The sequence below is a fragment of the Stenotrophomonas sp. CFBP 13725 genome (assembly GCF_014841935.1).
GTDB lineage: Bacteria > Pseudomonadota > Gammaproteobacteria > Xanthomonadales > Xanthomonadaceae > Stenotrophomonas.
This window is the reverse complement of the sequence record NZ_JACYUV010000013.1, coordinates 1-57,671: the sequence shown is the minus strand read 5'-3', so window position 1 is coordinate 57,671 and position 57,671 is coordinate 1. Positions and strand designations below refer to the sequence as shown.

47 protein-coding genes and 1 riboswitch (1 of these 48 running past the window's edge) are annotated in these 57,671 nt (G+C 66.1%); of the genes, 16 read left to right on the top strand and 31 right to left on the bottom strand.

What is annotated here, in order from left to right; translation table 11 throughout:
• The 3 genes from IFT65_RS16505 to arfB form a co-directional block, all read right to left on the bottom strand.
• Positions 1–1,719, bottom strand: the 5' portion of a protein-coding gene (locus IFT65_RS16505) for a M3 family metallopeptidase (RefSeq protein WP_192082457.1). Its footprint begins 453 nt before the window's first position; only the first 1,719 of its 2,172 coding nucleotides appear in the window; it begins with the start codon at positions 1,717–1,719; its stop codon lies off the left edge, out of view.
• A gap of 114 nt (positions 1,720–1,833) precedes the next feature.
• Positions 1,834–2,394 (bottom strand): lysophospholipid acyltransferase family protein, encoded by a 561-nt coding sequence (locus IFT65_RS16500; protein WP_192082505.1) that lies wholly within the window; start codon positions 2,392–2,394, stop codon positions 1,834–1,836.
• Between the two features lie 45 nt (positions 2,395–2,439).
• Entirely contained in the window at positions 2,440–2,871 is a 432-nt protein-coding gene (gene arfB / locus IFT65_RS16495) for an alternative ribosome rescue aminoacyl-tRNA hydrolase ArfB (RefSeq protein WP_188325712.1), read from the bottom strand.
• Between the two features lie 135 nt (positions 2,872–3,006).
• On the opposite strand from arfB, the gene IFT65_RS16490 reads away from it, so the two are divergent.
• Positions 3,007–3,528, top strand: coding sequence for a DUF2059 domain-containing protein (locus IFT65_RS16490; protein ID WP_188325711.1), 522 nt, complete (start codon positions 3,007–3,009; stop codon positions 3,526–3,528).
• A gap of 287 nt (positions 3,529–3,815) precedes the next feature.
• Here IFT65_RS16490 and IFT65_RS16485 read toward each other — a convergent pair whose 3' ends face one another.
• Complete coding sequence (locus IFT65_RS16485) at positions 3,816–6,668, bottom strand: pitrilysin family protein (protein ID WP_192082456.1); 2,853 nt, start codon at positions 6,666–6,668, stop codon at positions 3,816–3,818.
• Positions 6,669–7,098: 430 nt separating this feature from the next.
• On the opposite strand from IFT65_RS16485, the gene IFT65_RS16480 reads away from it, so the two are divergent.
• Positions 7,099–7,572 (top strand): hypothetical protein, encoded by a 474-nt coding sequence (locus IFT65_RS16480; protein ID WP_192082455.1) that lies wholly within the window; start codon positions 7,099–7,101, stop codon positions 7,570–7,572.
• Between the two features lie 121 nt (positions 7,573–7,693).
• Complete coding sequence (locus IFT65_RS16475) at positions 7,694–8,173, top strand: tRNA (cytidine(34)-2'-O)-methyltransferase (protein WP_192082454.1); 480 nt, start codon at positions 7,694–7,696, stop codon at positions 8,171–8,173.
• Positions 8,174–8,515: 342 nt separating this feature from the next.
• Here the strand turns inward: IFT65_RS16475 and IFT65_RS16470 are convergent, their stop codons facing one another.
• Together IFT65_RS16470 and IFT65_RS16465 are read right to left on the bottom strand one after the other, a co-directional pair.
• Entirely contained in the window at positions 8,516–9,679 is a 1,164-nt protein-coding gene (locus IFT65_RS16470; protein WP_192082452.1) for an acyl-CoA dehydrogenase family protein, read from the bottom strand.
• Between the two features lie 47 nt (positions 9,680–9,726).
• Positions 9,727–10,422 carry a polymorphic toxin type 15 domain-containing protein gene (locus tag IFT65_RS16465; protein WP_192082451.1) on the bottom strand — a complete coding sequence of 232 codons (696 nt, stop codon included), beginning with the start codon at positions 10,420–10,422 and terminating at the stop codon, positions 9,727–9,729.
• A gap of 341 nt (positions 10,423–10,763) precedes the next feature.
• Between IFT65_RS16465 and IFT65_RS16460 the strand changes: the two genes are divergently transcribed.
• Positions 10,764–12,440 carry an electron transfer flavoprotein-ubiquinone oxidoreductase gene (locus IFT65_RS16460; protein ID WP_192082450.1) on the top strand — a complete coding sequence of 559 codons (1,677 nt, stop codon included), beginning with the start codon at positions 10,764–10,766 and terminating at the stop codon, positions 12,438–12,440.
• 48 nt (positions 12,441–12,488) lie between these two features.
• Entirely contained in the window at positions 12,489–12,872 is a 384-nt protein-coding gene (locus tag IFT65_RS16455; RefSeq protein WP_192082449.1) for a c-type cytochrome, read from the top strand.
• Positions 12,873–13,294: 422 nt separating this feature from the next.
• Here the strand turns inward: IFT65_RS16455 and IFT65_RS16450 are convergent, their stop codons facing one another.
• Positions 13,295–16,504: a transporter substrate-binding domain-containing protein gene (locus tag IFT65_RS16450; RefSeq protein ID WP_192082448.1), complete on the bottom strand. Its 3,210-nt coding sequence runs from the start codon at positions 16,502–16,504 to the stop codon at positions 13,295–13,297.
• A gap of 117 nt (positions 16,505–16,621) precedes the next feature.
• On the opposite strand from IFT65_RS16450, the gene IFT65_RS16445 reads away from it, so the two are divergent.
• A complete protein-coding gene (locus IFT65_RS16445) occupies positions 16,622–17,260 on the top strand; it encodes a response regulator transcription factor (RefSeq protein ID WP_192082447.1) in 639 nt (212 codons plus the stop codon).
• A 33-nt stretch (positions 17,261–17,293) separates the two neighbouring features.
• On the opposite strand, the gene IFT65_RS16440 is transcribed toward IFT65_RS16445, so the two are convergent.
• The 3 genes from IFT65_RS16440 to IFT65_RS16430 all read right to left on the bottom strand — a co-directional run bounded on the left by IFT65_RS16440 (position 17,294) and on the right by IFT65_RS16430 (position 23,293).
• On the bottom strand, positions 17,294–19,438 hold the full coding sequence (locus IFT65_RS16440) for a phospholipase C, phosphocholine-specific (protein WP_342029585.1): 2,145 nt from the start codon (positions 19,436–19,438) through the stop codon (positions 17,294–17,296).
• Complete coding sequence (locus IFT65_RS16435) at positions 19,435–21,807, bottom strand: TonB-dependent receptor (protein WP_192082446.1); 2,373 nt, start codon at positions 21,805–21,807, stop codon at positions 19,435–19,437. Before IFT65_RS16435 ends, IFT65_RS16440 begins: the two co-directional genes overlap by 4 nt.
• 190 nt (positions 21,808–21,997) lie before the next feature.
• Entirely contained in the window at positions 21,998–23,293 is a 1,296-nt protein-coding gene (locus IFT65_RS16430; protein WP_192082445.1) for a chloride channel protein, read from the bottom strand.
• Positions 23,294–23,440: 147 nt separating this feature from the next.
• Between IFT65_RS16430 and IFT65_RS16425 the strand changes: the two genes are divergently transcribed.
• The 3 genes from IFT65_RS16425 to pnuC all read left to right on the top strand — a co-directional run bounded on the left by IFT65_RS16425 (position 23,441) and on the right by pnuC (position 27,531).
• Positions 23,441–24,577: a phosphotransferase gene (locus IFT65_RS16425; RefSeq protein WP_192082444.1), complete on the top strand. Its 1,137-nt coding sequence runs from the start codon at positions 23,441–23,443 to the stop codon at positions 24,575–24,577.
• A 41-nt stretch (positions 24,578–24,618) separates the two neighbouring features.
• Positions 24,619–24,714: riboswitch (TPP riboswitch) on the top strand.
• Positions 24,715–24,781: 67 nt separating this feature from the next.
• Positions 24,782–26,953: a TonB-dependent siderophore receptor gene (locus tag IFT65_RS16420; RefSeq protein ID WP_192082443.1), complete on the top strand. Its 2,172-nt coding sequence runs from the start codon at positions 24,782–24,784 to the stop codon at positions 26,951–26,953.
• On the top strand, positions 26,950–27,531 hold the full coding sequence (gene pnuC / locus IFT65_RS16415) for a nicotinamide riboside transporter PnuC (RefSeq protein ID WP_192082441.1): 582 nt from the start codon (positions 26,950–26,952) through the stop codon (positions 27,529–27,531). Before IFT65_RS16420 ends, pnuC begins: the two co-directional genes overlap by 4 nt.
• A gap of 50 nt (positions 27,532–27,581) precedes the next feature.
• On the opposite strand, the gene IFT65_RS16410 is transcribed toward pnuC, so the two are convergent.
• The 3 genes from IFT65_RS16410 to IFT65_RS16400 all read right to left on the bottom strand — a co-directional run bounded on the left by IFT65_RS16410 (position 27,582) and on the right by IFT65_RS16400 (position 30,229).
• Positions 27,582–28,937 carry an EAL domain-containing protein gene (locus IFT65_RS16410; protein ID WP_192082439.1) on the bottom strand — a complete coding sequence of 452 codons (1,356 nt, stop codon included), beginning with the start codon at positions 28,935–28,937 and terminating at the stop codon, positions 27,582–27,584.
• Between the two features lie 210 nt (positions 28,938–29,147).
• On the bottom strand, positions 29,148–29,750 hold the full coding sequence (locus tag IFT65_RS16405; protein WP_192082437.1) for a mobile mystery protein B: 603 nt from the start codon (positions 29,748–29,750) through the stop codon (positions 29,148–29,150).
• Complete coding sequence (locus IFT65_RS16400; RefSeq protein ID WP_197974169.1) at positions 29,750–30,229, bottom strand: mobile mystery protein A; 480 nt, start codon at positions 30,227–30,229, stop codon at positions 29,750–29,752. The genes IFT65_RS16405 and IFT65_RS16400 overlap by 1 nt, the downstream gene beginning before the upstream one ends.
• A gap of 645 nt (positions 30,230–30,874) precedes the next feature.
• On the opposite strand from IFT65_RS16400, the gene IFT65_RS16395 reads away from it, so the two are divergent.
• Complete coding sequence (locus IFT65_RS16395; protein WP_188327152.1) at positions 30,875–31,447, top strand: Ax21 family protein; 573 nt, start codon at positions 30,875–30,877, stop codon at positions 31,445–31,447.
• Positions 31,448–31,612: 165 nt separating this feature from the next.
• Here the strand turns inward: IFT65_RS16395 and IFT65_RS16390 are convergent, their stop codons facing one another.
• The 6 genes from IFT65_RS16390 to IFT65_RS16365 form a co-directional block, all read right to left on the bottom strand.
• Entirely contained in the window at positions 31,613–32,026 is a 414-nt protein-coding gene (locus IFT65_RS16390; RefSeq protein ID WP_192082436.1) for a hypothetical protein, read from the bottom strand.
• A 423-nt stretch (positions 32,027–32,449) separates the two neighbouring features.
• Positions 32,450–33,475, bottom strand: coding sequence for an NAD(P)H-dependent glycerol-3-phosphate dehydrogenase (locus IFT65_RS16385; RefSeq protein ID WP_188325667.1), 1,026 nt, complete (start codon positions 33,473–33,475; stop codon positions 32,450–32,452).
• Between the two features lie 20 nt (positions 33,476–33,495).
• On the bottom strand, positions 33,496–34,014 hold the full coding sequence (secB, locus tag IFT65_RS16380) for a protein-export chaperone SecB (protein ID WP_188325666.1): 519 nt from the start codon (positions 34,012–34,014) through the stop codon (positions 33,496–33,498).
• 110 nt (positions 34,015–34,124) lie between these two features.
• Complete coding sequence (locus tag IFT65_RS16375; RefSeq protein ID WP_188325665.1) at positions 34,125–34,562, bottom strand: rhodanese-like domain-containing protein; 438 nt, start codon at positions 34,560–34,562, stop codon at positions 34,125–34,127.
• 132 nt (positions 34,563–34,694) lie between these two features.
• The gene (locus IFT65_RS16370) at positions 34,695–35,138 is read right to left on the bottom strand and encodes a hypothetical protein (RefSeq protein ID WP_223202948.1); all 444 of its coding nucleotides are present in this window, start codon (positions 35,136–35,138) and stop codon (positions 34,695–34,697) included.
• A 32-nt stretch (positions 35,139–35,170) separates the two neighbouring features.
• Entirely contained in the window at positions 35,171–35,638 is a 468-nt protein-coding gene (locus IFT65_RS16365; RefSeq protein ID WP_188325664.1) for a YiiD C-terminal domain-containing protein, read from the bottom strand.
• A gap of 44 nt (positions 35,639–35,682) precedes the next feature.
• Here IFT65_RS16365 and IFT65_RS16360 point away from each other — a divergent pair, with 44 nt between their 5' ends.
• The 3 genes from IFT65_RS16360 (at position 35,683) to IFT65_RS16350 (ending at position 39,049) form a co-directional block, all read left to right on the top strand.
• A complete protein-coding gene (locus IFT65_RS16360; RefSeq protein ID WP_192082434.1) occupies positions 35,683–36,495 on the top strand; it encodes a uroporphyrinogen-III synthase in 813 nt (270 codons plus the stop codon).
• 257 nt (positions 36,496–36,752) lie between these two features.
• Positions 36,753–37,751 carry a uroporphyrinogen-III C-methyltransferase gene (locus tag IFT65_RS16355; protein ID WP_192082432.1) on the top strand — a complete coding sequence of 333 codons (999 nt, stop codon included), beginning with the start codon at positions 36,753–36,755 and terminating at the stop codon, positions 37,749–37,751.
• Positions 37,748–39,049 carry a heme biosynthesis HemY N-terminal domain-containing protein gene (locus tag IFT65_RS16350; RefSeq protein ID WP_192082430.1) on the top strand — a complete coding sequence of 434 codons (1,302 nt, stop codon included), beginning with the start codon at positions 37,748–37,750 and terminating at the stop codon, positions 39,047–39,049. Before IFT65_RS16355 ends, IFT65_RS16350 begins: the two co-directional genes overlap by 4 nt.
• A 107-nt stretch (positions 39,050–39,156) precedes the next feature.
• On the opposite strand, the gene IFT65_RS16345 is transcribed toward IFT65_RS16350, so the two are convergent.
• Positions 39,157–40,452, bottom strand: coding sequence for an acetyl-CoA C-acetyltransferase (locus IFT65_RS16345; RefSeq protein ID WP_192082499.1), 1,296 nt, complete (start codon positions 40,450–40,452; stop codon positions 39,157–39,159).
• Positions 40,453–40,545: 93 nt separating this feature from the next.
• Between IFT65_RS16345 and IFT65_RS16340 the strand changes: the two genes are divergently transcribed.
• Positions 40,546–41,433 (top strand): hypothetical protein, encoded by an 888-nt coding sequence (locus IFT65_RS16340; protein ID WP_192082428.1) that lies wholly within the window; start codon positions 40,546–40,548, stop codon positions 41,431–41,433.
• 251 nt (positions 41,434–41,684) lie between these two features.
• Here IFT65_RS16340 and IFT65_RS16335 read toward each other — a convergent pair whose 3' ends face one another.
• From IFT65_RS16335 to glnA, 11 genes are all read right to left on the bottom strand, one after another.
• Complete coding sequence (locus IFT65_RS16335) at positions 41,685–42,308, bottom strand: superoxide dismutase family protein (protein WP_192082426.1); 624 nt, start codon at positions 42,306–42,308, stop codon at positions 41,685–41,687.
• A gap of 45 nt (positions 42,309–42,353) precedes the next feature.
• On the bottom strand, positions 42,354–42,923 hold the full coding sequence (locus tag IFT65_RS16330) for a superoxide dismutase family protein (protein WP_192082424.1): 570 nt from the start codon (positions 42,921–42,923) through the stop codon (positions 42,354–42,356).
• Positions 42,924–43,014: 91 nt separating this feature from the next.
• The gene (gene ntrC, locus IFT65_RS16325; RefSeq protein WP_192082497.1) at positions 43,015–44,469 is read right to left on the bottom strand and encodes a nitrogen regulation protein NR(I); all 1,455 of its coding nucleotides are present in this window, start codon (positions 44,467–44,469) and stop codon (positions 43,015–43,017) included.
• A gap of 1 nt (position 44,470) precedes the next feature.
• Positions 44,471–45,526: an ATP-binding protein gene (locus tag IFT65_RS16320; RefSeq protein WP_192082422.1), complete on the bottom strand. Its 1,056-nt coding sequence runs from the start codon at positions 45,524–45,526 to the stop codon at positions 44,471–44,473.
• A 52-nt stretch (positions 45,527–45,578) separates the two neighbouring features.
• Entirely contained in the window at positions 45,579–47,660 is a 2,082-nt protein-coding gene (locus tag IFT65_RS16315) for a PAS domain-containing sensor histidine kinase (protein ID WP_192082420.1), read from the bottom strand.
• Positions 47,644–49,134 (bottom strand): ATPase domain-containing protein, encoded by a 1,491-nt coding sequence (locus IFT65_RS16310; RefSeq protein WP_192082413.1) that lies wholly within the window; start codon positions 49,132–49,134, stop codon positions 47,644–47,646. The genes IFT65_RS16315 and IFT65_RS16310 overlap by 17 nt, the downstream gene beginning before the upstream one ends.
• A gap of 136 nt (positions 49,135–49,270) precedes the next feature.
• Positions 49,271–50,848 carry a metallophosphoesterase gene (locus IFT65_RS16305; protein ID WP_192082411.1) on the bottom strand — a complete coding sequence of 526 codons (1,578 nt, stop codon included), beginning with the start codon at positions 50,846–50,848 and terminating at the stop codon, positions 49,271–49,273.
• Positions 50,849–51,043: 195 nt separating this feature from the next.
• Positions 51,044–51,796 carry an N-acetylmuramoyl-L-alanine amidase gene (locus tag IFT65_RS16300; RefSeq protein WP_192082410.1) on the bottom strand — a complete coding sequence of 251 codons (753 nt, stop codon included), beginning with the start codon at positions 51,794–51,796 and terminating at the stop codon, positions 51,044–51,046.
• An 87-nt stretch (positions 51,797–51,883) separates the two neighbouring features.
• Positions 51,884–53,314 (bottom strand): ammonium transporter, encoded by a 1,431-nt coding sequence (gene amt / locus IFT65_RS16295; RefSeq protein ID WP_192082408.1) that lies wholly within the window; start codon positions 53,312–53,314, stop codon positions 51,884–51,886.
• A 19-nt stretch (positions 53,315–53,333) separates the two neighbouring features.
• Positions 53,334–53,672 (bottom strand): P-II family nitrogen regulator, encoded by a 339-nt coding sequence (locus IFT65_RS16290; RefSeq protein ID WP_188325651.1) that lies wholly within the window; start codon positions 53,670–53,672, stop codon positions 53,334–53,336.
• A 314-nt stretch (positions 53,673–53,986) separates the two neighbouring features.
• Entirely contained in the window at positions 53,987–55,396 is a 1,410-nt protein-coding gene (gene glnA, locus IFT65_RS16285; RefSeq protein WP_188325650.1) for a type I glutamate--ammonia ligase, read from the bottom strand.
• A gap of 225 nt (positions 55,397–55,621) precedes the next feature.
• Here glnA and IFT65_RS16280 point away from each other — a divergent pair, with 225 nt between their 5' ends.
• On the top strand, positions 55,622–56,416 hold the full coding sequence (locus tag IFT65_RS16280; RefSeq protein WP_188325649.1) for an undecaprenyl-diphosphate phosphatase: 795 nt from the start codon (positions 55,622–55,624) through the stop codon (positions 56,414–56,416).
• 72 nt (positions 56,417–56,488) lie between these two features.
• The gene (locus IFT65_RS16275) at positions 56,489–57,307 is read left to right on the top strand and encodes an META and DUF4377 domain-containing protein (protein WP_192082407.1); all 819 of its coding nucleotides are present in this window, start codon (positions 56,489–56,491) and stop codon (positions 57,305–57,307) included.
• Positions 57,308–57,671: the final 364 nt, after the last annotated feature.

Here is a 57,671-nt window from a genome sequence, read left to right as displayed (position 1 = left end):
CTGCGGCATCGGCTCGCCGGTCTTGTAGTTCTTCGCATAGTGGGCGAAGACCTTCGGGTCCAGCGCCCAATGCTCGTTGAACTGCGACGGGAACTCGACGAAATCGCGCGAGGTGGCGGTACCGGCGATGGACGGGTACTTCACGTTGGAGAACATGCCGTGCAGCGCGTGGCCAAACTCATGGAACAGCGTGGTGACGTCGTCGAAGCTCAGCAGCGCGGGCTGGCCGGCCGCTGGCTTGGTGAAGTTGGCCACGTTGTACACCACCGGCTTGGTGCCGGTCAGGCCATCCTGTTCGACGAACACATCCATCCATGCGCCACCGGACTTGCTGTCACGCTTGAAGTAGTCGGTGTAGAACAGCGCCAGCGAGGTGCCGTCCTTGTCGAACACTTCGTACACCTTCATGTCCGCGTGGTAGGTCGGGATGTCGGTGCGCGGCTTGAAAGTGATGCCATACAGCTGGGTGGCGGCATAGAAGACGCCGTTCTGCAGCACGTTGTCCAGTTCGAAGTACGGCTTGATCTGTGATTCGTCCAGGTCGTACTTCGCCTTGCGCACCTGCTCGGCGTAGAAGTCCCAGTCCGATGCGGCCAGCTTGAAGCTGGCGGTCTTCGATGCAGCGCTCTGTTCGTCGATCACCTTCTGGATGTCGGCGGCCTCAGCGCGCGCCTTGGCGGTAGCCGCCGGCACGGTGTCGGTCAGCAGCTTCAAGGCAGCAGCCGGCGTCTTGGCCATCTGGTCGCCCAGGTTGTAATCGGCATACGTGGCGAAGCCGAGCAGCTTGGCCTTCTGCGCACGCAGCTGGGCGAGACGCTGCACGGTCTGCTGGGTGTCGTTGGCATCACCGCGCAGGGCCCGGGTTTCCGATGCCTTCAGCACGGCCGCGCGCTGCTCGCGATCACTCAGTGAGCCCAGCACCGGCTGCTGGGTGGTGTTCTGCAACGGCAGCAGGAACTTGCCGTCCAGCTTGCGCGCAGTGGCATCGGCGGCGGCAGTGGCGATGGCATCTTCGCTCAGCCCGACCAGCTTGGCCTTGTCATCCACCACCACGGCTGCGGCGGCAGTCGCCGCCACCAGGCGGGTGTGGAACTGCGTGGACAGCGTGGTTTCTTCCACGTTGAGCTTGCGCAGGCTGGCCTTGTCGGCGTCGTTGAGCTGCGCACCGGACCGCACCAGGCCATCGTAGTAGTGCTCGACCAGACGCGTCTGCACCGGATCCAGGCCCAGCGTGGCGCGCTGGTCGTACAGCGACTTCACCCGTGCGAACAACTTCGGATCCAGGTTGATCTCATCCTGGTGGGCAGCCAGCTTGGGCGCCACTTCTTCCTGGATCTTCTGCCGCGCTTCATTGGTATCGGCCTGCACCAGGCCGAAGAAGATGCGCGAGACGCGGGTCAGCGTTTCGCCGCTGCGTTCCATCGCCACGATGGTGTTGTCGAAGGTCGCCGGTTCGCTCTTGTCGGCGATGGCGCGCACTTCAGCCAGATGCTGGCGCATGCCCTCTTCGAAGGCGGGCAGGTAGTCGCTGTCCTGGATCTTGTCGAACGGCGGTGCCTGGAAGGGCAGTGTGCTGGCGCTCAGCAGCGGGTTGGTGGAGGCATCGGCCGGCTGCTGGGCCGGGGCATTCTGTGCTTCGGACACGGGGGTGGACTCCTTGCCGGAACAGGCGGCCAGCGCCAGGCTGATGGCGGCGGCCAGGATGACGGTACGCGACATGCAAAAGGCTCCTAGAGGGGCGATCAGGACCGACCGCCAGCCTTCCAGCCTACTCCCACGCCGTCGCGCCAGCATGTGCCGGACGTGGCGCGTGCGCTGCCGGGGCGTGGCCGCTCAGACGGTGCCGCGGGTCTTGCCCACCCACGGCCGGTACCACTCGCGGATGCTGGCCATGTCAGCCGCGTCATTACCGGTGGCGCGGAACAACGGCCCGAATCCGATGGTCTTGTCCGGGTAGTGGAAATACGCCGCCAGGATCGGCACGTCCGCCATCCGCGCGATCTTCAGGAAGCCGGCCTTCCAGTTCGTCACCTTCTTGCGGGTGCCTTCCGGGGTGATGGCGTACCACATCTTTTCCGAGCGACGGATCACCGCGACGGCCTGTTCCACCGTCCCCTGCGGCGAACTGCGATCGAGCGGGATAACGCCCAGCTTGCGCAGCAACGGGCCCAGCGGCCACCAGAACAGTGAGGCTTTGCCCAGCACGCGCACGTCCAGGCCCAACGCGAGCTTCACCGCCATGCCCCAATACCCGTCCCAGTTGGACGAGTGCGGGGCGATGATCATCACCACCTTGGGCACGTCGGGCAGCGTGCCGACCACTCTCCAGCCGCGCAGGCGCAGCGCACTGCGGGCGATCCAGCGGATGAAGGCATTCGGCTTTACCTGCGGCATGTTCGGCGGAACGGGTGGCAGCAGCGGTGACGGGTGGTTCAAGGCTTACTCCCAGTTGCGGGTTGTGCGGCCGCGCTTGACCTGCGCGCGGCCTTTCTTGGCGTCCAGGCGACGCAGGGTCGACCCGTAGGTAGGTTTGGTGGCTTTACGCGGCTTGGGTACGCTGAGTCCGGCGCGGATGAACTCGGCCAGCCGCTCGCGCGCATCTTCGCGGTTGCGGTCCTGGGTACGGAAACGCTGCGCATCGATGACCAGCACGCCTTCGCCGGTCACGCGTCGGTCGCGGCGCACCAGCAAGCGCGCACGCAACGGTTCCGGCAGCGACGGCGAGCCGGCCAGGTCGAACCGCAGCTCCACCGCGGTCGATACCTTGTTGACGTTTTGGCCTCCTGCGCCACTGGCACGCACGAACCGCTCGACGAGTTCATCGTCGGGGATCACGAGCTGCGCGGAGATGACGACTGGTCCATTACCCATGTGCCCATTGTAGCGGCTGGCGGTGACGGTTGGCTGTCGGCATCGCGGGCCGTTCCACCGCGATCAGGGGCTCAACACGCCGCCTTCGCCAGATAGCCGGGTATGCTGGCCAGATCATCCATCCAGGACGTCCGCATGATCCGCTTCTCCCGCCACCTGCCACGCGCCGCCCTGTTGCTGGCCCTCGCGCTTGCCTCCCTGCCCGCGCTGGCCGCGCCGCCGTCCGATGGCGACATCAACCGCCTGCTTTCGGCCTCGCGCGCGCAGGCCATGCTTGACTCCATGCTGCCGCAGATCGAAGCGATGCAGCGCCAGCAGTTCGACCAGATCACCCAGCAGCGCCAGCTGAGCCCGCAGCAGCAGGAACAGCTGCAGCGCATCCAGGTACGCACCGGGCAGACGTTGAAGCAGGCCCTGTCCTGGCAGCAGCTGCGGCCGATGTACGTGGACCTGTACAAGCAGACCTTCAGCAAGGAAGACGTGCTGGCCATGGCGGAATTCTATGAAAGCTCCGCAGGACAGAGTCTGTTGGACAAGACCCCGGCGCTGATGCAGAACGTGATGGTGGCGATCCAGACCCGCATGCAGCCGCTGTTCGTCGACCTGCAGAAAGACCTGGAAACGATCGTCAACGAGCCGGTGCCGGCAAAGAAATAACCCCGCACGGTGTTTGACCGGTAGAGCCGACTTCAGTCGGCTGCCGCGTTACAGGTAGAGCCGACTTCAGTCGGCTGGGCCTTGAAAGGCAGCCGACTGAAGTCGGCTCTACCGATCCAATCCGATCCAATCCGATCCGATCCGATCCAACCCAATCCGTTCCGTTTCGATCCAACCGGTTTCGATCCAATCCGTTTCGATCCAATCCGTTCCGATCCGTTCCGTTCCGGTCCGATCCGTTTCCCAACCGGAAGCAGGGTGAGGACCAAGGTCGTCACCCTGTCGCGTTACTTCGCGGGCTTCACCGGGTTGCCATCGGCGTCGATCACGCTGACCTCGCCCAGCTTCAGCGCGCGCACGGCCGCCTCGGTCTGCTTCAGGTCACCGACCACCACCCATGTCAGCGCGTCCGGCTTGATCGCCGAGGCGGCCTGCTGCACCTGTGCCGGGGTCAGCGATTCGATCTCCGCCTTGCGCTGGAACACGTAATCGTCCGGCCGCTGGAACTGCACCATGCTGCCGATCGTGCCCAGTACCGAGCTCGCCGTCTCATATGCACCCGGCAGGCTCAGGGTCTGGATGTTGCGGATGCGCTGCACTTCAGCGGCGGTCGCCGGCTTGCTGCCATTAGCGAACTCGACGATCTCCTTGCGCATTTCTGCCAGTGCCGGGCCGGTCTTGTCGATCTGTACCGGCGCCATCGCCATCCACGGCCGCTGGCCGACGGTGCTGCTGGCACTGCTGCGCGCGCCGTAGGACCAATGCTTTTCCTCGCGCAGGTTCATGTTCAAGCGCGAGGTGAAGTCACCGCCAAGCACGCCGTTGGCGATATCGAAGCGGATCGAACCCGGGTCCACCGACGACGGCACGACCTGACCAGCGAACAGGTTCGCCTGCACCGCGCCCGGCTGGTCGATCAGGAACACACGGGCGGTGCTGGGCAGCGCGACATCCACGGCCGCCTTGACCTTCGGCGCCGGGCCTTCCGCTTTCCAGTCACCCAACTGACGGTTGAGCAGCGGCACGATTTCCTTCAGGGTGGTGTCGCCGACCACGATCAGCGTGCCCTCTTCCGGACGCAGCCAATCGCGGTGGAAGTCCACCAGGTCGTCGCGGGTCAGGCTGGCGATGGCCGCCTCGTCACCGCTACCGGTGAACGGAATCGCATACGGGTGACCCTTGCCGTACAGCAGCGGCGGCAGCACGCGCATCGCCGATGCGGTCGGGTTGGCCTTTTCCTGCTTGATGCCGGCAATCCAGCTGCCCTTGACCCGGTCGATCTCCGACTGGTCGAAGCGCGGCTGGCGCAGCAGCGTGGCATACAAGCCCAGCGACGGTGCCAGGTTTTCCTTCAGTGCGGACAGATCCACCGTGCTGAAGTCCAACCCGGCGGATGCGCCCAGATCCGCACCCAATGCATCGGCAGCGTCGGAGAACGCCAGCGAACCCAGCTTGCCGGCTCCCTCGCTCATCAGGCCCATGGCGAAGTTCGCGGTGCCCGGCTTGCGGTCCTGGTCGGCACTGAACCCACCCGGGAACTGGTAGCTGAACTGCACGACGGGGATTTCGTGGCGCTCGGCCAGGATGACCCGCGTGCCGTTCTTCAACGTAGCGCGCTGCAGGGCCGGGAACTTCAGCTCCGGGAACGTCTTGGTCTGCGGTACGCCCGCACTGCGATCGACCTGCGCCGGCAGCGTGCTGTACTTGGCATCCGCGGCCGGCAGCTCGAACGGCTTGGGGCTCTGCGAGGCGTCTTCTTCCAGCACCACGCGATCGCCAGGCTCGACGATCAGCGTGTGGCTGCCTTTGCCCAGCCACTTGCCACCGACGGTGCGCAGCTGCGCGACCGTGGCGCCGTCGATGTTCTTCAGCGAGTCGCGGAAACAGCCGGGGTCGCCGGTGTAGACCGTGCATTCGGCCAGGGCGTCCGCCTTGCCACCGAAGCCCCCGATGCGCTCGATGCCGCGGATGAAGCTGGCGCGGAATGCGGTCTTGGCGCGGCTCAGCTCTTCAGCGCTGGGACCCTCGGCCACCAGACGGTCGATCTCTTCGTCGATGATCGCCTCGACCTTGGCCGGGTCCACGCCCTGCTTCACCGTCGCCATGACCATGAAGTTCGAGCCCAGCTGCGAGGCGTACGCGCCGGCGCTGATGTTGTCCACCAGCTTCTCTTCGTGCTCCAGGCGCTTGGCCAGACGCGATGATTTCGCACCGCCCAGCACCTGACCGAGCAGCTGCAGCTGGTCGACGTCGGCGGTACCGACTTCGGCGACGTTCCAGGCGCGGTAGATCCGTACCTGCGGCACCTTGTCGGTCATGGTCTCGCGGGTGTCGGCAGGACGCACGGCGACGTCCACCTGCGGCTGGGCCATCGTCGGGCCGGCCGGGATGCTGCCGAAGTACTTGGCCACCTTCTCTTTGGCGGTCGCCAGATCGATGTCACCGGCCAGCACCAGCACCGCATTGTTCGGGCCGTACCAGGTGCGGAACCAGTTCTTTACGTCATCCAGCGAGGCGGCGTTGAGATCGTTCATCGATCCGATGACGCTGTGGTGGTACGGGTGCCCCTTCGGATAGAGCGCGCGGTTGAGCTGCGTCCACACTTGTCCATAAGGCTGGTTCTCGCCCTGGCGCTTTTCGTTCTGCACCACGCCACGCTGTTCATCCAGTGCGGCCTGGTCGATGGCCCCCAGCAGGTGGCCCATGCGGTCCGATTCCATCCACAGCGCCATATCCAGCGCCGTGGTGGGCACGTTCTCGAAATAGTTGGTGCGGTCGGTATTGGTCGTGCCGTTCTGGCCGGTGGCACCGACCTGCTTGAAGGGCTCGAAGTACTCGCCGTCGTGGTTTTCGCTGCGCTGGAACATCAGATGTTCAAACAGGTGGGCGAAGCCTGTGCGGCCTACCGGCTCGTCCTTGCTGCCCACGTGATACCAGACGTTGACCGCGACGATCGGCGCCTTGCGGTCGGTATGCACCACCACGCGCAGGCCATTGGGCAGGGTGAACTGCTCGAACGGAATGTCGACCTTGGCCACCGCAGCCGGCTTGGCGAACAGCGGGGCGGGCGCCAGCCCACCGAGCGCTGTGGTGAGAGCGACAGCAAGCAGTGCAGTGCGCGGGCGCAGTCGGGATGTCATTCCGGATCCTTGGTCATCTGAGTGAGGGCCGATGCTAGCGCGTTGGGCGCTACCCCGGCATCGGCCAGGCGTCACGTTCCGCTGCGGCTTAGGTAGAGCCGACTTCATTCGGCTGCGGTGTGGGGTAGAGGCAACCGGTAGAGCCGACTTCAGTCGGCTGCGGTCCAAGGCAAGCGGACTGAAGTCCGCTCTACCAGCGGACAGGTGTCCGGACGGCGGACAGCACGGCCACTCGCCAAGCCATTGAACTTGAACAACTAAAACATGGCACGGCGATTGCTGTGCCTTACCTGCACCAAACCAGCGATCAAGCTCAACCTGACTGAACGCTGAACGCAAGTAGAAAACCCGCGATTGTTCTTGCAAGCCCAGTTTTGGTGTACTACCTTACTACCACACCACCGCCCACACACACTAAACAGGCCCCGCCATGAACACCAAGATCCTCGCCATCGCCATCTCCCTGATCGCCGGTACGGCTTTTGTTTCTCCGGTGCAGGCTGCTCCCTCCATCGCGACGCTGCAGGCCGTGCAGGTTCGCCCCGACACGGAGCAGCTGGCCCAGCAGGCATGGGAACGCAGCAGCACCATCCCGACGCTCGCTGCCGTGCAGGTGCGCCCCAGTGCTGACCAGCTGGGCGAACAGAATGTCGTCGTGCTGGCCGCAGCGGTCGCCGCGCCGATCACCACGCTGGCTGCCGTCGAAGTGCGCCCCAGCCTGGAGCAGAAGGTCGCCTTGGCCGCCGAGTTGCAGGCCGAGCGTTACACCGTCGCCCTGGCCACGGCGGCCAGCGCGTTTGCCAACAACGTGATCGTCAACCTGCCGGTCGTGCAGGTGCGCCCGAGCCAGAGCGAGCTGCAGGCGCTGGCGATGGAAACCGCGATGGTGCTGGTACGTCCGTGAGTTCACCCATGATGGCTGTCGCTGCGCCTCACCGGTTGTTGATCCCCTGAAAGCCGGGCTCCCTTGACCCGAGAGGACCCGGCCAGCCGCGAAGTTCCGCGCCGCGCATTACACTGCGTCGATGAGCCAGGTCCCAACGTTCCACGTCGTGCTGTTCCAGCCTGAAATACCGCCCAACACGGGCAACATCATCCGTCTTTGCGCCAACACCGGCGCGCAGCTGCACCTGGTCGAGCCCTTGGGTTTCGCACTGGATGACAAGCAGCTCAAGCGCGCCGGCCTGGACTACCACGAGTATTCGCGGCTGCAGGTCCATCCGGATCTGGACACCGCCCTCGCGCGCATCGCCCCGAAGCGCCTGTTTGCCCTGAGCACGCGTGCAAGCGTGCGTTTCGACAGCGTGCCCTTCGCCGATGGGGATGCGTTCCTGTTCGGTCCGGAGAGCCGCGGCCTGCCGCAGGACATTCTGGATGCGCTACCGGACGGCCAACGTCTGCGCCTTCCCATGCGCCCGGACAACCGCAGCCTCAACCTGTCCAACACGGTGGCGGTGGTGATGTACGAGGCGTGGCGGCAGCACGGGTTTGCCGGCGGGGTGTGAGGTCGGTCGAACGGGTGAGACCCCCTCGCGGGTGGCGCTGACAACATGCTGCGTGTCTGGGGCCGGGCGGTGGAGCGGGGCGGGGGACGGCAAAAGCCGCTCCTGCGTGCCTCGTTTCGCGCCATCCATGGCGCTCAACGCCCCCGCCCCGCCCCACCGCCCGGCCCCCTGACGGGTTCCGTGGCCGCTCGCCGCGTATGAAAAGAGAAGAAAAGCGGTAGCGCCGACCCGTGGTCGGCGAGCGCAGCGGGCCGTTGGCGGGAGCATTCCGCCGACCATGGGTCGGCGCTACCGCAGGCGTCGTTGACGCGTCGGGCGCGCGCGAAACAGCGCGGCTGATGCTCAGAACGCGTTGAACCCGGTCAGTTCGCGGCCTATCACCAGTTGGTGCACGGTTTCGGTGCCTTCGTAGGTGATCACCGACTCCAGGTTCAAGGCGTGGCGGATGGCGGCGTGCTCGGTGGTGATGCCTGCGGCGCCCAGCAGGTCGCGGCACTCGCGGGCGATGTCGATCGCCATGCGGCAATTGTTCCACTTGGCCAGGCTGACCTGCTGCGGCTGCACGACGCCCGCTTCTTTCAGGCGACCCAGCTGCAGCGCCAGCAGCTGGGCGGTGGTGATCCGCCGCGCCATCTCCGCCAGCTTGATCTGTGCACTCTGGGTAGCCGCCAACGGGCGCCCGAACAGCTCGCGCTCCTTGGCGTAGGCGATGGCTTCGCGCAGGCATGCGATGGCTGCGCCGATCGGCCCCCAGCTGATGCCGTAGCGCGCCTGGTTCAGGCAGCCCAGCGGTCCCTTCAACCCCTTTACCCCAGCCAAGCGGTTGCCGTCCGGCACCCGCACATCATCGAAGAACAGCGCACCGGTCGATGAGGCACGCAGGCTCATCTTGCGCAGGATCTCCTGCACGCTGAACCCGGGCATGCCCTTCTCCAGCACGAAGCCCTGCACGCCTTCGTCGGTCTGCGCCCACACGATCGCCAGATCCGCGATCGGCGCGTTGGTGATCCACATCTTGCTTCCCGTCAGGCGCCAGTCGTCTCCATCACGAACCGCACGGGTCTTCATGCTGGAAGGGTCCGATCCGCCGTGGGCCTCGGTCAGTCCGAAGCATCCGATCAGCTCAGCGCGCGCCATCGCCGGCAGCCAGCGCTGACGCTGCGCCTCACTGCCGTAGGCGAAGATCGGATACATGCACAGCGAACTCTGCACCGACACGAAGCTGCGCAGCCCCGAGTCGCCACGCTCCAGCTCCTGGCAGATGAGCCCATAGGCCACCGCATCCAGGCCGCCGCCGCCCAGCTCCGTCGGCAGGGTCGCACCGAGCAGGCCGAGGCCCGCGATCTCCGGCACCAGCTCGATCGGGAATCGTGCCGCATCGAAGCAGTCACCGATGATCGGCAGCACGCGCTGGTCGACGAAGCGTGCCACGGCATCCTGCACGGCGCGCTCCTGCTCACTCAGCAGGGAACGGACATCGAACAGATCACACGGATCAAGACTCATCGAGCACACCGGCAACGTCATGGAAGCAGGCTGCATTCTGCTCGTTATCACGTGTCGCGCACCAGCATGCCATTCATGTGCGTCTCGGCCCGGACGGCTTCCGGCACGGACGATGCCGCCGCGTCCAGTTGCTGTACACGGGAGGGCAACCCACCCCGCATCAGATTCCACTGCCGACCTATGGTCGAGTTCACCTGGCCATCGCCAAAGTCGGCGATGACATCATGGCCACCGGCGATACGATCGGGATTGTGCAGGGCATGCAGCGAGCGCATCTGCTTGTCTGCGTGGGACAGCGCCTGCGCGGTCGCGTCAGCTTCCCCGCACCCCGCATGCGTCAGTGCTTCGCTACGGGCCTGCACCAGTTTGCTGCGCCAGGAAGCGCGTGCGCGGCGGGCCACCTGCGGATCACGACCTGCCGGGCTGAAGCCGGCACGCGCCTGCAGATATTCCGCCACCGTCAATGCGTTCAGGCCTGCCTGCTGGCCAGCCAACTGCCGATCCAGCTCGACAAACTTCTCCGAGGGCAAGCGTTGCGTGGAGAAACGCAGACACGTGCAGGGCATCTGCAATGCGGTTCCACACCGCAGTCGGTCATGCAGGCGCAGCAGCAGACACGCCAGCACGGCATACACCGATACCCGACGACAGTCCGCCGGCGTATCTGCTGCTGCGAGGAGGGGCGAGGCGATGTGCAGCGCATACGACGGCGATACATCGCGGACAAAGAGCTCCTGAGCCATCGCACGTCCCCCTAATCCCACTGGACATGACCAGCCTAGGAAGGAACGCTGTCGCGAGGGGCGATGCTGTGCTCAAAACGTCTGGGCTTCTGTACAAACGATCAGGTATGACAAATCGAGCCATGCGGCCTATCCCGAGGTCCTGCGCGGCGTGGCCCTGTCACCCCCGTACGATCTATTGCGCTGCAGCATTCCCACCTTGGCGCGCCCGGCTGGCCGACAGCCGCGACTACCGTTAACCTGATGGATTCAAACACCCGTTTCGCCGTGGCAGCACGCGCGTTTTCCAGGCAACCGTCGCCCCGTGTTGGAGGGCGGCCTACCCAAGAGTCAGGTTATCCATGAGCGCTGAAGCCATCGAACTGCCCGCCCGCGAAGTAATGGAATTCGACGTCGTGATCGTCGGCGCCGGACCGGCGGGATTGGCCACCGCCATCCGCCTGCGCCAGCGTGCCATCGAAGCCGGCAGCGAATTGTCCGTCTGCGTCCTGGAGAAAGGGTCCGAGCCCGGCGCGCACCTGCTCTCCGGCGCGGTGATGGATCCGCGCGCGTTGTCCGAGCTGTTCCCCGACTGGGCCGAGCGCGGCGCGCCGTTGAAGCAGAAAGTCACCCGCGACGAGTTCCTGTTCCTCAGCGAAACCGGTGCCCGCACCACACCCAAGCCGTTGCTGCCGGAATGTTTCCACAACGAAGGCAATTACATCGTCAGCCTGGGCGAAGTGGGCCGCTGGCTGGCGCAGCAGGCCGAAGCGCTGGAAGTGGCCATTTTCCCCGGCTTTGCCGCGGCCGAGGTCCTGTACGGCGATGCCGGTGAAGTGATCGGCGTGGCAACCGGTGACATGGGCATCGAGAAGGATGGCAGCCGGGGTCCGAACTTCGAACGCGGCATGGCCCTGCATGCCAAGTACACGGTCTTTGCCGAGGGGTCGCGCGGCCATCTGGGCCGCCAGCTGATCGCCCGCTACCAGCTGGACCAGGGCAAGGACCCGCAGGCCTACGGCCTGGGCATCAAGGAGCTGTGGCAGATCGATCCGGCCAAGCACGAGCCCGGGCTGGTGGTGCATGCCGCCGGCTGGCCACTGGATGGCAACACCTACGGTGGCGCCTTCCTGTATCACGCCGAGGGCGGCAAGGTCTCCATCGGCTACGTGGTCGGCCTGGATTACAAGAACCCCTGGCTGAGCCCCTTCGAAGAGTTCCAGCGCTTCAAGACCCACCCGGCCATCCGCAAGCACCTGGAAGGTGGCAAGCGCATCGGCTACGGCGCCCGCGCGATCACCGCCGGGGGCCTGCTGTCGCTGCCGAAGACCGTGTTCCCCGGCGGTGTGCTGGTCGGTTGCGAGGCCGGGTACCTCAATGCCAGCCGCATCAAGGGCAGCCACGCCGCGCTGAAGACCGGCATGCTGGCCGCGGATGTCGCCTTCGACGCGCTCACCGCGGGTCGCCAGCACGATGAACTGACTGCCTATCCGCAAGCCTTCGAATCGAGCTGGCTGCACGCCGAACTGCAGCAGTCGAAGAACTTCAAACAGTGGTTCAAGAAGGGCCAGACCGTGGCCACCTTGATGACCGGCATCGAACAATGGCTGCTGCCCAAGCTGGGCATCCGCAACGCGCCATGGACGCTGCGCCACAGCACGCCGGACCACGCCTGCCTGGAACCTGCCGCCCAGCACACCCGGATCGATTACCCGAAGCCCGATGGCGTGCTCACCTTCGACCGTCTCAGCTCGGTGTTCCTCAGCAGTACCAACCACGAGGAAGACCAGCCGAGCCATCTGACGCTGAAGGATCCGAGCATTCCGGTGCAGGTGAACCTGGCCGAATACGCAGGGCCGGAAGCACGTTACTGCCCGGCCGGCGTCTATGAGTTCGTCGGCGCGCAGGGCCAGGAGCGGCTGCAGATCAACGCGCAGAACTGCGTGCACTGCAAGACCTGCGACATCAAGGACCCCACCCAGAACATCGTATGGGTGACACCGCAGGGCGGCGGTGGCCCCAACTATTCCGGCATGTGATGCAGACCGGGTCTGGGTCCCCGCGGGGGGACCGACCCGGATTCCGCCATGCGCACCGTCTTCCTCGTCCCCTTGCTGCTGTCCCTTGCCGCGTGCGGCGCGCCGGTTCCGCAGGATCCTGCACAGGCCGCGGCGCTGGAGCGCGAACGCGCCTTTGCGCTGTGTGCGGGCTGCCATACGGTGCAGGCGGGCGGCATCCATCGCTACGGACCGAACCTGCACGGCGTACTCGGCCGACGCGCCGGCAGCCTGCCGGACTACGCGTATTCCGATGGCATGCGGGCGGCTGACATTGTGTGGAGCGCCGAAACCCTCGACGCATTCCTGCGCTCGCCCAGCACGCGCGTACCCGGTACGCGCATGTACAACGCGTTTCCCGATCCCGAACGCCGCCGGCTGGTGATCGAGTACCTGCAGCACAACGCGCAGTGACCCCGCCGCGTGCTACGTCAACCGGTTGAGCCGACGTGCGTCGGATGCTGGTCCGGAGTCGCCCTCGGTAGAGCCGACTTCAGTCGGCTGCTGGTCCACGGTGCCGACTGAAGTCGGCACTACCCGATCGGCTGCGGATCCACGGTGCCGCTTGGTAGAGCCGACTTCAGTCGGCTGCTGGTCTACGGTGCCGACTGAAGTCGGCACTACCCGGTCCGCTGCGGATCCACGGTGCCGCTTGGTAGAGCGGACTTCAGTCGGCTGCTGGTCTACGGTGCCGACTGAAGTCGGCACTACCCGGTCCGCTGCGGATCCATGGTGCCGCTTGGTAGAGCCGACTTCAGTCGGCTGACGGTCTACGGTGCCGACTGAAGTCGGCACTACCTGGTCGGCACTACCTGGTCGGCACTACCTGGTCGGCACTACCCGGTCGGCTCTACCGGGGGCGGGTCGGTAGGGTGCAGCCAGCGCAGCAGGCACTCGCGCAGGTGGGCCAGTGACAGCGGCTTGGTCAGCACTTCATCCATGCCCGCTTCGCGACAGCGGCGCAGGTCCTGCTCCAGCAGGCTGGCGGTCAGCGCCACCACCGGCAGGCGCGCCCCGCCCTGGCGCTGCTCGCGCTCGCGCAGCAGGCGGGTGAACGCGTAGCCATCCATCACCGGCATGCGGCAGTCCGTGATGACCAGGTCGAATGCTTCACCCTGTGCGGAAGCAGCCAGCATCTGCAGGGCCGCCCGTCCGTCACTGGCAACGGCATGGGCCACGCCCAGCTGCTCCAGCCGCCACGCCATCATGGCCTGCGCGGTAGGGTGATCTTCAACTACCAGCACGCGGGCCTGTTGCAGGTTGGCAGGCAACGGCGGCACGCTGCCCGGGCCCGGCAGCGCGGCGGCGATGTCGTCGTCACTGGCCACCGGCAGCTGCAGCATCACATCCACCTCGGTACCGCTGCCCAGGGTGCTGTGCACCAGCAGGCGGCCGCCCATCAGCTGCACCAGGCGCTGGCACAGCGTCAGTCCCAGCCCCGTCCCGCCCACGTCACGCGTGACCGGCACGTCCCCCGCAGCGAACGGCTGGAACACACCCTGCACCTGACCCTGGTCCATCCCCACACCGGTATCGATCACCTGCAGGCGCAGGTCCTGCAGGCTGGGCGAACTGCCTTCCAGCACCTCCACCCGCAGCAGCACCGTGCCGGTGTCGGTGAACCGGATCGCATTGGCAAGCAGGTTGCCCAGCACCTGACGCAGCCGCAGGCCGTCCACCTCATGGGCGGTGGCCAGGCGCGAGTCGATGTCCAGCCGAAGTGCCAGCCCTTTGCGGGTCGCCGCTTCATCGAACTGCCGCTGCAGCGATTCCAGCAGAGGCTGCAACGGCAACGGCAAGGGATCCAGGCGCAGCGCGCCGGCATCGATCTTGGCGTAATCCAGGATGTCATCGAGCATGCGCCGAAGCGACTGCGCGGCCTGCTCGGCCTCGGCCAGGTGGATGCGCTGCTGCGGCTGCAGCGGCGAATGAGCCAGGATCTCCAGCATGCCCAGCACGCCGCTCATCGGCGTGCGGATCTCATGGCTCATCGTCGCCAGGAAACGCGCCTTGGCATCGGCCGCCTGCTCGGCGGCGGCGTTGGCCTGGGCCAGTGCGTCGGCCTGGCGGTGGGCATCGGTGATATCCACCCAGTATCCGCTCCACGTCACCGTACCGGCATCGGTGGCATACGGCTGCGCCTGGCTGCGCACCCACCGCGAGGGCTCGGCGGTGGTGCGGAACTCCAGCGACAACGGCAGGAAATCGCGCGCCGCGTGGGCGATCGCTGCCTCCACCTGCGGCCGGTCGCGTGCGTCGATGCAGTCCAGCAGCGCCGCGGCCGACGCCATCGCCACCTCCTGCTGGATGCCGAACAAGGCCTGCATGTCGCCGGCCACGTACGGAAATCCCAACGTACCATCGGCGGTGCGGCGCATCTGGTAGACGATGGCCGGCAGGTTGCGGGTGACATCGGCCAAGCGCTGTTCCAATGCACGTCGGCCGGCGACTTCGCGCCGCAGCCGCCAGTAGCCGAGCGCATGCACCAGTAACGCCGTCAGCAGCACCAGTACGATCGGTACCGCCCAACGGGCCGCAGTGCGCCAGTCGGTCCCACTGCGGTATTCCACGGCCAGCCAATCGTTGCGCAGCGCCTCGCGTTCACGCGGGCCCATCTGTTGCAACAGGCGATCGAAGCGCGTCGCCAAGGGGGCGTACTCGCGTTTCACCGCCAGCGAAAGGTGATCGTCGAAACCTGCGGGCGCGGCCACCTGGAGCTGGCCGGGGAAACGCTCACGCAGCAGGCGATCGACGATGGCCAGGTTGCCGATGTACGCCTGCGCCTCACCATCCAGCAGCCGCTGCAGTGCCTGCTCGGCGCTGCGCGCGGCCAGGATGCGGGCCTGCGGTGCCTGCTGCAGTACCTGCGCACGCAGGCGTTCGGGATCGGACAGCAGCACGCGCTTGCCGGCGAGATCGCTCATCTGCAGCACGGTGTCGCTGCCGGGTCCGGTGACGATCACGTTCGGCACGCTGATGAAGGGCTGGCTGAACACCCAGTCGGTGCCGAGGTAATGCGAATCGGTGGGCACCCCCATCACCGCGTCGAGGCGGCCGCGGCGCATCTTCTCGCGCAGGTCGAACCAGTCATGGCTGCCCTCCACGTCCAGCGTGGCACCGGCCTGGCGCAGCCGCTGCAGGTACTCGCTGGCCAGCCCGCTGGGCGCGCCGCTGCCATCGGCGTACGACAACGGCGCGGCATTCGGCGCAAAGCCCAGCCGCAGCGGCGTGGACAGCGCGCGCCGCTCGGCCTGGTTGAGTGCCTGCCGTGCCGGATCGGACCATACCGGTACGCGCAGCCAGCGGGCCGCGCGCTCGGCGCGCAGGGAAACGGGCTGGCGGGCCATCGCCTCGTCCAGCGCTTCCACCAGCGGGGCTTTCGACAGCGGCACGCCGAAGTGCAGCGACTCCACCGGCAGATCACTGGGCCGCAGCAGGGCGACGTTGTCCAACCCATGAGCCTGGATGAGATGACCGGCGACGTAGGCGTTGCCGATGAACACATCGGCCTGGTCCTGCGCTACTTTCCGCAGCGCATCCAGGGTGGTCGGCACCGCCATCAGGCGCGCGCGGGGGAACCGTGAGCGGATCTTTTCCTGGGTCAGGAAGCCCTGCTCGCTGACCACGCGCAGACCGGACAAATCCGGGTCGTCGGATGCACGCAGATCACCGGGACGTCCCACCACGGCCAACGGTGCGTCCGCATAGGCGCCGGTGTAGGCCAGACAGCGCGCCGGGTCACTGCTCGGTGCGACGTTCATCACAATGTCGATCTCACCGCGGCAGGCCGCCTCCAGGACCTGCGCCCAACTGGGATAATGGCGGTAATGCAACGTCACCCCCAGCCCCGCAGCCAAGGAGGCCAGCACATCCGGTGCAAGGCCACGTACCTGCGCGCCCTCCACATACTCCAGCGGAGGCCAACCGCTGTCGTAGACCCCCACCGAAAGCTGGGGATGCGCTGCGATCCATGCCTGGGTATCGCTATCCGGCGAACGCGGGACGGACCACGCCGACGCCGTCAGCAGTGACAGGACGATGCCCATTCCCCACCGCCTGCCGTGAGCCAGGATCGTCCGCACCAGGTTCGTTCTCCATGAAATAGGGATATCGTCGATGCCTGCTTTCCACCCAACCCATGACACCCGGGGCCATACTAGAGCATGACGCTTCGCATCATCATCGCTGACGACCATCCGGTAGTACGGATCGGCGCCCGCTCGGTCATCCATGACAGCGGCGTCGGTGACGTCATCGCCGAAGCGGCCACCGCCCAGGATCTGCTGACCCATCTGTCGAACCTGTCCTGCGACGTACTGGTCACCGACTACTCGATGCCCGACAGCAGCGTGCCCGATGGCTTCGCCATGATCAGCATGATCCGCAGGCGTTATCCGCAGCTGCCGGTGCTGATGCTGAGTGTATCCAGCAACCTGGCGATCCTGCGCATGGTGCGCGACGCCGGCGTGCTGGGACTGGTCGATAAAGGGTCGTCGATGGACGAACTGCCGGTCGCCATCCGCACGGTTCACCGCGGCCTGCCTTACATCAGTCACTCGTTGAAGGAACGCGTGGAGATGACCGGCAGCAATGCCATGGTGGAAGGCGAGAGTCGCCCTTTGTCGCCGCGCGAGGTGGAAGTGCTGCGCCTGCTGGGCAAAGGCATGACCGTGAAAGAGATCGCCAACATGCTCCATCGCAGTGCCAGCACGATCAGCCGGCAGAAGGGCGATGCGATGTTGAAGCTGGGCTTGAACAGCGACGCCGAACTGTTCGACTACCTGCGCAACGGCCAGCTGTAAGACGCTGACCGCCGCAGGCGATGCCTGCCGGTTTCAACCTGCAGCGAAGCGCATCGGCTCGCTGCCGAATGCGGGATCACTGCTGGCGTGGCGCCCGTTCTCCGCACGCCCGGCCAACCGCTGGCGTGCCCCCTGCTGCTGCAGATGCAGGTCATACCAGCCACCGGTCGTAGTCGCCGCCCAGCGGATCTCTGTCTCTTCACCCACGGCCAGACGCAGCGTGCGCGTGGGCATGAGGTCCGCATACGCACCCCCACGCACATCCAGTGAAATCGTCTGCGGACCCGGGTTGCGCAGCTGCAGAACCATGTCATCTGCGACACGCTCGATGCGGGCTTCCACGGGCATGGCGGCCGCTGCATCACCCTGGTAGTGCCGATGGAAGCCATTCGGACCCAGCGCCCACAGGTCATAGCCCTGCACCGCGTGCAGCGGCCAGCTGCCCTGCAGGTCGCGGCCAGGGGCCACGGTATAACGGCGCGGGATCGCCTCCAGCTGCAGACGGTCGTAGACATGGATCACCGCCGCCGCGCCTTCGCTGGCCAGCGTCAGCCGCACCTCGGCTGCCACCGCATCGGTCTGGATGGCGATCGCCGGGCGATAGGGCACTGCACGCGAAGGTCTCACGCCGCGCTCCTGCCGCGCCGGCTGCAGGGCCTCGGGCAGCGACGGCAGCGTGCGACCCGGCAAGGCAGCCGCCCGCGAGGCTACCGCGGCGGTATCGGGGAGCGCGTGTACGAACGGACGCGTATCGGATTGGGTGAAATCGAATGCCTGGGTCAGGTCGCCGCATACCGCGCGCCGCCACGGCGAAAGCTCCGGCGCTGCCACGCCGAAGCGGCGCTCGATCAGGCGGATCACCGAGGTGTGGTCGTACACCTGTGAATCCACCCAGCCGCCACGGCTCCACGGCGAGATCACGTACAACGGCACACGCGGACCCAAGCCGTAAGGCCGGCCACGCAGTGCCGGTTCGTCATGCGTTTCATTGCCTGGCGAGGCATGGCGGTGATACTCACCCTCGGTGCTGATCACCGATGCACCGGCCCATCCCCCCTGCTGCGTGGCGTCCGCCGATGGCGGAGCCGGCGGTGGCACATGGTCGAAGAAGCCATCGTTCTCATCGAACATCACCAGCAGCGCGGTGCGGCTCCAGACGGCCGGATCGGCGGTCAATGCGTCCAGCACCTGCGCCGTATAGGCCGCGCCCTGAGCGGGACTGGACGGCCCCGGATGCTCGCTGCCGGCGGCATCGGCAATCAGGAAGCTGACCTGCGGCAGCCGGTTGTCCAGCACGTCCTGCCGCAACTGCGCCAGCCCGCGCGTGCTGACCCCGCGTTCGCGCAGCTGCGGATCGTGGCCCGGTGCGTCCCGCCATGCCGCGCGGAACGCCTGGAAGCCGGCGAGCGGGTTGTCGGTGAAGTTGTCCGCCATGTCCTGGTAGATCCGCCAGTCCACGCCCGCCCGCTGCAGGCGTTCGACGTAGGTGGTCCAGGTGTACGACGCCGGGTGGCCGCCCAGCTCGGGGAAGTTGTCGTGCGAGTTGGCCACCGCCGGGCCACCGCCCTGCGCCTGCGGATCGTTGTGGCCGGTCCACAGGAACAGCCGGTTGGGATTGGTGCCCGCCTGCATGGCGCAGTGGTACGCATCGCAGACGGTAAAGGCCTCTGCCAGGGCGAACTGGAACGGCAGGTCGCTGCGGCGGTAATAGCCCATCGCATGGTCCTGCTTCGCCGCGGGCCAATGCGCCATGCGGCCGTGGTCCCATGCCTTCTGTGCATCGGGCCAGGTATGCGGCGTGCCTTCCACGCGCATGTAACCGAAGTGCGCGGCGGTATCCAGCGGGAACGGGGCGATGCCGTGCGTACCGGCCGCATTGGGCTGCAGCCACAGCGTGCGATGCGGCTCGCCGGGCTGCAGGCCGGGGGCCGGCACCACGAAGCGATCACCGAAGCCGCGAACGCCCGGCAGCGTGCCGAAGTAATGATCGAACGATCGGTTTTCCTGCATCAGCACCACGATGTGCTGCAGGTCCTGCAGGCTGCGCGTGCGGGCGTCCGGTGCGATGGCCGCCGCACGCGCGATGCTCGGCATCAACGCGGCGATGCCCGCTGCCACGCCACCCTGCAACAGGCGGCGGCGGCCGATGTCGGAAGGCGGCGTCGGCGCGTGGCTCACAGATCGACCCGCACCGAGAACCCCACCGTGCGCGGCGCACCGATGAACGCGCTGTCGCTGCCGTCCACACCCGCCAGGTAGCGACGGTCGGTGAGGTTGCTGACGACGAAGCTGGCGCCCACGCCCTTCAAGCGCGGCGACAGGTTCTGCAGGTCGAAGCCGATGTTGGCGTTGAACACGGTGGCGGAGGGCAGCTTGTTGGCATTGGAGGCATCCAGGTAACGCGCACCCAGGTAACGGCCGGAAATGCCGGCATTCCAGCTGTCGCCCTGCCAATCCGCCGACACCACCAGGGTGTGGCGCGGTTGGCCGATCACCTGCGCGCCATCCACGATATCCAGCTCGGCGTCACGGGCCGCGTTGCCGCTGCCCAGGTATTCCGAACGGTTATAGGTGTACGCACCATTGACCCGCCAGCCGTTGTCCCAGCCATAGCCCAACGCGGCTTCGACGCCGGTGCTTTCCACGCCGCCGAAGTTCTCGTAGACGCCATCGGTTTCGTCCAGGTAATCGATGCCATCGGCCAACCGCGCCGGCAGATAGACGATGCGGTTGTCGAATTTGATGTTGTACAAGGTGATCGAGCCAGTCAACGGCCAGCGGCTGATGCGCAGGCCCAGTTCGATGTTGTCCGCGGTCTCCGGCTCGACGCGGGCGAAGCGCTGCGCATCGGTCTCGCCCAGCACCCCGGATGGAATGGCGGCGAAGTTCTGCGAGTAGCCACAGAAGAGCTCCAGCCCTTCCACCGGGAGCGTCCACGTTGCGCCCGCCGACAGCAGCGGGTCAGACTTCGAATCCGACCGCACGTTCTCGGCCGCACCGATACGGCGTTCCCGCTTCTGGTCGACGAAGAACTGCTTGACGCCCACGCGCGCACTGAAGGGACCAAAGCGTGCTACGTCTTCCACGTAGTACATCTGCTCGTCCACGGTGTAGCGGTCTTCGAACTGCACCCAGTACGGCACGTGGTCGAAGCTGATGTCAGTGCCCACGTTGAGCAGACGATGCCAGTCACGGCGCACGCTGCGGTCCACGTTTTCCACCCACAGGCCGGCGCGCACGGTGTTGTCGATGTCGCCGAAATCCTGCTTCCATTCCACGTCGGCGGTCAGGCCGGCGCGGTCGTTGTCGTAGTGCGAGTGGCGATACGACTGCACGCCCTGCACGCCCGCGTCGTAACAGGCCGGATCATAGTCGGCAGTGAAGCCCGCGCGCGGCGTGCAACCCGGCCGCACCTGCGCCGCGCTGCCATCGGGATTGACGAAGTAGAACTGGCCCAAGGCCGAGCCGCCGTAAACCGTATCGCCACCGCGGTATTCCGATTCCGGATTGCCCACGCCATCTGCTCGCGCCTGCACCAGATACGGCGGCAGCCAGTCACCGCGCCCCTCCATCCGGTGCGCATAGCCAGCCACCGATGCCTTGAATCCGCTGCCGCCGTCGAATGCCGCACGCAGGTAACCGAACGTGTTCTCGCGCAGCGCGCGCGAGCCGGAACGGAAGTTCTGGTCGAGGTTCGGGATGCCGGTCAGGGTGCCGACCAGGCCGTCACGTTCGGGGTTGGTGGCGAAGCTGGCGGGCGACACGCTGGTGTACTCCGGTTCGTTGGCATCGTTGTACGACGCGTACCCGGTCAACGTCCAGCGGTCCAGCTCGGTGATGAACTTGGCCGCCACGTGGTCGTTGCTGGTCCGGCCACTGCCGTCGATCCAATCGCGCACTTCAGCCGACGAGGCGCTTATCCAGGCGCGGGTGTGCCCGGCCAGCAGGCCGGTGTCGTAGCGGGCGTAATACTTGCGTGCATCGTTATCGCCGCCACCGACGACGAAGCGCACGCGCTGCTCGTGCAGCGGATCACTGGTCAGGAAGTTCAGCGTGCCACCGAGGGCTTCGTTGGAACGCGACGAAATATCCGCCGTGCCTTGGCTGACCTCCACGGTTTCAAGATCCAGCGTGTCGATGTAGCGGTTGGCCAGCGAGCCGCCGCCGTAGCCGGATCCCCCGTTGGGCAGGCCATCGATGGTGGTGCCGATCTGCTGCGTATCGCGGTTGGTGACAAAGCCGCGCATGCTGATCTGCGTACCCCAGACCGATGAACCGGTGGCGTCTGCTTCACTGACGACCACGCCGGGCAACTCGTTGAGCGCGTTGTTGACGCTGCTCAGGATGGTCTGCCGGTTGAGGGTTTCTTTGCTGACTGCGGTCTTGGCGTAGCTGGTGGCCTGGCCGATCACCTGCACCTGGTCGAGGGTACGGGCATCGTCGGCCGGTGCGGGGGCGGCATCGTTGGCGTACGCATGCAGCGCGGGCAGCAGCATGCCGGTGAGCGGAGAAGCACGGGGATAGCGGCTACGTCCGTAAGCGGGCATCGGGTCAGGTCATGGGGTGGGGTCCAGCGGAGTATTGGCGGGGGCGGTGACGTGGCTGTTACATCGTTGACCGTGCAGCCCGCGGGATCGGAGCCGTCTCGCAGGGCGAAAGACATCCAATCCCGGGCATGACGGCTCACACGATGTCAGGGCCTTCGCTGCTTGAAGCGAACGGATGCCGTGCCTGTCCTCAGCGCGCCAGCTGATCCGCCAGCCCGCGATAGATCGGCGTACGGCAGACCAACCCGGAGACACTGCGGGCGATCAGCACCGTGGCCAGGATCGGCAGCAGCATGTCGCTGGTGTTGGTGAGCTCCAGTGAAATCACCGCGGACGTCAGCGGCGCCTGGGTGACACCGGTGAGATACGCGCACATGCCCAGCAGCACGAACGCAGTGGGATCCACCCCGGGCATCAGCACGGCCAGGTTGTGGCCCAGCCCTGCACCGACTGCCAGGGCCGGCGAGAACAGCCCGCCGGGAATACCCGCAATGTACGAGGCCAGGTTGGCCATCAGCTTCATCAGGCCGAACTCGTGGCCGACCTCGGCATGCCCCTGCACCAGGCTGCGGGCCTGCTCATAGCCGGTCCCATACGCACCGTCGCCGAAGGCGAACGCGAGCAGCACCACGGTCAACCCGCACCCGGCCGCGAGCAGGATCGGATGCTGCGCGCGCAGGCGCCCCAGCCAGCGCGGCTTGCCGGCCACGGTGAGCAGCACAGCGCGCGCGAACAGGCCGCCCAACAATCCCGCCACGACCCCGCACAGCACGATCGCTGCCCAGCCCTGCCCCAGCGGCAGACGCGCGGAGACGTGGCCGAAGTAGGTGTAGTTGCCCAGCAACCCCAGCGACACCACGCCGCCGACGATGACCGCCGTCAGCAGCGTGCCGGAGAAGCGATGTTCGAAGCGGCCGCTCAGTTCTTCGATGGCGAACACGATGCCCGCCAGCGGCGTGTTGAATGCCGCCGCGATGCCTGCCGCCCCACCGGCCAACAGGAAATGCGACAGCTCGCGCGGATCCTGGAAACCGAAGCGGCGCCCGAACAGGTACATCAGGCTGGCACCCACGTGCACGGTGGGGCCCTCGCGCCCCACCGACGCCCCGCCCAGCAGCGACAGACTGGTCAACGCCAGCTTGCCGACCGACACCAACGGCGACAGGTTCACCGCGCGGAACTGCTCATCCGGCTTGTCCAGCGCCGCGATGACCTGGGGAATGCCGCTGCCGCGGGTGGGCTTGAGCACGCCGCCCGTGGCCCATGCCAGCAACGCGAAGATGCCCGGCGTCAGCAGCAGCGCCCACCAGGGCGAGTGCTGGATGATGCGCTGGAAGACCTGGAACGCCGCGTCACTGGCCTTGGCGAACACGATGGCGACCAGGGCGACGACGACCGCACCGCCCCACAGCGCCGCCCGACGACGCCAGCGCTCGCTGGTCAAGTGGGCCTGCAGCCAGTGGCGGGCCGTGTTGAATCTGGACATGGGGCCATTCTGCGCCGATGTCCAAGACGGGGACAGAGCCTGATCTGGCGGGAAGCCGCCTGCGGCAGCATCGGTCCGACGGCGTACCATGGGGCGCCGCGCGGGCAGCTCGCCGTGCGCATCATGCCCCGCGCCCGACCGATATCCATGCACACGTCCGACCACCACGTCCAAGGCCTCGACAACGACCAGGTCATCGCCGATTGGCCTGCGATCAGCGCCGCCGACGTGGCGTGGCTGAAAGGCCGGTACCCGCAACTGGCGGGCGATTGCGAGGTGGTGTGGCACAGCCCGCGTCCGTTCTCTGCCGCTGCCCTGCTGCAGAGCCCGCAGGGCCGGTTCTTCGTCAAACGCCACCACCATCACGTGCGCAGCGCAGCGGTGCTGGAAGAAGAACATAGCTTCATCGCGCACCTGGCCGACGCAGGCGTTCCGGTCGTGCACGTGCTGCCAGACCGTGCCGGCGCCACGGCGGTGGAGCACGGCGACTGGACCTTCGAACTGCATGCCGAGGCACCGGGCGAGGATGTATACCGCGATGTGCCGTCGTGGACGCCCCCGAACGATGTCGAGCAGGCCTGGCAGGCCGGGCGCATGCTGGCCACCCTGCACAACGCGGCCGACAGCTACCACGCGCCACAGCGCGGCACGCACGTGCTGGTGGCCCGCGACGAGCTGATCCGCGCCGAAGATCCGATTGCCCTGCTGAAGATGCAACTGCCGCAGCGACCGGGGCTGGCCGACTATCTGGCCGGCAGGCCATGGGAGGCAGAGCTGCAGCGCGCCATCCTGCCGTGGCACTTCGGGGTGGCGGCGCGCTTGGCGACGGTGCCGCGTCGGTGGGGACACAACGACTGGCATGTCTCCAACCTGCTCTGGCACCAGCGCGGCCGCGCCAACGCCGTGGCCGCCGTGCTGGACTTCGGCCTCGCCTCGCCCGCCAGCCACCTGTTCGACCTGGCCACGGCCATCGAGCGCAATGCCATCGCCTGGCTGGAACTGGAACGCGGCGGCGCGGCGGTACGTGGCGATATCGCGCTGGCCTTGATCGTCGGCTACCGCGATGCGCGCCCGTTGACGGCCGGGCAGGTGCATCTGCTGGCCGATCTGCTGCCACTGGTGCACCTGGATTTCGCGCTGTCCGAGGTGGAGTATTTCCACGGCATCACCGGATCCACCGCCAACGCCGACGTGGCGTATTACACGTTCCTGCTGGGCCATGCGGACTGGTTCAGAGCGGCCCACGGGCAGGCCCTGCTGGCGACGCTGCGCGCGGCGGCCTGAGCGGCTGATTCGCTTCTTCGGCCAATTTGGTGTGAAATGACACCCTGAAGCGGGGGTGCCTGGGTTGACCAGGCTGAGAGAGTCCCTTGGAACCTGATCCGGTTTGCACCGGCGTAGGGAGCTTTGAGCTGCAAGCACATGGACCCGTCGGGTCACTGCGCGCGCGCCGTCGCTTCGTCTTTCTTCCTGTTGATGACGAATCGAATGAACCGCTGCCTGCGCCCTACGCTGTTGACCGTTGCCCTCTGTGCCGCGCTGCCGCTGCACGCTGCCGAGGCCCCTGCCGATGCGGCCGACCCTACGCCAACCGAACTGGCCGCCGTGCGCGTGCAGGCCCAGCAGGCGGCTGCCGCCACCGCACCATCAAGCAGCTTCGGCGCGGGTAGCTGGAAGGACACGCCGGCATCGGTGAACGTGCTGGATCGCACGGTGTTGGACAGCCGCCACGTGCGCACGCTCAGCGAGATCGCCGCCAACGATGCTTCACTGGGCGACAGCTATGCCCCGGTGGGCTATTACCAGAACATCGCCATCCGCGGCTTCGCCCTGGATACCGCCACCGGCTACCGCTTCAACGGACTGGCCACCGCCGGCGAGCAGCGCATCGCGTTGGAGAACATCCAGCAGGTGGAGATCCTGAAGGGTGAAGCCGGGTTGGCGGCCGGGGTGATGGCGCCGGGCGGCATCATCAACTACGTCAGCAAGCGCCCCGCCGAGGTGCGCACGGTCACCTTGGGCGCGGACACCGAAGGCACGCGCTACACGGCGATGGACGTGGGCCACTGGCTGACCCCCCGCTTCGGCGTGCGCCTGAATGCCGCATGGGAAGACAGCGGTTCGTACATCGACCATGCCGACGGCCGCCGCAACTTCTACTCGGTGGCCGCCGACTGGTTGATCAGCGACCGCAGCAAGCTGGAAGTGGATGCCAACTACCAGACCAGCGCGCAGCGCTCGGCATCGGGCTATCAGCTGCTGGGGGCGACTGCGCTCCCGCGCGGCGTGGACCGCGCGAAGATGTTGGGCTACCAAGCGTGGCAGCAGCCGGTGGGCATCGCCAGCACCAACCTCACCGCCTTGCATACCTACGATATCAACGCGCGCTGGCAGTCACGCCTGTCGGCCAGCCACAGCCGCTCGGTGATCGATGACAACGTCGCGTTCGCGTACGGCTGCTACTACGCCGAACAGTGCGCCGATGGCAGCGTGCCGGGCAACTACTTCGCGCCCAATGGCGACTACGACATCTACGATTACCGCAGCCCGGACGACACCCGCGTCAACCAGGAACTGCGTGCGGAGCTGCGTGGCCGCTTCGATACCGGCCGTGTCAGCCACGAGCTCAGCATCGGCGCTGACACCTTCCGCCGCACGGTGGACAAGCGCCAGAACGTCAACGAGTACGTGGGTACCGCCAACATCGGTGACGCCCAAGTGCCGCAGTACGCGCCGTCGCCACTGATGCCCGGCGCTTCCGCGCGCCGCCTTTACAGCAAGCAGGATGCACTGTTCGCACTGGACCGCATGCGCTTCGGCGATGACTGGCAGTGGCTGGTGGGAGGCCGGATGGTCAAGCTGGATGAGCGCGCCTACGACAAGCGCGGCACTCCGGAGCGGCACAGCACCCTGTCGCGGTTCCTGCCGCAGACCGCTGTCATCTGGAATGCCACCGATCAGGTCAACGCGTACGTGAGCTACGTGCGCGGCATTTCGCTGGGCCAGGAAGCGCCGTTCTGGACGTCCAATGAAAGCACCTTCCTGCCGCCGCTGCTGTCGCGCCAGCTGGAAGTGGGCGTGAAGTACGCATCGACCGATACGTTGACCCTGGGAGCGGCGCTGTTCCGTACCTCGCAGCCCTTCCAGTATGCCATGCCCGATGACAGCGATGCAGGCTTCACCTTCGTGCAACGCGGCCAGCAGACCCACACGGGATTGGAGCTGACGGCGAACGGCAGACTGACCGAGCGCCTGCAGCTCAACGCCAGCGCCAGCGTATTGCAGGCGCGTGCGCGTGATGCGGGCACGCCGGCATACGAAGGCCACCAGCTGGTGAACGTGCCGAAGACCCGCGCCAACGTGCACGTGGATTACCAGCTCCCGTTCGCTGCAGGGCTGGGCGTTACCGGCGGCTGGCGCTATGCGTCGGCCAACGTGGCCACGGTGGATGGCAGCGTGCGTGCGCCCCGCTACAGCGTGTTCGACGCCGGACTGCGCTACCAGCATGCGCTGCGCGAACGGCCGGTGACCTGGCGGCTTTCGGTGGACAACGTATTCGACAAATTCTACTGGCGTGACACGGGCAGCAGTGCCGGCGATTACTACCTGTTCGCTGGCGCCCCGCGCCAGGCCCGCCTGTCGGTCACCGTCGCGCTATGAGCGCGGAACTGCTGGAATGGTCCGCCGCCGGGCTGAGCATGCTCGGTGTGTGGCTGATGACCCGGCGGCGGATGATCGGCTGGCCGATCGGCCTGGTGTCGGTGGCACTGTATGCCTTCGTGTTCGCCGAGGCCCGGCTGTACTCGGACACCTTGCTGCAGATCGTGTTCGGCGGCTTCCTGGTGTACGGCTGGATGAGCTGGCGGCACAGCGCGCAGGCCGATGGCCTGGTCAGCATCGTGCCGCTGCCCGCGCGGCGCCGCTTCATCGATCTGGGTGCTGGCGTCGCGGTGGGGCTGGCGCTGGGTGCGGCCATGCACACCTGGACCAACGCCGCGCTGCCGTGGCTGGATGCCATGCTGGCCGCCATGAGCCTGGTGGCGCAGTGGTGGCAGGCGCGCCGCCACGTGGCCGCGTGGTGGATGTGGATCGTGGTGGATGTGGTCTACGTGGGCCTGTACCTGTTCAAGTCGCTCAACGTGACCGCCGCGTTGTATGCGGTGTTCATCGGCCTGGCCGTGCAGGGCCTGCGCCGCTGGAGCGCGGCAAGCAATGCCCCGGTAGCGTGCCCCCGGTAGTGACGGTCGCTGGCCGTCAGCCTGCACGCACCGGTACCCCAACGCCGTTGCTACTGCCCCTGCGGCACATGCGCCTGATGGAACGCCTCGGCACTGACGGGGCGGCCGAACAGGTAGCCCTGGAACACCCGGCAGCCCATGCCGGCCAACCACTCGCGCTGCTGCTCGGTCTCCACGCCTTCGGCCACGGTGGCGATGCCCAGGATTTCCGCGATCTCGATGATCTTGCGCACCAGCTCGCGCTGGCTCGGGTCATCACCCATGCCCCGCACGAATGTCTGGTCGATCTTCAGCTCGTCCAGCGGCAGCGCCTGCAGCAGAGAGAACGAAGAGAAGCCCGTACCAAAGTCATCCAGCGACCAGGAGATGCCATCCTGGCGCAGCGCACCCATCTTCGCGGCCAGCACGGACAGATCCGTCGCCAGGGCCGATTCGGTGATCTCCAACCTTAGGCGATTCGGTGGCGCGCCCACTCTGCGCAGGGTCGCGCGCACATCGTCCACGAAGCTGTCCGAGGCCAACTGCAGCGGACTGACATTGACCGACAGCATCCAGGCATCCACACCGGGCAGGGTCGACCAGTTCTTCAGGTGCACACACGCGCGTTCCAACACCATCAGGCCGATATCGTGGATCAGGCCGGTTTCTTCGGCCAGCGGGATGAACTTGTCCGGCGACTGCAGGCCATGGCCCGGCCGATCCCAGCGCAGCAGCATTTCCGCGCCCAGCACACGCCCGTCCAGCCCGACCTGCGGCTGCAGAAAGGCGCGCAGCTCGCGCTGGGCCAGGCCACGTACCAGCGCGGCGTACTGATCCATCTGCTCGCTCAGGTCTTCACGGAAGATCGCCAGCACGCTGCAGGTCAGCACCATGGCGGTGAGGGTGTTCAGGCCGTGGCGCAGCCGTCGCACATCGTCGGTAAGCAGCTCCAGCTGCGGCCCGAGACTGACCGGGCTGATGGCCAGCACCACCAGCGCGGCGATGCACATGCCAGGAAACAGCCAGCGCAGATAGACGCGCTCGCTGCGGAACAGGAAGAAACTGGCCACGCCGATCGGCAGCAGGAACAGGTGGGTGGAACGCGCCGCCGCCGCCGTCGGGGTCTCCGCCAGGCTGACGAAGATCGTCATCACCAGCAGCACGTGCGCGATCAACACCAGCGGGATCCGGTCGCGCTTGCGGGCGATGCCCAGGCAGCCTAGACCGACCAGGATCAGGGAAAACAGCACGATGGCCAGCACGTCCATGCCGTGAGCGCCGTAGAACGCGCCCCAGATCGCCCCATGCAGCACACAGACCACACCGCTCAAGCGCAGCAGGCGTTGGATGCGCGGCCACTGCGCATGGTCCGGGAACTTGCGGCTCAGCCACTCCCGGCTGCCGCGGGCGCTTCCTGTCTCGAGCATGGAATTCCCTTTTTTCTCGCCATGGTACTGGCCGAATGCGACAAGCGCTGAAGAGTTTTCACGGGGTGGGTGAGGAAGGGATAAATACGTCTGCAGGTGCCCATCGGTGTCTCCGAAACCCCGCTTTCATCGGAATCCACCTCAGCAGGCGATCGCGGGACGCGCTCGCCTCAGGAATCCAGCGTTGAGGGTGATCTGCTCAGACCATCCCTAGCTTCGGACGAATCCAAGGAGTGGCTGCAAGTTGCCAGCGTCAGCTTCCCGTACGGCCTGCAGGTAGCTTTTCCGCACAGTGCTGTTGTGCGGTGCTGGCCCCCACGAGAAAGGCTGCTCACCGCGCGACTGCAGGAACAGGTCAGCCATCAGTCGCGAGCTGCGGCCGTTTCCGTTAGGGAACGGGTGGATGACTGTCAGCTGGTGATGGAGGCGGGCCGCCTGCTCGTCCAGCGGGTACGTCTTGAACTCTTGCCAGGCACCAACGTTGTCGAAGAGCTGCCGGAGCTGCATTGCGATTTGATGCGGCGCTACGCCGATGTTGCGCTCAGTCAGCCTGTATCGGCCCGCCCAGCCCCATACGCTGCCGAACATTTTCTCGTGCAGCTTCCGCAGGAACGCATCACTGGGCACCACCACATCCTTCTTGCGTATCTCCCGTGCCGCCCAGAGCATGCCGCTGACGACGTTTGCACCCTCAACGTCGTTGAGGTCGGCGCGCGTCGCGACCCATTTCAGCTTCAGCCCCTGCGCCTCATCCGGGTCCAGCGGTGTCTGGCCATCTTCGATCTCGAAATCGAACGCTTGGAGCTTGGCCACTAGACCCGATCCCCCCACAGCGCGCTGTCTGGGATCTCGTCGTCGGCCTGCTGGAGGAGGTGTTGGCGCAGGTCGGACGATACTGCCTGGTCCTCAAGCTCCATGTGGGCCGCTGCTCGGTTGATCGTGGCGCCGTACACCTTCAATCGCTGGCGATCGACGGTCTCTTGCAGGGGGGTGCGGGGCACCATGAGAACGACCAGCTCGCAGTCAAGGGCGTCAGCGGCTCGCCGTAGAGTTTCCACGCGCACCGTTCCGGAGCGTTCGCTCTTCTCCAGCTTGACCACAGAGCTTTGCACTACACCAAGGCGGTAAGCCAGGTCGGACTGCGACATGCCCAAGGCTTCGCGAATCGCAGCTATCCAGCCACCCCGAGGGGTAGCCCGAAGCGCCGGCAAGCTCTTCCGCAGAGTTTCCCCGCTCTTGTCCAGTTTTGAACGAGCCAGGCGACGCATCTTCGATGCGGGTGTAGTGGCCATGAATATTCCCTATTGCGAATTGCCGCGCATGCAATGTATTCCATAAAGGGCATGAAATGCAATTACAATAATCCTTATAAAGAATTATTTTGCGTCGAATTCATTCCTTACGATGAATAAATTAGATGTTGCGGGACTGCAGTCAAGGGTGCCGCCGGCGTCCTGTGGGATTCGCCGCATGGCGACGCCCTTGCGACGCGGCGATATTCTGCCCAGTGATGGCCGCCCTCACGCGTCACGCCGCTGTCGACCAGGTAGCGGGCGAGGCTGTCCCTGACTGCTTCGACACTTCCGGCGCCAATGGCACCCTTGAGTGCGTCGCTCCCCCCCCCAATGCGGCGGTGACCGCACCCGCTGCTCCGTGGACGATCGCCCGATATGTCCCGCCATCGGCCCATGCCTCGACCTGGCTACGGGACTTTTCGGCAGCAGCGACAATCCCTCTACATGCGCAGATTTCGATCGGGAACCACCACGCCCCACACGACAACCTGCCCAAGTTCCCTGAACAGGGCCTTCGTTTATGTACCAGTCAGTTCAATATTCAGGATTGATTGCGCTGGCAAACGGATAATTCACACCTGTCGAACGCGGCTTTTCAGCTTCGTACGATCTACCAAAACTAGAAACAGGTGTATCCCGATGATCAAGAATTCGCTGCTCGCTCTGGGCCTTGCCGTTGCCATGCCGTTCGCGGCCTCGGCAGCTGATGGCCTGTCGTACAACTACGTGGAAGGTGGTTACGTGAACACCGATGCCCGCGGCGGCGATGCCGACGGTTGGGGCGTCAAGGGTTCGGTTGCGGTACACCCGAACTTCCATATCTTTGGCGACTACACCGCGCAGGAAACCGAGCGCACCAATGCTGACGTCGATCAGTGGCGCCTGGGTGTCGGCTACAACTACGGCATCGCGCCGACCACCGACCTGGTGGCCCGTGTCGCGTACCAGAAGTTCGATCCGAAGCGCGGCCTGGATTTCAACGGCTACTCGACCGAAGTCGGCGTGCGCACCGCGTTCACTCCGATGATTGAAGGGTATGCGCTGGCCGGTTACGAGGATTACAGCAAGAAGCACGGCATCAATCCGGACGGCGAGTTCTACGGCCGTGTCGGCGCCACCGCCAAGTTCAACCAGAACTGGGGATTGAGTGGCGAAGTGAAGCTGGCCAAGGCCGGCGACCGCGAGTGGTTCGTGGGTCCGCGCTTCACCTGGTAAGAACGCCTGTCGTTAGTGCGTAATACGTTGTTGAAAAAATAGTAATGTGGTGCGTTACCGGTGTGTGCTCTCTCTCCCACACGCCATCGGAGCCCGGCCTTTTGGTCGGGCTTCTTTTTTTGTGCGATGAGGTGCAGCCGTCGTGCAGCGCGCTGTTGACTGGAATTACCGCCGCCCGTGCAGGGCATCCGATGCGGTCTGCGCCAGCTGGCGCCCGGCGAAATACAGTGCCTCTTCCAGGTGATCGCCCAGCTGCTGCTCTGGGCCGGCATGGCGACGGGTGCGCTGCGCGGCGTGCAGTATCTGCAGCACACCGTGCAATGCCTGCAGGCTGCGACTGGCGATGGCCAGGTCACCGCAGCGCCCGGGTCCCAGCCCCTGCTCTTCCCACAGCGTGCCGTCGGCACTTTCGCCGTGATGCATCAAGGTCAGATGCGCGAGCAGTGCCGGTGTCGGGTCCTGCATGCCCTGGGCTTCCAGGGTCTTTTCCAGCCGCTCCACCAGGTGCGCCGGGATATCCAACACGGCATCGCCGATGAGGGCGTTGAGCCGTGCGCCGGGGGGTGAGAATGCGCCCATGTACCGTTACCTCGCTGCGGCCACCCGCGGGATGCGGGTGGCGGACGGTGCGGGTTGGCATACCGGGCACTTACTGAGCCAAAAATCACCGGCGGATCCGGGGATCCCCACGCACCGCCCGCCGTAAGACCGGCAACACGATGCATTCTCCGCCGGGCCCGTACGGGCACAAACAGAGAGCTCAATAAAGTGCGAACGGGATGCCAATCCCGACTGGACCCGTTGGGTCCAGCATCTTCATCGTGGGTAAGGGCGCGCGGCTCGTCTATGAGCCGATGTGCAATGCGGCGCGTCAGTCGCCCGCCGAGCGTGGCTCGGCCCGACCGCGCGGCGGCAATTCGGTAGATGCTCTGTAGCGCCGAGCCATGCTCGGCGAGATACATCAGGCAAGGGCGTGACGGCCGGCGGCCGTCACTACCGGGTTCAACGGAACAGGGTGTCCGGGTATTCCGGCTTCTGTTCGCGGGCCAGCAGGGTACGCAGGCCTTCGGACGGGGTCTGTTCGCCGTGCAGCACGGCACGCACGCCATCGGAAATGGGCAGGTCGATGCCGTAACGGCGCGCTTGGCGCATCACTTCGTCGGCGGTCTGCACCGATTCCACCACCTGGCCTATTTCGCGGATCGCGTCCTGCAGCGTCTGCCCGCGGCCCAGGGCAAGGCCCAGGCGACGGTTACGCGACAGGTCGCCGGTGCAGGTCAGCACCAGATCGCCCAGTCCGGCCAGGCCCATCAGGGTCTCCGGCTTGGCGCCGATCGCAGCAGCCAGCCGCAGCATCTCGTTCAGGCCGCGGGTGATCAGGCCGGCACGGGCGTTGAGGCCCAGCTGCATGCCATCGGCGACACCGGTCGCGACGGCCAGCACGTTCTTCATCGCACCGCCCAGCTCGGCACCCAGCATGTCATCGCCGGTATAAGCGCGGAACGCGGGGCCATGCATGGCTTCGGCCACGGTCTGCGCAAACTCGGGCACGTCGCCGTGCACGGTGATTGCCGTCGGCAGGCCCTGGGTGACTTCCTTGGCGAACGACGGACCGGTGACCACGGCCAGCGGCACGTCATCGCCCAGGATCTCGCGCGCCACCTCATGCAGGAAGCGTCCCGAACCGGGTTCGAAGCCCTTGGTCGCCCAGGCCACGCCGGCACCGGCCGGACGCAGCGGCGCCAGCGCGGTCACCGTTTCATTGAACGCGTGCGACGGGGTGACCACGAGGATCCACGACGCGCCTTCCACGGCAGCGGCCATGTCGGTGGTCGCACGCAGCGACTCCGGCAGCGGGATGCCCGGCAGGTAACGGGTGTTCTCGTGGCGCTGGTCGATGGCTTCCACCATCGCCGCATCGCGTCCCCACAGCACGGTCTGGAGACCGTGCCGGGCGAGCAGGCTGGCCAGCGCGGTTCCCCAGGAACCGGCGCCGAGGACGGCTACTTTTTCAGCGTTATCGCTCATGCGCTGGGTCGGAACGCCGATCAGGCGTTGCCGGCCGGCTCGGAGTTGGCGAGCGACGGCGCTTCACCCTGCTCCTGGCGCTGGCGCAGGGTTTCCGCGTACAGGCCTTCGAAGTTGATCGGCTGCAGGAAGAACGGCGGGAAGCCACCCGCCTGGATCAGGTCGCTGACCAGCGAGCGCACGTACGGGAACAGGATGTTCGGGCACTGGGTGCCGAGCAGCACGTCCACCGACTGCGGGTCCAGGCCGACCAGGCCGAACACGCCGGCCTGCTTCACTTCCGCCACGTAGGCAGTGCGATCTTCGGCCTTGCAGGTCAGGGTCACGGCCAGCACGACTTCAAAGGCGTTCTCGCCCAGGCGCTGCACCTGCTGGTTCAGGTTGAGCTGCAGTTCCGGCTGTACCTGATCGTTGAAGATGGCCGGAGCATTCGGCGATTCGAAGGAAACGTCCTTGACGTAGATCTTTTCGACGGTGAACGCGGGACCGGTGGCGGCGTCGACCGGCGCAGCTGCGCCGTTGGTGTTTTCTTCGGACATTTCCTGTTGCTCCAGATGAATTCGTTGAACGTAATGTTTGGACGATATGTTGCATCAACAGCGATGGGGGCGGGGCATGCAGCGCACAACCCCCCGTTACGCGATCAGCGTCAGTGACGGCCCTTGACCAGCGGCAACTCCGCCTGCTGCCATGCAGGCAGGCCGCCGTCGAGCACGGACACCTGCTCGAATCCGGCTTTTTTCAGCGTCTTGGCGGCAGCTTCCGATGCGGTGCCCGCACGGCATACCAGCACCACGGGGCGCTGCTTGGCCGCGGCCACCAGCTTGTGCTCGGGGCCGAACTGGCTGGCCTGCACGTTCTTGCTGCCAGCAATATGGCCTTTCTCGAAATCACTGCTGGAGGACAGGTCCACGACCACGGCGTCGCCGCCGTTGATGACCTGGACCAGTTCGCCGGGCTTGAGCGACTTGTAGCCACGGAACAGGCGACGGATTTCAGTGACGATGATGGCGGCGGTCAGGCCCACCAGGGCGATCGACAACATCGGGTTTCGGCCAGCAAAGGCCACCAACTCTTCGTAATTCACGCAGGTCACGGGTCGATAAGCGGGCGCCGATTGTCGCACAAGCCGATTCGGGCAGGGATTTTGCTGGTTTGCTGTCTTTGTGGGCCGAGCCACGTTCGGCGGGAATCCCGTGCTGACGGCCCGCGGCGGTCGTTACTGGCCTTCCCATAGATCCGGCAGGCCGTTGGTCTGCCACCAGCGCTTGGCCTGGGCATCCCAGCGCCAGCGTTCGACCACACCGACGGTGCGCTCGGACTGGGTGTTGTTGTTGATCACGCCCACCAGGACGCGGCGCTCCACGGTGCCATCGGGCAACTGCGCGGTGGTGCTTTCGCGGTAGGACGACACGCGCAGCTGCGAATAGCGACGCAGCTGGAATTCGGTGGGCGGATTGGCCTTGCGCTGCGCCGGGTCCAGATAGCCCAGGGCTTCGTCCATGGTGCCCCAACGGATCGTGGACCCGTAGGAGGTCTGGATCTCTTCCAGCTGCTTGCGCTGTTTGCGGCTGATATCCGCCGCCATTGTCGCCACCGAGGCGAGCAGCAGGCCGGTCAGAATCAAGAACTGGGTCAGTCGGCGCAGGTGCGGGTTCTTCAACGGTAGGCTCCCCAAGGCATCAGGGTGCCATCCTACCCTTTGGCGAAGGCGACGAAACGGCCGCTCAGCTCGGCGGCGGGCTTGCCATCGCTGCCCGGCTGCACGGCCACCACGCCGATGCGCGCCTTGCCGCGCTGCTTGAAGGTGGCCAGGAAGGTGTCCCAGTCACTGTCCGGGGCGATTTCCGCCTGTGCGTGCAGATCGCCATACACCGGCGCGCGGTAGCGCAGCTGGCTGTCGGCTACGTAGACCTCGGCCTCGAAGCCGGCCAAGCGCAGGCGCAGGGTGACCAGCGCCCAGCCGGACAGGGTCATCGCCGAGGCCAGGCTGCCACCGAAGGCGTTGCCTTTGTCGTTGACGTTGACCGCCAAGGGCGCGCTCAGCTGCAGCTGGCCATCGGCATAGCCTTCCAGGCGGAGTTGCATGGCACGCACCGGCGGCATGCTGTCCAGCACGTCCTGCAGGACCAGCAGCGAGGATGAAACGGGTTCGGCGGACATCAGCAGTTACACCTGCAACAACGCGGGCCCGCATAATGACGGCAATGGATAAACGTACGAAACCGTGTGGTTGGACACTGGTGTCGCTGCGACCGCAGGGACAGCACGGCGCGGTGGCTGACGCCTTGGCCGATCCGTGCGCATTCATGGTCGCGCTGTCGCCGTGGCGACTGCAACGGCGGCTTGGCGACCCTGCTTTGCGGCAGCTGCAGCAGGCCTTGCAAGCCTCCCGGGTGATCTTCACCAGCCCGGCAGCGGTGGTGGCGGCTTCCGGTGCACTCCCGCTTCAGGATGCGCCATCGCGGCCTTGGCTGGCGGTCGGTGAGGGCACGCTGCGCGCGCTGCGGGCGGTCGGCATCGATCACGCCATGGCTCCGCAACGGATGGACAGCGAGGGCCTGTTGGCGCTGCCGGCGCTGGCAGCGGTGCGCGGGCAGACGGTGGGGCTGGTGACCGCGCCCGGCGGACGCGGGCTGATCGCCGCACAACTGCAGGAGCGCGGAGCGCAGCTGGTGCGCGCCGATGTGTATCAGCGGGTGCCGCTGCGGGTGCCGCCGCGGGGGTTGGCGCGGTTGGCGAGGTCGCCGCAGCCGTGGGTGCTGGCGGTGAGCAGCGGCGAGGCGCTGGAGCGTGTATGGGCGCAGCTGACGCCGGACTGGCAGGCCAGGTGGCAGGCACGGATGGGCGTGGTCGTGGCGAGCGAGCGATTGCGCGTCCAGGTGCAGGGGTTCGGTTTTGCGCACGTCGTCGTGGCGGACGGCCCCACCCCGCAGCAGATGGCGGCCGCGTGCCGTCAGCTCGCCCACCGGGCGATGCCGGACGGGGCGATGCCGGACGGGGCGATGCCGGAAGGGTAGAGCCGACTTCAGTCGGCTGCTCTCCGCCATACGTTCCGGCGGGTCCGGATCGACGTGCAGCCGGCTGAAGCCGGCTCTACCGGGGTCGGTGTGCAGCCGGCTGAAGCCGGCTCTACCGGGGTCGGTGTGCAGCCGGCTGAAGCCGGCTCTACCGGGCTGCGGCGGTGGCGGGCCGCTTGCTGCTTCTGTGTGCAACGGTGATGCTGTGCGCTGCGCCGCGTACCGTGTTGGTCGACGCGGCCGTTTGAGACCCGTGCATGAACGAAACCCCCGCTCCGCTTCCCCCGCGCCGCGCGCTGCGCTGGATCGCTCCGCTGATCATCGTGCTGCTGCTCGTCGCCGCGAGCGGCTGGGGCTGGCATGCCTGGCAGCAAGGGCAGGAACGGGCGCGTCTGCAGTCGCAGGCCGACGCGGTGCGCCTGCAGGGTCTGCTGGATACGGTCGATGCGCTGCGTCGCGATCAGCGCGCCACCAGCGCGCGCCTGCAGGATGCGGCCAGTGCCAACCGCGTGCTGCGCGATGAGGTCCTGGGACTCGGCCAGCGCAGTGCGCTGCTCGAGGAAAACCTTGCGCGGCTGGCGGAAACGACCCGCCAGGACAGCCAGGCCCTGCACCGTGACGAGGCCGAGCTGCTGCTCACCCAGGCGGCGCAGCGACTGGACGCGGCCGATGATCTGGACGGCGCCCGCCGGCTGTACGCACTGGCAGCCGCGCAACTGGATGACCTGCCGTCTGCGGACGCTTTGAACCTTCGCCAGGCCCTGATGCAGGAGCGCAATGCATTGGATGCGCTGGGTACCGGCCCGCGCGCGCAGGCCCGCCTGCGGCTGGCTGCGCTGGCAGAGGCCCTGCAGACCCTGCCGGTGCACGGGACAGCGGCGCAGGCCAGTGGCACGGCGACGGGCGATGCACGGCCGTGGTGGCAGATCGCCCTGGCCGCCTTCGTCGAAATAACGCCCAGCGCGGTCAACGGCCCGTTGACCGCTGCCGACCGTGCGGTCGCTGCCGATGCGCTGCAGCTGGAATTGACCCTTGCCCGCGCTGCTGTCGAGCGCGGGGATCGCCCCGCGTTGCGGCAGGCGTTGGACCGGATTGAACGCGGGATGACCGCACTCTGGCCAGATTCACCGGCCCTGCGCAGGCAGCGTGCTGAACTCACTGCATTGCGCTCGGCGCCGCTGCGCCTGGACGCGCCGGAACTGGGCAGCACCCTGCAGCAACTGCGCACTTTGCGAGATGGAGAGACCCCGTTATGAAGCCGTTGCAATCCTTGATCGTGCTGTTGTTGGCCGTGGCGGTGGGCGTGATCGGCGCCCAGTGGCTGGGTGCCAATGACCTCCGCCAATACGGCGAAGTGATTTTCCGTCATGGCGGCACCGACTACCGCAGCACGCTGCCGCAGGTGGTGTTGCTGACCCTGGTGGTGCTGCTGGTGCTGTGGCTGCTGTGGAGCCTGATCGCCTCACCGTTCCGCGCTTGGGGCCGCTATCGCCGCAAGCAGGGGCGCGTGCGCCTGGTCGATGGCCTGCAGGCCTATGAACATGGCCAGTGGCAACGTGCCGAGAAGCTGCTCGACGGCGCCGCGCAGGATGAAGAGGTGACCGCCATTGCGCTGACCAATGCGGCACGCAGCGCGCGTGCGCGCGGCGACGATGTGACCAGCCAGGCTTACCTGCAGCGTCTGGCGACGACCGATGCGACCAGCCAGGCCCTGCTGCGCGCAGAGCAACAGCTGGCCGACGACCTGCCGGTGGATGCGATCAACACGCTGGATGCGGCCAACCTGCAGCCGCTGCCGCCGCGCGGCCTGTGGCTGCGCAGCGAAGCGCTGGCGCGTGCCGGGCGGGCGCATGAGGCGTATGGCCAACTGGGTGCGCTGCGCCAGAGCAAGGTGCTGCCGGCCGATGCATTGACCACGCTGGAAGCCCGACTCGCCGCGCAGGCGTTGCTGGAAGCGGCGGACGTGAACGCGCTTGCGGCACAGTGGGAAACCATGCCGAAGACGCTGCGCTCGGATCCGGCGGTGGTGTCGGCGTATGCCGCCCGCGCCGTGGCGCTGGATTGGGATGAGCCTGCATTGCTCGCGTTGGAACAGGCGCTGGACCAGCGTTGGAGCGATGAGCTGGTGGAACTGTATGGCGTACTGCCGGCATCACGCCTGGCCACGCGTGACGCCAATCTGGTGCGCTGGCGCCGGACCCACGGCGATTCGTCTGCGCTGCTGCTGGCACAGGGTCGCGTCGCCTTGGCACAGGGTCGCCATGAAGAAGCCGAAGTGCTGCTGCACGAAGCGATTGCGGGCGGTGCTGGGGCGTCGGCATGGGAAGCACTGGGTGCCTCGCTGCTGGCCCGTGGCGAACCCCAGCTGGCGGCTCAGTGCCTGACCAATGCGCTGCGTGAGCAGCGTGGCGAAGACAGCGTCGCTCTGGTGCGTACCGACGCGCTGGCAAGCGCGCCGCGTGCCACCGTGGAAGAGCAGGTCATGACTCCGGTACCGCCGGTGTACGACGCCCGCGAACCACGCGACGAAGACGGGTTCCCGCGCGTTCCCTGACCCGCGCGCAGACATCTGGTAGCGCCGAGCCATGCTCGGCGTAATCCTGGATCGCGCTGCCGCTGCGCTCGCCGAGCATGGCTCGGCGCTACCAGCCGGTCAGCTCATCAGCGTTCGACGATCGCCACCACGCCCATGCCGCCGGCCGTGCAGATAGATACCAACGCGCGGCCACCGCCGCGTTCGGCAAGCTGCTTGGCTGCCGTGGCGATCACGCGGGCACCGGTGGCGGCAAACGGATGGCCCGTCGCCAGCGAAGAACCCAACGGGTTGATCTTCTCCGGGTCGATGCGACCCAGCGGGGCATCCAGGCCCAGGCGATTCCGGCAGTAATCCTCGCTCTCCCATGCGCGCAGCGTGCACAGCACCTGGGCGGCGAACGCTTCGTGGATTTCGTAGATATCGAAGTCCTGCAAGGTCAGGCCATTGCGCTTCAGCATGTCCGGCACGGCCACGGTCGGGGCCATCAACAGTCCTTCGCCGTGCACGAAATCCACGGCGGCCACCTGCGAATCGCGCAGGTAGGCCAACGGCGTGTGGCCATGCGCGCGCGCCCACTCTTCGCTCGCCAGCAATACGGCAGATGCGCCATCGGTCAGCGGCGTCGAATTGGCGGCGGTCAGCGTGCCACGGCCGGACACGCGGTCGAAGGCAGGCTTCAACGTAGCCAGCTTTTCCAGCGACGTATCGGCACGCAGGATGTTGTCACGCTCCACGCCGCGGAACGGCGCGATCAGATCGGTGAAGAAGCCGCGTTCGTACGCGGCCGCCAGCTTCTTGTGCGACGACACGGCCCACTCATCCTGCGAATCGCGCGAGATGTTCCATTCCTTGGCCATGTCTTCGCAGTGGTCGCCCATGCTCTTGCCGGTGCGCGGCTCGGCCACACCGGGAAACTCGGGCTTCAGTTCGCTGAGCTTGAAACCGCTGGTCAAGGCACGCAGCTTGTCGCCGGTGCTTTTGGCACGGTTGGCAGCCAGCAGGCGTGCACGCAGCTTCTTGCCATAGACGATCGGCACGTCCGAAGTGGTATCGGAACCGCCGCCGATGCCGGACTCGATCTGCCCGAGAGCGATCTTGTTGGCCACCGCGATGATGGTGTCCAGCGAGGTGCCGCACGCACGCTGCATGGTGATGCCGGGGGTGAGCGGGGACAGTCCGGACGAAAGCGCGGCCTCACGGCCCAGGTTCCAGTCACTGGAGTGTTTGATCACCGCTCCCATTGCTACTTCGCCGAGCTGTTGGCCGTGCAGGCCGAACCGTTCGACCAGGGCGCCGAGCGTACGTACGGACATGCCGAGGTTGCCGACGTCCGAATACGCGGTGTTCTGGCGGCAGAACGGAATACGGACGCCACCAAGGATGGCGACGGGTCGGGCGTTGGGCATGGACATACCTGGCATGGGATAGGGTGTCTGCAACATGGCCTGCACGAAGGCGCAGGCATAATGGTCCCAAGTGTAGCTGCCGCCCTGTGATGGGCCAACCGTGAAACCATGAGCAAAACCAACCCCGGCATGAACGCCCTCGGCGTGCTCGCCCTTGAGCTCGCCGACGGCGAGTCGCCCCGCCACGCCGCACTCACCGCCGAACAATCCGGTGAACTGGCCGAGCGCGTAGGTCGCGATCTGGCCAAGCTGGTGCCACAGGCCAGTGAACTCGACCTGGTGTTTGCCGCCGCCCATTTCGATCCCGCCGAAGTGCTGCGCCCGGGCTGGCCGATCCATCGGCGCCTGGAAGAACTGCAGATGCGCGCGCCCGGCCGCAGCGAGGGCCCGCGCCTGCTGGCGTTCGGCGCGGATGCAAGCGGCGACGTGCCACTGCCTTTCCAGGCGGATCCCTCCTTGGAGGGGGGTGGACTGCGGGTGGTGCCGTTCCTGCTGACGGGCAGCGATACGGCGACGACGGCCGCCGTGTCCGATGCGCTGGAGACGCTGCTGCTGGCGGAAGGAATGGCACACGCCGACACCGCGCTGCTGGCACAGAAGGCGTTCGGTGCCCGCGTGGAACACGCGCGCTATTTCACCGTGAATGACCTGGCGGCGATGATGTCGATGCAGTACGACAACCAGGGATTGGCCGCCCTGTGGCCGTTGATCGAGACGGCGATCATGGAGGCGGGCACCGATGAGTGGCTGGACGCCGCGCCGGAGCCGCTGCTGCGCTACACCCACGGCGAGGCGCGCATGGCGTTGTTCGATCCGGCCGGGTGGTGCGCGCACTATTCGCACGGCAAGAACGACTGCGAGCGGCTGAAGGGTATCTATGAGCAGTACCTGATGCGCCAGCGGCAGATGGCGGCGGTGCTGGAAGCCCACGGCGTGCCGGTGCTGTTCGTGCACTGCGAGGCAGGCCAGGACGCGCGGGCGCTGTTGGAACGTTAGTTTTTTTGCGTGCTCGCGCCTCGTTCTCAGTGGATGAGGCGGTGGGCATGCCATTGCAGGACACGCCGTGAACCCGTCCATGGGGGCTCATGTTCGGCTCCTGCCTCACAAGGTCCTGCAATGGCATGCCCACCGCCTCCTGTCAGTTAGCTGGCTGCGCACGCGGTAGGGCAGGAAGAGCAGGAGCAGAAAAGGAACGCCGGCTTTCGCCGGCGTTCCTTTTTTCGGGTTGCTGCGTTGTTACGAGAGGCTTACTGCGCCTTGATGACCGCGCAGGCCAGGCGGGCGCCGGCGTTGCCGGTTGGCTGGGTCTTGTAGTCGTCTGCATCGGCGTGGACGATCAGGCCGCGGCCGATGATGTCAAAGCCATCCCCCTTGCCGATGTTGACGTTGGTCGACACCGGTGCGTCGATGGTGGCGATGCCTTCGGCGTTGGCTTTGATGTTCGGCATGTCGCCGCCGTGATGCGGATCGCTGGCCACGCTGCCGTGATCCTGCGTGCCGGGATTGAAGTGGCCGCCGGCGCTGGCGCCGTCCGGTGCGCTGCAATCGCCCTTTTCATGGATGTGGAAGCCGTGCTCGCTGCCCGGCTTCAGGCCGCTGACCTGGCCGGTCACGTGCACGCGCCCGTCCACCACTTTGAAGCTGACCGAGCCTTTGGTTTCATTGCCCTGCGTCGGTGCCAGCTCGGCAACGGCAGTGGCCGCCGCGGCGGCTTCCATCATCGGCGGCGGTGCATCCGCCGGAGCGGCGGCGGGGGCGGTGGCTTCGGCCGGAGCAGCGGCGGCGTCCGTGGCGGTGTCGGGCTGCTTGTTGCAAGCGGTCAGGCCAAACGCGGCCAGCGCGACGAACATCGAGGTATGGATCAGGCGCATCGGGTGGTTCTCCAGAAAGGTGAGTACGAAACCTGCAGCGAAGTCCTACTTCGTGATGCGGATGATGCCGCAGGCGATACGGGCGCCGGCATTGCCAGCCGGCTGGCTGCGATGGTCGTCGGGCTGGGCGTGCACGATGAGGGCACGTCCGCCGATGTCATTGGCAGCGCCTCCCCCCAGGGTGACGCCTCGCAGATGGATGTCGACGTTGGCACGCCCCTGCGCATCGGCGCGCAGGTTGGGCATGTCACCCAGGTGATGCGGCCCCGTGCCCGGTGCGCCGTGCGGCTGCTGGGTAGGGTTGAAATGATTGCCGGCGCTGCTGGCATCCACGGCGCTGCAATCGCCACGCTCGTGTACGTGGAAGCCGGGCTGCTGCAACGGCTGCAGCCCGCCGATCATGCCGGTGACATGCACGCCGCCCGCTTCCGGCACCAAGGCCAAGCGGCCGCTGACGATGCTGGCAGAGGCCGGTGACAGATTGCTCTCGGCCATCTGCGCCGTGCTGACCACGCTGACGGACACGGGCGGCGCGGGAGGCGGGGACGGCGTGGTGCCGCAGGCCGCGAGGAACAGGCCAGCCGCAGCCGGCAGGATCAAACGGATTGAGGTCATGGTGGACTCCTTGCAGGGCACGTTACGGGCATCCCTGTCCATGGCGCATCAACGCCGCGTCGTGCGGACGCGCAGGGACGGAAAAATAAGTTCAGCTGCGGCGGCGGCCGGCACCCAGTTTGCGGGTCAATGTGTTGCGGCCCAAGCCCAATCGGGCTGCGGCTTCGGCGCGGCGGCCGTGGGTGAGCTGCAATGCGGCATCCAGCAAGGCATGGTCGACCCGCTCGCGCACCTGGGCATGCAGGCCCTCAGCGCCCTCGGCCAGACGCTGTTTGGCCCATTGCGACAACAGCACTTCCCATTGGCCTGGATCGGTGACCGCCGGGCGCGCAGCGCTGCGCGTGCCGCCCCGGTTCACGGCCATCTCCACGTCGGCCACGCCGATCGTGTCGCTCGCCGCCAGCGCCGCCATGCGCCAGCACACGTTCTCCAGTTCACGCACGTTGCCCGGCCACTCATGTTCGCGCAGCGCCTGCAGTGCCGCTGCGGTGAGCCGCTTGGGCGGACCCTCCAGCTTGTGCGTGGCGGCCGCAAGGAACGTCATCGCCAACTGCCCGATGTCGTCGCGGCGCTCGCGCAGAGGCGGCAGCTGCAAGCGCACCACATCCAGCCGGTGCAGCAGATCGGCACGGAAACGCCCTTGTGCGACCAGCCCTTCAAGATCCTGGTGGGTCGCCGCCACCACCCGCACATCGACGTGGATCAACTCGCGCCCTCCTACGCGGAAGAACTCGCCCTCCGCCAGCACGCGCAACAGCCGGGTCTGCAGGGCGAGCGGCATGTCGCCGATTTCATCGAGGAACAACGTGCCCTTGTCGGCCTGTTCGAACCGGCCGATGTGGCGGCGCTGGGCACCGGTGAACGCACCGGCTTCATGGCCGAACAGCTCGCTTTCCAGCAGCTCGGCCGGAATGGCGGCCGTGTTCAGGGCAACGAAGGGCGCACCCGCCCGTGGCGACTCACGGTGCAGCGCGCTCGCCACCAGTTCCTTGCCGGTGCCGGTTTCGCCGGTGATCAGGACCGCCAAGGGTGCCTGCGCCAGCTTGCCGATGGCACGGAACAGCGCGCGCATCGCCGGGGTATCGCCCACCAGTTGCGGAGCCTGGTCCCGGGTGGCGGCATCGGCCGGCGATGGCGTGTCGGTCAACTCGGCTTCGGCGTCGCCATCAGGCAGCACACGGCGGGCCAGCGCGACGGCGTCGTCCAGATCGAACGGCTTGGAAAGGAACTCGTGTGCGCCACCGCGGAATGCACCCGCGGTGCTGGCCACATCGGTATACGCCGACATGACGATGACCGGCAGCTGCGGGTGCGCCGCTTTCAGTTTATCCAGCAGCACCAGGCCGTCATCGCCCGGCATGCGCACGTCGGTGAACAGCAGGGCAGGCACCGTTTGCCGGTCCAACGCGTCGAGCGCGGCGGCGGCGCTGTCGAAGCTTTCGACGCGGTAGCCGGCATCGCGCAGGGCCGTGCTGAGAACGAAGCGCACGGCTCGGTCATCATCGACCACCCATACGCGGTGGCCGCCATGCGCGGTGTCAGGCAGATCAGCCATGCGCGGCGTCCTCGCGTAAAGAAGGAGTGCTGATCGGAAGCAGCAACGTAAACACGGTATGCCCGGGTCGCGAGCGATAGGTCAGCGTGCCGCGGTGCTCGCGTGCCACCTGCTGTGCCAGTGCCAAGCCCAGGCCCGTGCCTTCCGCACGCCCGCTGACCAGCGGCAGGAACAGATGCTCGGCGAGCTCCTCCGGTACGCCCCGGCCGTCGTCGGCGATTTCCAGCCGCAGCGCCATCGGGTGCAACTGCTCGGCGATGCGCACGCCATGCTCCACGCGCGTACGCAGGGTGATGCCGCCGGCACCCGCCTGCATGGCGTTGCGTACCAGGTTCCACACCGCCTGGTTGAGTCGATCGGCATCGCCACTGAACTCGGGGATGCTGGGGTCGTAGTCGCGCTGCAGGCGCACTGCCCAGCCGGCTTCACTTTCTGCCAGGCGCAGGACCTGTTCCAACGCCGCATGGATGTTCAGTGCGGCGTGTGGCGCCGCCGGCGCGGGTGACAGCAGTTGATCCAGCAGGCTGTTCAGCCGCTCGATCTCCGTGCCGATCAGCTCCACCAGTTCACGCTCATCGGCATCCCGGTGATGCACCCGGCGCGCCAGCAGCTGCGCGGCACCCTTCAATCCCGCCAAGGGGTTGCGCAGTTCGTGGGCCAGTCCTTTCAAGGCGGCGCTGAGTGCGCTCGGCAGCGCGGTGGTCGGGTCGAGACCGGGGAACTCATCCACCGGATGCGCCTCCAGCAACCACCCGCCGTCATCCAGGCGGCTCATCCAGCCTTCGGCAAAGCGTGCGCCCTCACCCGGCATGCCCAGTGCCAGACGATGCAGGCGCAGGCTGTCGCGCTCGTCACGTGACAGGAAATGCGCCAGCGCTTCGCCCTGCGTCTCCAGCGCGACCAGTGGCTTGCCGATCAACCTCCTACCACTGACCCCCAGCCAACGCGCAAACGCCGGGTTGCAACCGGTAATGCGACCTTCGGCATCCGCCCAGGCGAGGGGCGTGCCGAGTTGGTCGATAGCCGGCGCAGCTGAGGAAGCAGTCATTGCACCAATGTAGTGCATAACGGCGACGAGAGTGAACGTCAGCGCCGCCCCATCACGGCAGGAACAGCTGGGCGACCGCATCGCCGAAGTCACTCAACGAGAACGGCTTGCCGATCATGTGCATGCCCGCCTCCAGGAACTCGGATTGATCCCGCGCTGCCTCGGCATAGCCGGTCATGAACAGCACCGGCAGCGTGGGTTGGGTCTGCCGGGCGATCTCCGCGAGCTGGCGTCCGTTGAGGCCTGGCAGCCCGACATCGGTGACCAGTGCATCCACGTGCCGGGATTGCAGGACCTTCAGCGCCGCATCTCCATCCTCGACTACCGTCACCGCATAGCCCAGCTCGGTCAGCACCTCGGTCACCAGCGTGCGGACCTGTGCATCGTCTTCCACCACGAGCAGCTGCTGCCCGGCACCGGTGGGCGTGGCGGTCTCCGGCGGGGCCTGGGGTACCTCGCCGGCACCTTCGCCCGCGCTGTCGGCCACCGACTCGGGCAGGTAAAGACGGACGGTGGTGCCACAGCCTACTTCGGAATCAATGCGCACATGGCCATCGGACTGCTGCATGAAGCCGTAGATCATCGACATGCCCAGCCCGGTACCCTGCCCGATCGGCTTGGTGGTGAAAAAGGGCTCGAATATCCGTTCGATCACATCCGGCGGTATGCCCTCGCCGGTGTCAGTCACCGACAGCACGGCATAGCATCCTGCGCGCAGCCGGTCTTCCCCGGTCCCAGCCTCGTCTTCTTCCACCACTTGGCGCCGGGTGCGGATCTCCAGCTGGCCACCTAGCGGCATGGCATCGCGCGCATTGATGGTGAGGTTGAGAATGGCGCTTTCCAACTGGTTGGAATCGGCGCGTACCAGGGGCACGTCGTGGCCCAGGTCCATGCTGAGCCGGACCTTCTCGCCCAGGGTACGGCGCATCAGGTCATCGAGCGAATGGACCAGCTCATTCACCAACAGGCGCTGCGAGTTCAATGACTGGCGACGCGAAAATGCCAGCAGGCGCTGGGTCAACGCCGCGGCCCGGTGTGCCGATGCCGAGGCCACGTCGATCCAGCGCTCCACGCCATCCACGCGCCCGCTCTCGGCACGCATCCGGATCAGGTCCAGCGCCGAGATGATGCCCGTCAGCATGTTGTTGAAGTCGTGCGCGATACCACCGGTCAACTGGCCGACCGACTCCATTTTGCGCGCCTGGTGCAGGGCCGACTCCGTCGATGCGCGCGCGACCACCTGCGCCTGCAACTCGGCGGTCCGCTCGGCCACTTTCTGCTCGAGCTCTTCGGCCTGGCGCTGCACGGCCTCCAGGGCGAGGGTCTTGGCGGTGACATCGGCGACGAAGATATGGAACCCGTCGACCCGGCCCGCGCTGTCGCGGCGCGGCAGGTAGCGGATATCGCACGCGCGGCGTTCGCCGCTGCGGGTAGGCCAGTTGACGCTGAACTGCACCGCCTCGCCGGCGAGCGCGCGCTCTGCATAGGGCTTGCGTTGCTGCCACGTGGGCGCGTCGAGAATGTCGGGCAGGCGCCGTCCGACGATCTCGGCCGTAGGAGCGTCCAGCCACGCTTCGTAGGCTTTGTTGACGAACACATAGCGCAGTGACGGATCGACAAAGGCAATCAGCACCGGCAGCGCATCGGCGATCAGGCGCAGCTCCGCCTCACTGCGGGCCAGAGTTTCCTGGTTCTGGCTCAGGCGCTGTACCTGGTCACGGATGACGTACTGCTTCTGCCGGGCGCGCAACGCCGATGCGATCGTACTGATCAGGGTCGCCGCACCGACCGGCCGCTCCACCTCCACCAGATTGGGGTAGTGGCCAGGCAGGGGACGCGCCGGTGCGAGCCTGGATTTCGCCGCACGCAGCACGACCACCGGCACATCGGACCATGCCGGCTGGGCGTGCAGTGCGGCCTCCAGCATCGCCGCGTCGTCACCGAAGAGCGCTTCCTCGGTGAGCACGATGGCGCCGATGCTCGCGTCCAGCTGGGCGGCAGCATGGTCAGGTGTGGCACACCGCTTCGGCGTGGCGAGCTCTTTCTCGACCAGCTTGGCAATGGTCTCCGCGTCGCGTCCGAAGGGCGCAACGATCAGCACCGTTGGCGAATCGGAACTAGCGCTGGTCTGCATTGCTGTCCAACAGCGGTCCTGATTCACCCACGTACTGCGGCGTGCCGGTGAGGATGCCACTGAAGTCTTTCAGCGGCTCGCTCAGGCGCAGGCCTCCCGCATCGATCCGCAGCTCCCTGATGGAATCCTCGTGCGCGCCACTGCGGTTCTTGATGACGGAGATCGCCTTGCGTATGCGGCCACCTGCCTCGAAGTAGCGGAACATGATCACGGTGTCGGCCATGTAGGACACATTGAGGTTGCCGGTCGACATCGATCCGACCAATCCATTCTGCGGGTTGATGAAGAATGTCACCACGCCGCTCTGGTTGAGGTAGGAAAGCAGCTCATGCATCTGCAGCATCAGCTGCTTTTCCTGCGGCATCGAGGACAGGTAGCCATTCAGGCTGTCCAGCACGATCAACTTGCAGTCCCGCTCTTCGACGCACTCCCGGATGGCCCAGGCAAACTCGCCCGGCGACAGCTCGGCCGGGTCCATTTGACGGAGCTCCAGCAGCCCGCTGTCTATGTGCGCCTGCAGGTCCATGCCGAGCGCCTTCGCGCGCGTAAGCAGGGTGCCGGTGCGCTCGTCGAACTCGAACACACAACAGCGCTCTCCACGCTCGCAGGCGGTGGCGACGTACTTGAGCGCCACATTCGTCTTGCCACTGCCTGGCGGGCCGGTCAACAGCGTACTGGTGCCACGCAGCGGCCCGCCATCGAGCAGGGCGTCGATACCCGCAACGCCACTGGAGATCGGATCGCCGACGAAAGGCACGTGGTGTTCCGATGCGATCAACCGGGGGAAGATACGCATGCCGCCCTTCACCAGCGCCAGGTCGTGGTAGCCGGCGATGAAGTTGACGCCACGCAGCTTCTGCACCTGCATGCGGCGACGTGCTGCGCCGAAATCCAGAGTGACCCGCTCAAGGGAAATCACACCGTGACAAAGACTGTGCAGGTGCGCGTCGCGCTCACCACCGGTCAGGTCGTCCACCAGGAACACGGTGATGTTGCGCGGCGAAAAGTACTGCTTGAGCGCAAGGACCTGGCGGCGGTAGCGCAGCGAATCCTGCGCCAGCAGGCGGAGCTCGGACAGCGAATCGAATACGATCCGGGTCGGCTTCAAGCGTTCCACTTCGGCCTGGATCAGCTTGATGGTGCCGTCCAGCTCCACTTCCCACGGATGCAGCACGGATTGCTGCTGGCCATCGCCCAACACGTTCTGCGCAGCGGCCAGTTCGAACAGGTGCAACCCATCCAGTGACCACCCGTGCGAGTGCGCGACTTCGGCCAGTTCGTCTGCGGTCTCGGACAACGTAACGTAGAGGCACCTTTCACCCAGCTCTGCGCCTTTGAGGAGGAACTGCAGCGCGAGCGTGGTCTTGCCGGAACCGGGCTGCCCCTCCAGCAGGTACAGCCTGGACGCGGGCAGCCCTCCCCGAAGAATGGTATCCAGCCCGGTTGTGCCGGTAGCGACGATGCTACGGTTCATTCAGCAGCCCCTGTGCGTTTTTTGCAGTTTATGGGGCGTGATCACATTCCTGAGTGAGGAAAGTAAGACGTTGCCGAAGCCCTGTTCACGGAAATGATGACATCGTGAGAACAGGGCCCCAGTCGCCCTCGTCAGCTCATTTCGGCCGACAGCCAGCACCCTTGAAGAAGTCCTCACCCCGGAGCAGGGCCGCAGGGGTGTGCCCCCGGGAGGAAGACCAGTAATAGACCGCGTAGTTCAGCCGCGTCGGATCGGCGATACCGCGATCTGTGTAGTAGATGGTCTGCTCCGTACTGCCTTGGTTCGTGTCGTTGGGGCCGCGGAATCGGAACCATTCGCCGCTGTCCACGCTGTAACCTTCCACGAAGCTGTAATGGACGGCCGGAAAGTTCAATGGACGCTCCCAGTGCAGCTTGAAGTGGCCTTGGTCCGCGTCCCATTTGCCCAAGCAGAGATCCGTCGGCGGATACTCGGCGTTACCGGAGTTGAAGCTGCCGGTGAATGTCGCCAGCACCTGCCCACCCCGGGCGTCATACGCCGTGAGCACGTAGTCGTAATCGTGCTTGGGCGTCAACCCGTTCATCTGCTGGTTCGGGAGCCCTTCCCGCTCTGCACTTTCTCCGCTCAGCTTCACCTTGATCCAGCCGACGCGCAGGTCCCTACGCGTATTACCGAAGGAAAAGAGCAGGGCCGGCTCTCCAAGGGGCGTGGGCTTCAGCACCACCTCGGGGGCGAACACCTTCGTCAGTGGCACTGTCTGCAAGGGGGTCTGGGACACTTTGTTGTCGTTTGCCTGATACACCGTCAGTCGGTTGGCAGCCAGTTCCAGGTCTGCGGTCAGGAAGGTCTTGCGGAACGACGCTCCTGAATCGAATACAGGCGTATGGCCAACGGGCCCTCTTGCCCCAACAGCATGAGTGTGGCCATGAAATATCGCGAGCACCCGATGATCCGTGACGAGTTTTTCAAACTTCGCCTGTGCCGCCTCTGCTTCGGGGCCACTGCCAAACCACAAGGGCGGGCGGTGCATGTTGATGACGACGAATTTCCCTGCCGCCTTCGCTTTTTCAAGCACGTTCTCCAACCAGTGCAGCGAAGGGGTGATCCGGAAAAAATAGTTGCGCAGGCCTACGGTGCTCTTGAACTCGTCCTGGTACGCGTAATGGTTGTGCAGTTGGATGAAGGTGATGTCGCCGATGGTCTTGCTGTAGGCCAAGCTACCGTCGTGATAGCGGAACTTACCGGCATCGCGGGTTCTGTAGTCGAACGCGTCGAGATCCCAGTGCTTCGTTGCCGCGTCGAGGTGGTAGATCGAGTCGCGCGCGCACCCGTTGTTGAAGCAGCCCGAGCCGTCAGGCAACCTGATGTTGTTGTCGTAGTCGTGGTTGCCCAGACCCCAGTAGCGGTTCGGGATTGATCGGTGGCCTAGGTCGCGGAGCATGACCTCCCACTCGTCGCCATGCCCATAGGCGGTGACGTCGCCATTGAGAAATACAGGTGCGGCCTTCGGCTGTCGCGCCAGCCACCGGGCAATTGCCTTGCTCTGCGCTGTAAGGGTGGCCTTCGGGTCAGGGTTTTTGCCATCGTCATACCACCGGTACTGGGTATCGGAGTGGACCAGGAATGACTGATCCGCCGCACACGTGGATGCGGGGGCAAGCGAGATGAGCAGCGCAACGGCAAGGTGATGCGCTCGCGCTGTGAGAGGCTTCATGGTGATGTGTCGTGGTGCAGGGCGGAACTGCCCTGCGCCAGTCTCTTGCGTGGCCTGGCCGTGGCCCATCAGGGGATGCCGGTGGATTCACGGGGCAAGCGCGCTGATATGGGTCGGAAGGCGCTGCCAGGCGTGTGGGCGGAGTCAGGGCGGGGAGAGGGGCAGCCGACTGAAGTCGGCTCTACCTCGTCGGCTCTACCTGGTCGTGGCCTGCTGCTGCAGGGAGTGCAGGATGCGGGCGTCTTCGGTGTCGAGCACGGCCGGCAGGTCATCGCTGCCGCGGAAGCGGCGATGAAAGGCGCGTGCTGCCGCATCACGGTCGTCCAGCGGATAGCCGAAGGTGGCCAGCGCCTGCCAGGCGTCGAAGCCGGCAGGCGGCATGCCGTCGGTGTCGCGCGGCCACACACCGAAGCCGGCCTGCGCCAGTTGCTGCCACGGGAAGAAGCGGCTGGGATCCTGTTTGCGCGATGGTGCCAGGTCGGCATGGCCGATCACCTGCGACGGCGGAATGCGCAGGCGGGTACTCAGGTCCTGCAGCAGCACGATCAGCGACTGGATCTGCGCCTCGCTGAAAGGCGTATCACCGTCGTTGTCCAGCTCGATGCCGATGGAGGCCGAATTGAGGTCGGTGATGGTGCCCCAGCGCCCGGGACCTGCGTGCCAGGCGCGGCGATCGTCGGCCACCAGTTGATAGCGCGCACCATCGGCGCCGATCAGGTAATGGGCACTGACCTTGCCGCCGCTGTTGGCGCTGCGCAGCGTATCCAGGCTCTGCTGCACCGAGTGCTGGTCGGTGTGGTGCAGCACGATGACCACCGGCATGCGGGCATTGTGGTTGCTCGATGGCACCCACGTGGCCAGCGGATTGCGCTCTTCCACCGGCGCGCCGGCACAGGCGGCCAGCAGGGCGCAGGAAAGCAACAGGGCGGATGTGCGGATGAGGGTCATGCCCCGATTGTAGGGCATGAAAAAACCGGCGGCCCCCGGACCGCCGGTCACGACGCAATGCGTGCGTCATCAACAGATCAGCATGGATCAGACTTCGTAGGCGGATTCACCGTGTGAGGTGACATCCAGACCGGTACGTTCGGCTTCCTCGGTCACGCGCAGGCCGACGACCGCCTTCACCACCAGCAGGATCAGCGTCGTCACCACGGCGCACCAGACGATGGTGAATGCCACGCTGACGAACTGCACCCAGACCTGATGCCCGATATCCAGGTCGGCCTTGGTGCCGCCTAGCGACTGCGCGCTGAACACACCGGTCAGCAGCGCACCGACGATGCCGCCGATGCCATGCACGCCGAACACATCGGCGGTGTCATCCACCTTCAGCAAGCGCTTCAGGCCCGTGACGCCCCAAACGCAGAGCGCGCCGGACACCACGCCGATGACCAGTGCACCCATTGGGCCCACGGTGCCGCAGGCGGGGGTGATGCCGACCAGGCCGGCCACTGCGCCCGATGCGGCGCCCAGTGCGGAGGGCTTGCCCTTGGTGATCGCTTCCACCAGCGTCCAGCCCACTACCGCCGCGGCGGTGGCCAGGATGGTGTTGAGGAAGGCCAGCGACGCGACCGTATCGGCGGCGGCGGCAGAACCGGCGTTGAAGCCGAACCAGCCGACCCACAGCAGCATCGCGCCGATGTAGGTGAACACCACGTTGTGCGGCTTCAATGCGGTCTGGCCGTAGCCGATGCGCTTGCCGACGAAGTACGCGCCGACCAGGCCGGCCACGCCTGCGTTGATGTGCACGACGGTGCCGCCGGCAAAGTCGATCGCACCCAGCTCACCCAGGTAGCCACCGCCCCACACGATGTGTGCCATCGGAATGTAGCTCAGGGTGAACCACAGGGCCGAGAACAGGATCACCGCCTTGAACTTGATGCGTTCGGCGAACGCGCCGACGATCAGTGCGGTGGTGATGCCGGCGAAGGTCGACTGGAAGGCGACGAACAGATAGTCGGGCAGGCCGGCAATCGGCGTGTTGCCCACCGAGTCCGGGGTGAATCCTTTGAGGAAGGCGAACTGGGTGAACGAGCCGAAGAACGGGTTGCCCTCGCTGAACACCGCGCTGTAGCCGTAGGCCACCCACAGGATGATCACCAGCGAGAACACGACCAGGATCTGGCTGAGCACGGACAGCACGTTCTTCGAGCGCACCAGGCCGCCATAGAACAGGGCCAGGCCGGGCACGACCATCAGCAGCACCAGCAGCGTGGAGGTCAGCATCCAGGCCACGTCGCCATGGTCGTAGGCCGGTGCAGCCACGGTAGCCTCAGCGACCGGTGCGGCAGGTGCGTCAACGGGGAGCGGCTCGACGGCCACCTCTTCCGTCGGCACGGGCGTGACCTGTGCCTGGGCATGCGCCGTGCCCGGGAAGGCACCGACGGCCAGTGCGCTGAGCAGCATCATCAGGCACACCATATGGAACCGGGCTTGCCACCCGGCGAACAGTCGAATCTTCATGCGGGAGATCTCCGAGTGGTTACAGCGCGTCAGCGCCGATTTCGCCGGTGCGGATGCGGATGACCTGGTCGACAGGGGTGACGAAGATCTTGCCGTCGCCGATCTTTCCAGTGCCTGCCGCGTTCTGGATCGCTTCGATCACCGCGTCGGTGCGCTCGTCGGTCACCACGGTTTCGATCTTGATCTTGGGCAGGAAGTCAACGACATACTCGGCGCCGCGGTACAGCTCGGTGTGCCCCTTCTGGCGACCGAAACCTTTCACTTCGGTCACGGTGATGCCCGACACGCCTGCGTCGGAGAGGGCCTCGCGGACCTCGTCGAGCTTGAACGGTCGGATGATGGCGGAGATCAGTTTCATGCGCATATCCCGATGGTGGATGGATCCACGGCGCGTGCATGCCGTGGCGTCAGGCAACCACGGGCCATCATGCTGATGGCCGTGGCTGTTGCGCCGAACGTGGTCTGGGCCCTGGTGGCTGTGTCTCTCTCCAAACACAGCCGGTGACGCGGGAGGGAGGAAGGCCCAGGACGCGCGTCCGGTCTCTCTTGCCCCTGGACGGGTGGAACAACTTCAGCAGCATCTGCAGGCTTCACCCTTTCCGGCTCCCCAGCCGGAAAAGATGCGGCGATGACGAAGGTGGGAGGGGTATCCTCCGCCACCGCCGCGCGTGCTCAGCTGGCGTAATACAACTGGTATTCCAGCGGATGGGTCGCCGCACGGAACTTGGTGACTTCCTGCATCTTCAGCGCGATGTAGCCGTCGATGAAATCGTCATCCATCACGCCGCCGGCCTTCAGGAACTCGCGGTCCTTGTCCAGCGCTTCCAGCGCCTGGTCCAGCGAGGAACAGACCTGCGGGATCAGCTTCTCTTCTTCCGGCGGCAGGTCGTACAGATCCTTGTCGCTCGGTGCGCCGGGGTCGATCTGGTTCTTGATGCCATCCAGACCGGCCATCATCAACACGGTGAAGGTCAGGTAGCCGGACTGGATCGGATCGGGGAAGCGCATTTCAATGCGACGCGCCTTCGGATTGGTCACGAACGGAATGCGGCACGAGGCCGAACGGTTGCGTGCCGAATAGGCCAGCATCACCGGTGCTTCGAAGCCCGGCACCAGGCGCTTGTAGCTGTTGGTGCCTGCGTTGGCGAAGGCGTTGATGGCCTTGGCGTGCTTGAAGATGCCGCCGATGTACCACAGCGCCATCTGGCTCAGGCCGCCGTAGCCTTCACCGGAGAACAGGTTGGTGCCGCCCTTGGACAGCGACTGGTGCACGTGCATGCCGCTGCCGTTGTCGCCGACGATCGGCTTGGGCATGAAGGTGGCGGTCTTGCCGTTGCGGTGCGCCACGTTCTTGATCACGTACTTCATGCGCAGCAGCTCATCGGCCTTCTGCACCAGGGTGCTGAACTTGGTGCCGATTTCGCACTGGCCGGCGGTGGCGACTTCGTGGTGCTGCACTTCGACTTCGATGCCGACCTGCTCCAGCGTCTTGCACATTTCCGCGCGCAGGTCGTGCAGCGAATCGGTCGGCGGCACCGGGAAGTAGCCGCCCTTGACGCCCGGACGGTAGCCGCTGTTGGCGCCGTCGTACTTCGCGCCGCTGTTCCATGCCGCTTCCTCGGAATCGACCTGGAAGAAGGTGTGGCCCATATCGTTGGCGAAGCGCACCGAATCGAAGATGAAGAACTCCGGCTCCGGGCCGAAGAAGGCCTGCTCGGCGATGCCGCTGGACTTCAGGAAGGCTTCGGCGCGCTTGGCGATGCCGCGCGGGCAGCGGCCGTACGGCTGCATGGTGGCCGGGTCCAGGATGTCGCAGCTGATGACGATGGTCGGATCAGCGTAGAACGGATCGACATAGGCGCTGGACGGATCCGGCAGCAGGACCATGTCCGATTCATTGATGCCTTTCCAGCCGGCGATGGAGCTGCCGTCGAACATCTTGCCTTCTTCGAACAGCGACGCTTCGATGATGCTGACCGGGAACGTGACGTGCTGCTCGATGCCGCGCATGTCGACGAAACGCAGATCGACGAACTCGATCTGGTTGTCCTTGACCAGCTTCTCAACGTTTTCAACGGACATCGGGTGCAACCTCGGTTGGAATTGAATGCCTGAGGTTACCTCAGCACACACCGTGCCAACTTTTTTATCATCACAAGCCCTTGATTTACATGAGCGTGCGCCTGAAGGGTGCGTCGCATACTGCACCATCGTGGTGCGCGTGTTGGCCCGTGCACTGGGTTGGTGCGTGGGCAGATGGTCTATCCTCTTCGGCACCTTTTGCCGTCAGCCATTCCATCCCACCCCATGTCCGACCTGCTCTCCGCCCTTCTGCTGGGCATCCTCGAAGGCGTTACCGAATTCCTGCCCATCTCCAGCACCGGGCATCTGCTGATCGCCCAGCACTGGCTGGGTGCGCGCTCGGATTTCTTCAACATCATCATCCAGGCCGGCGCCATCCTGGCCATCACGCTGGTCTTCCGCCAGCGCCTGTGGACCCTGGCCACTGGCCTGCACCAGCGTGAGAACCGCGACTATGTGATGAAGCTCGGCGCGGCGTTCCTGGTCACCGCGGTGCTGGGCCTGCCGGTCCGCCTGGCCGGTTGGGAACTGCCCGAGACGGTGAGCCCGGTCGCGTGGGCGCTGATCATTGGCGGCATCTGGATGCTGTTGGTGGAGGCGTATACCGCTCGCCTGCCTGATCGCGATCAGGTGACGTGGACGGTGGCCATCGGCGTGGGCATCGCGCAGGTAGTGGCGGGCGTATTTCCGGGCACGTCGCGCTCGGCATCGGCGATCTTCCTGGCGATGCTGCTCGGGCTGAGCCGTCGTGCCGCCGCCACCGAGTTCGTGTTCCTGGTCGGCATCCCGACCATGTTCGCCGCCAGCGCATACGCGTTCCTGGAGCTGGCCAAGGAAGGCAAGCTGGCCACTGAAAACTGGACCGATGTCAGCGTGGCGTTCATTGCTGCCGTGATCACCGGCTTCGTGGTGGTGAAGTGGCTGCTGGGCTACATCAAGTCGCACAGGTTCACCGCGTTTGCGATCTATCGCATCGCGCTGGGTGCGGCGCTGCTGCTGTGGTTGCCGGCCGGCAACTGAACCCCCTCGCCTGCGCGTGACCCCGTTGGCCACGCGCATCCGTTCTGAAACAGGTCATCCAAGGAGAATCCGATGAACCGCAAGCTGATCCTGTCCCTCCCCCTGATGCTGCTGGCTGCCTGCAGCGAGAACCCGGCACCGGCCGGCAACGCCGACGACCTGGCGCGCGCGCCGGCCGCTGCGGCCGCGCTGAAGACGGCGGCGCACCTGCAGGCGCAGCGCCTGCAGGGCCAGCATTGGCGATTGAAGGACGCCACCACGGCGGAAGGCAAGCGCATCGACGCCCTGTTTGCGCAGACCGACAAGCCGGTCACGCTCGACTTCACTGACGGTCGCCTGGCGGTGTCCAACACCTGCAACCGCATGAGCGGTGGCTACACCCTGGCCGATGGCACGCTGACCTTCCAGCAGATGGCGTCCACGCGCATGGCCTGCGAACCGGCCGTGATGGCACTGGATGAAGCGCTGAGCAGCCGGCTGCAGGGAGCGGTGAAGGCCGAGGTCGCCGACAATGGCGAGCTGACCCTGCGCCCGGCGAACGGCGATGTGCTGGTCTTCCTGCCCGAGGCCAGCGCGGAGACCCGCTACGGTGGCCCGGGTGAGACGGTGTTCTTCGAAGTGGCGGCGCAGACCAAGCCGTGCCCGCACCCGCTGATCAAGGACAAGCAGTGCCTGCAGGTACGCGAAGTACGCTTCGACGACCAGGGCGTGAAGCAGGGCGAGCCGGGTGCGTTCGAGAACTTCTACGACGGCATCGAGGGGTACACGCACGAAGCGGGCATCCGCAACGTGCTGCGCGTGAAGCGCTTCAAGATCGACAACCCGCCCGCCGACGCCTCGTCGCAGGCGTACGTGCTGGACATGGTGGTGGAGTCGGCGGACGAGAAGTAAGCGAACGGGTTGGACCCCCTCGCGGTGGGCTGCAGAGCCGCAGCTGAGCTGGGGCCGGGCGGTGGGGCTGGGACGGGGGACGGCAAGAGCCGCATCCATGCGTGCCTCGTTTCGCGCCATCCATGGCACTCAACGCCCCCGCCCAGCCCCACCGCCCGGCCCCTGACAGGTTCCGTGGCCGCCCGCCGCGTATGAAAAAAGAAGAAAAGCGGTAGCGCCGACCCATGGTCGGCGAGCGCAGCGGGCCGTTGGCGGAACCATTCCGCCGACCATGGGGCGGCGCTACCGACGAGAGCAAGCCGTCGGGTGGAAGGAGCCCCTGAGTCAGGGGCGGCCGCGAAGCGGCGGGGTGTGGGTGCTGGTG

Coding starts and splice junctions, on each gene's coding strand:
- IFT65_RS16385 (WP_188325667.1), bottom strand. CDS start 33,475: ATGAGCGATAACGCTGAAAAAGTAGCCGTCCTCGGCGCCGGTTCCTGG.
- IFT65_RS16465 (WP_192082451.1), bottom strand. CDS start 10,422: ATGGCTCAGGAGCTCTTTGTCCGCGATGTATCGCCGTCGTATGCGCTG.
- IFT65_RS16470 (WP_192082452.1), bottom strand. CDS start 9,679: ATGAGTCTTGATCCGTGTGATCTGTTCGATGTCCGTTCCCTGCTGAGT.
- IFT65_RS16420 (WP_192082443.1), top strand. CDS start 24,782: ATGAACCGCTGCCTGCGCCCTACGCTGTTGACCGTTGCCCTCTGTGCC.
- IFT65_RS16365 (WP_188325664.1), bottom strand. CDS start 35,638: ATGTCCGCCGAACCCGTTTCATCCTCGCTGCTGGTCCTGCAGGACGTG.
- IFT65_RS16340 (WP_192082428.1), top strand. CDS start 40,546: ATGAGCAAAACCAACCCCGGCATGAACGCCCTCGGCGTGCTCGCCCTT.
- IFT65_RS16460 (WP_192082450.1), top strand. CDS start 10,764: ATGAGCGCTGAAGCCATCGAACTGCCCGCCCGCGAAGTAATGGAATTC.
- arfB (WP_188325712.1), bottom strand. CDS start 2,871: ATGGGTAATGGACCAGTCGTCATCTCCGCGCAGCTCGTGATCCCCGAC.
- IFT65_RS16315 (WP_192082420.1), bottom strand. CDS start 47,660: ATGCAGACCAGCGCTAGTTCCGATTCGCCAACGGTGCTGATCGTTGCG.
- IFT65_RS16300 (WP_192082410.1), bottom strand. CDS start 51,796: ATGACCCTCATCCGCACATCCGCCCTGTTGCTTTCCTGCGCCCTGCTG.
- IFT65_RS16330 (WP_192082424.1), bottom strand. CDS start 42,923: ATGACCTCAATCCGTTTGATCCTGCCGGCTGCGGCTGGCCTGTTCCTC.
- IFT65_RS16280 (WP_188325649.1), top strand. CDS start 55,622: ATGTCCGACCTGCTCTCCGCCCTTCTGCTGGGCATCCTCGAAGGCGTT.
- IFT65_RS16310 (WP_192082413.1), bottom strand. CDS start 49,134: ATGAACCGTAGCATCGTCGCTACCGGCACAACCGGGCTGGATACCATT.
- IFT65_RS16450 (WP_192082448.1), bottom strand. CDS start 16,504: ATGGGCATCGTCCTGTCACTGCTGACGGCGTCGGCGTGGTCCGTCCCG.
- IFT65_RS16455 (WP_192082449.1), top strand. CDS start 12,489: ATGCGCACCGTCTTCCTCGTCCCCTTGCTGCTGTCCCTTGCCGCGTGC.
- IFT65_RS16445 (WP_192082447.1), top strand. CDS start 16,622: ATGACGCTTCGCATCATCATCGCTGACGACCATCCGGTAGTACGGATC.
- IFT65_RS16290 (WP_188325651.1), bottom strand. CDS start 53,672: ATGAAACTGATCTCCGCCATCATCCGACCGTTCAAGCTCGACGAGGTC.
- IFT65_RS16350 (WP_192082430.1), top strand. CDS start 37,748: ATGAAGCCGTTGCAATCCTTGATCGTGCTGTTGTTGGCCGTGGCGGTG.
- secB (WP_188325666.1), bottom strand. CDS start 34,014: ATGTCCGAAGAAAACACCAACGGCGCAGCTGCGCCGGTCGACGCCGCC.
- glnA (WP_188325650.1), bottom strand. CDS start 55,396: ATGTCCGTTGAAAACGTTGAGAAGCTGGTCAAGGACAACCAGATCGAG.
- IFT65_RS16475 (WP_192082454.1), top strand. CDS start 7,694: ATGAGCCAGGTCCCAACGTTCCACGTCGTGCTGTTCCAGCCTGAAATA.
- amt (WP_192082408.1), bottom strand. CDS start 53,314: ATGAAGATTCGACTGTTCGCCGGGTGGCAAGCCCGGTTCCATATGGTG.
- IFT65_RS16485 (WP_192082456.1), bottom strand. CDS start 6,668: ATGACATCCCGACTGCGCCCGCGCACTGCACTGCTTGCTGTCGCTCTC.
- IFT65_RS16275 (WP_192082407.1), top strand. CDS start 56,489: ATGAACCGCAAGCTGATCCTGTCCCTCCCCCTGATGCTGCTGGCTGCC.
- IFT65_RS16435 (WP_192082446.1), bottom strand. CDS start 21,807: ATGCCCGCTTACGGACGTAGCCGCTATCCCCGTGCTTCTCCGCTCACC.
- IFT65_RS16305 (WP_192082411.1), bottom strand. CDS start 50,848: ATGAAGCCTCTCACAGCGCGAGCGCATCACCTTGCCGTTGCGCTGCTC.
- IFT65_RS16355 (WP_192082432.1), top strand. CDS start 36,753: ATGAACGAAACCCCCGCTCCGCTTCCCCCGCGCCGCGCGCTGCGCTGG.
- IFT65_RS16400 (WP_197974169.1), bottom strand. CDS start 30,229: ATGGCCACTACACCCGCATCGAAGATGCGTCGCCTGGCTCGTTCAAAA.
- IFT65_RS16490 (WP_188325711.1), top strand. CDS start 3,007: ATGATCCGCTTCTCCCGCCACCTGCCACGCGCCGCCCTGTTGCTGGCC.
- IFT65_RS16425 (WP_192082444.1), top strand. CDS start 23,441: ATGCACACGTCCGACCACCACGTCCAAGGCCTCGACAACGACCAGGTC.
- IFT65_RS16500 (WP_192082505.1), bottom strand. CDS start 2,394: ATGCCGCAGGTAAAGCCGAATGCCTTCATCCGCTGGATCGCCCGCAGT.
- IFT65_RS16480 (WP_192082455.1), top strand. CDS start 7,099: ATGAACACCAAGATCCTCGCCATCGCCATCTCCCTGATCGCCGGTACG.
- IFT65_RS16360 (WP_192082434.1), top strand. CDS start 35,683: ATGGATAAACGTACGAAACCGTGTGGTTGGACACTGGTGTCGCTGCGA.
- pnuC (WP_192082441.1), top strand. CDS start 26,950: ATGAGCGCGGAACTGCTGGAATGGTCCGCCGCCGGGCTGAGCATGCTC.
- IFT65_RS16320 (WP_192082422.1), bottom strand. CDS start 45,526: ATGACTGCTTCCTCAGCTGCGCCGGCTATCGACCAACTCGGCACGCCC.
- IFT65_RS16410 (WP_192082439.1), bottom strand. CDS start 28,937: ATGCTCGAGACAGGAAGCGCCCGCGGCAGCCGGGAGTGGCTGAGCCGC.
- IFT65_RS16430 (WP_192082445.1), bottom strand. CDS start 23,293: ATGTCCAGATTCAACACGGCCCGCCACTGGCTGCAGGCCCACTTGACC.
- IFT65_RS16335 (WP_192082426.1), bottom strand. CDS start 42,308: ATGCGCCTGATCCATACCTCGATGTTCGTCGCGCTGGCCGCGTTTGGC.
- IFT65_RS16345 (WP_192082499.1), bottom strand. CDS start 40,452: ATGCCAGGTATGTCCATGCCCAACGCCCGACCCGTCGCCATCCTTGGT.
- IFT65_RS16390 (WP_192082436.1), bottom strand. CDS start 32,026: ATGGGCGCATTCTCACCCCCCGGCGCACGGCTCAACGCCCTCATCGGC.